Raw genomic sequence first — 57,671 nt, 5'->3', positions numbered from 1 at the left:
AGCCTCACGGGCTGCGATTCTATGGGCGGGCGTTATATGTGTGCGAACAGCAGTCAATGCTGCCATAAGCACTGCAATGTCATCGGTGAAACCAATGCCAACGAGCATATCGGGGATGACATCGAAGGGCAGAACGAAATAGGCAAGTGCTGCCATCAGTGTCATGCGCACACGCGTCGGCGTGTTCTGGTCGAGCGCGCAATAATAGGCGGCCACAACCTCATCCATAAACGGAACCATGCGACCGGCACGACGTGCGGTCTTCCAGAATCCTTTTTTCACCCGTTCGCTGCGATCATTGAAATCGCCTTCATTGCCGGGCTCCAGGATTTCATCAATCTTGACGCTATCCATGTTTGGGCAATCTCCAGTAAGCCGAATGCAAGGCCACAATAGCATTGGAAATGGGAATATTGCATCCAGCTTTCAAGTCGGAATGCATTTCCTGCATGAACCGTCAGCTACAAAAAGCCTCTGAAATCAACAAAATATGGATTCGAGAAAAATCGGGTTTCGGCCTGATTTGCCTGCGTGAACGAGCTTAAATCATGTCGCGGAAAAGTGGGAACCGGTTTTCCGATAAAGACACGCATAAAAATAAAGATATAGAGCGAGCGCGGTAGCTAGGATTAAGCGCAACATGCTCTGGTTGATTGGAGAACCTTGATGCATTTCACCGGCTATGGCGAAAACTTTGTGCGCAGTGACCGGTCAAGCCAGTTCTATCGCGGCCATCAGCTGGCGGCGGCTCAGGACATTAGCGATCATGTCACCATCGATGTGAAGGATGGCATTTGCTACGACATCACCGCCTATATGCGTTTTCTGCTGGGGGCAGGTATTTCCGAGCACACGTTACGCGGCACATCGGGCCAAAACTGGATTCCGCTGCTGAATTTCAAAGCCGGTGAATTGTGGAACGGCTATTCGGCGCTTCCATACGGGCGGGCGATTGGCTTCTACGACGTGAAAGCGGGCCACATTTTTCATTCAGCCGTTGCGGTCGGTGACATCTACATTCGCAGCATCAATGGCGGAACGCTCGGTCAGAACTGGAGTGATCGTATCGATCTAACCAAAGCGCTCCCTTATATGGGGCGAAATCGCGAGGGCAATTTCACACATCAGAAAAAGCCGATAATCGTTTATATTTCAAAAGTTTGATCGTTCTAAACCAGCGAATTCATCTTGCGAGCAAGCTTGATGTCCAACTCGGTAATTCCGTTCTCGCTGTGGGTCGATAGCGTGACATCGACACGATTATAGACATTGAACCATTCGGGGTGATGGTCAAGCTTTTCGGCATAAAGTGCTGCTCGGGCCATGAAGCCGAACGCCGCGTTGAAGTCCTTGAATTTAAAACTTTTGCTGATTGCTTCGCGGTCATCGACCTTCTGCCAGCCAGTAAGCTCGCCAAGTGCCTGTTTCAGTTCGTCATCAGTCAGCCTGTTGCGTGCCATTGTCTTTTGCCTATGTTGTTGGCTATTCAGCTCTAACTTATCATAGCCGCGAGAGTTCCGTGACCCAATCAGCCCCGACCAGTATTCTATTTGTCTGTGCAGGCAATATCTGCCGTTCGCCGCTTGCGGAAGGCGTGATGGCTCAGGTTCTGGCTGAGCGTCGCATTGATCATGTGCTGATCGATTCGGCGGGCACAAATGGCTACCACACCGGCGAAGAGCCGGATGATCGTTCGATCCGTGTTGCAGCGAAACATGGTCTAGATATTTCCGAGCAACGCTGCCGCCAGCTGACGCCGGGCGACTTTACGCGTTTTGATCTCATCCTTGGGATGGATCGCTATAACATGCGCATGATCGCTCAAAGACAGCCCGCAAATGCAAGCGCTCGTATCGGGCTTTTCACCGAAATTGCAGAAGGAAAAGCCGTTGAAATCCCCGATCCTTACTATGGAGATACCGGGGATTTCGAACAGGTTTACCGGATGGTTCTGGCCTCATCAAAGGCACTTGCCGACCAGTTCTGGCGTGATGCAGGCACCAAAGGCCAGGCTTCCTCGACAACATAGGGTCCGCCGCCGACAGAATCGCGTGAGGACATCAGCACGAAGCGGCCCACCTTGAACGGCATTGTTGAGAAATTACCTCTTGATGAGAGATAATGCACGACATCCGCAATGTGCGGATTTCGCAGCCGTGCCAAAGTCACATGGGGTGTGAATTTACGCGGATCGGCGGGAATGCGAAGCCGCTGGCAAATGCGTTCGATTTCGCCTTGCAATGCGTTGAGTTCAGGCGAGGGGGATACGCCCGCATAGATGCTGTGCGGCTTCTTGGAACCGAAAGCATCGACACCTGACAGGTTGAGCATGAATTCGGGGCGCCGCACGCGATCAAGCGCATTGGCAACCTCGTCGGCCACATGGCCTTCCACATCCCCGATAAAACGCAGGGTTATGTGGTAATTTTCGACATCAATCCAGCGTGCGCCGGGGAGGCCGCCTCGTAATAACGAGAGCGAAAGCGCGGCGTCGCGCGGGATTTCGAGGGCAGTAAAGAGACGCGGCATAAAGCATCCTCCTCGAATCGTTCTGCGCCAGAGCGTCGTGTGGTCTAAGCCACGGGAGGACGCTCTGAGTTAGAGTGCCTATGCACCGATCATCAGAAAAACGAATCTTTTTCCCTTACCGATGCAACTCTCAGCGAATCATTCTTCGCTGTTTTGAGCAAGCTGTTTATGCCTCCTGATTGTGTCAGCCGCCCGATGTCCCCGCCTTTTGTTCAGCTTTCAGGGTTTTCTCGATCACCGGCATGAAATTGGTGACCATTGTTTCAACGCCCTTTTCATTCGGATGCATTCCGTCTTCCAGCAGTAGCCCCTTTTGCGTGGCAACGCCGTCGAGGAAGAACGGATAAAGCGGCACGCCGTACTTCTGCGCAAGCTTCGGGTAAATCGGGTTGAATTTCTCGGCGTAATCCTTGCCCATATTGGGTGGTGCCATCATGCCTGCAAGGATAACGGAAATGCCGCGTGTCTTGAGGCGCGACAGCATTTCATCGAGATTTTTCTCGGTAATGTCGGGGGAAATACCGCGCAGCGCATCATTGGCACCCAGTTCCAGGATGACCAGATTGGTGCCATCAGGGATCGACCAGTCAATGCGTGCAAGTCCACCCGTTGTCGTGTCGCCCGATACGCCGGCATTTTCGATACTGACTTCATAACCCTTGGCGTCCAGCGCTTTTTCAAGCTGCTGCGGGAAGGCGGCGTTAGAAGGCAGAAGATAGCCCGCCATCAGACTGTCGCCAAAGCCAACGATCTTGACCTGTGCAAGCTGTTCGGTCGGCAAAGCATCTTCAAGACCGGTCGGATCTTCCTGCGCACGCGCACCGGTAGCAATAAAAGACGCAGCTATGACAAAAATCGATAGCCATACCGGGATCGAGAGTTTGAAACGCATCGTTAGCAACCCATATCTAGCAAAGGTGGGCAAATCGCCCAGAGGACTTCTCTTCAATTTCTGGCGCAAAACAAGTTCAAATTTGTGGCGCGCTCTGGCCTTGAATATTCATATAGGAAGAAAAACGCGTGACGGAACAGGTGACTTCGCTAAATCATGGCCCGATCATCGAGCTTGAGAATGTTCATCTGACTCTGGGACATGCGGCATCATCCGTACATGTGCTTAAAGGCGTCTCGCTTTCAATTGCCCAAGGAATGTCTGTTGGCATCGTCGGTCCGTCGGGATCAGGCAAATCCACACTTTTGATGGTTCTGGCCGGTCTTGAGCATATCGACCAGGGAACGGTCAAGATTGCCGGTGAAACCATCAGCCAAATGACCGAGGATCAGGCTGCCGCTTTTCGTGGCGCCAATATCGGTATCGTTTTCCAGTCCTTCCACCTCATCCCGAATATGACCGCATTGGAAAATGTCGCCGTCCCTCTGGAGCTTGCCGGGCGCAAGGATGCCTTTGAGGTGGCCGAACGTGAATTGCGCGCTGTTGGTCTTGGCGAACGCCTCACGCATTATCCGTCAGAACTGTCGGGTGGTGAACAGCAGCGCGTGGCCATTGCCCGTGCGCTTGCGCCAAGCCCCAAAATCCTGATTGCCGATGAGCCGACAGGCAATCTCGACACGGCTACAGGTCGTCAGATTGCCGATTTGCTGTTTTCCAAGCAGCGTGAAAACGGATTGACGATGGTCCTTGTCACGCATGATCCATCGCTTGCCGCTCGATGCGATCAGGAAATTCCGGTGCGTTCAGGCCGTATTGAGGAGCCCACACGAAAAGAGACTGCGCTTGAAACAGCGGTGGCTGGCGAATGAGCAGGCCGATGAGCAAGTTTGCTTCCTTCTCTCTCGCTCTCCGCTTTGCATTGCGTGAAATGCGTGGCGGGCTCTCCGGATTTTATATCTTTCTGGCCTGTATCGCCTTGGGTGTCGCAGCGATTGGTGGCGTGAATTCAGTTGCACGTTCGGTCAGCACAGGGATTGCAGCCGAAGGCCAGAGTATTCTTGGCGGCGATGTCAGCTTTGCGCTTAATCAGCGCGAGGCAAGTGCCGACGAGCGCGCTTTCATAGACCAGCAGGGCAAGGTTGCCGAAAGTGCCACGATGCGCTCCATGGCACGTCTGCCGGATGGCTCCGATCAGTCGCTGGTTGAAGTGAAGGCGGTGGATGCCGTCTATCCGCTTTATGGTGCATTAAAAGTTACGCCTGAGCTTTCGCTTGATGACATGACGAAACAGCAGAATGGCGCCTATGGCGCCGCTGTCAGTCAGGATTTTCTCAACCGCATGGGCGTTCAGCTTGGAACGAAAGTTCTGCTTGGGTCTGAAACTTTTGAGCTGCGTGCATTGATCGAAAGCGAACCTGACCTTCTGTCGTCGGGTTTTAATTTTGCGCCGCGTTTTCTGGTTTCGATGGATGGCCTTCGTGCGTCTGGGTTGATCCAGCCCGGAAGCCTTGTCGATCATATCTATAAGGTGGCATTGCCGGATGGTGCGCCCGATTCCGCAATTGCTGAGCTTCGCACCCGCGCAGCTGCAGATTTTCCGGATGCAGGCTGGAATATCCGCTCACGCAACAATGCAGCTCCGGCGTTGACCGCAAATATCGAACGCTTCTCGCAGTTTCTCACGCTGGTGGGCCTGACGGCGCTTATTGTTGGCGGCGTTGGTGTCGCAAATGCTGTGCGTGCCTATCTTGATGGCAAGCGTGGCGTGATTGCGACGTTTAAATCATTGGGTGCGCCTGCACGTTTTGCAGTGCTGGTCTATCTTGTGCAGATTATGGTGATTGGCCTTATCGGCATCATACTTGGTCTGGTGCTTGCCGCGATCATCCCATATGCAGCCGCTTTGGCGCTCGCCAATTATCTGCCCGTTGCAGGTGGCGGCGGCTTCTTCCCGCAAGCACTTGCTTTGGCGGCAGTTTTCGGTCTCATCACGACGCTTGCCTTTGCGATTATCCCGCTTGGTCGTGCGCGTGAAATTCCGGCAACCGCGCTATTTCGCGAACAGGGCTTTGAACAACGCGGATTACCGCCACTTCTTTATCTAACGCTTGCTGTTTTGCTGATTGCTGCTTTGGCAGGCTTGGCACTTTACGTCGCTTATGATCGACGGATTGCTGCGATCTTTATCGTATCATCGATTGCTGCGTTTGGTGTTTTGCGGCTGGTCGCGGACGGTATCCGCTGGCTCGCACGTCGCGCACCGCGCACGCGTTCAACAGCAGTTCGGCTTGCAGTTGGCAATATTTATCGACCTGGCGCGCTGACACCATCCGTGGTGCTTTCGCTGGGGCTTGGCCTTACGCTGATGGTGGCGATTGCGCTCATTGATGGCAATCTGCGGCGTCAGGTGACGGAGAATATTCCGGCACAGGCTCCGGACTTTTTCTTTGTCGATATTCAGAACAATGACATCGGTGATTTCACCAAGCTTGTGAGCGGCATTGTCCCGGATGGCAAACTCACCTCCGGTCCGATGCTGCGCGGTCGTATCGTCGCTTTTAACGGCACCAATGTTCGTGACATGACCATTCCGCCAGAAGCGGCCTGGGTTCTGCGTGGCGATCGTGGCATTACCTTTGCTGACAAAGTTCCAGAAAATTCGACGCTGACCGAAGGCGAATGGTGGCCCGAAAATTACTCCGGCGAGCCGCTTGTTTCTTTCGCAGAACGTGAAGGCAAGGAGCTTGGGTTGAAGCTTGGCGATACGGTTATGGTCAATGTGCTTGGCCGTAACATCAATGCCAAGATTGCAAGCTTCCGGCAGTTACAATGGGAAACGCTGGCGATGAATTTCGTCATGGTGTTTTCGCCGAACACTTTTGCCGGTGCGCCTGCCACATGGCTAGCAACGCTTACAATTCCTGATGGTCAGAAGAACCTGGCGCCCGATGTCCTGCGACAGGTTACAAAAACATGGCCAGCGGTTACGACCGTCAGCGTGACTGATGCGCTGGATGTGGCGAATGATCTGATCAGCCAGCTTGCAACGGCAATTCGGGCTGCTGCATCCATCGCTCTTGCGGCTTCTGTTCTGGTATTGGGCGGTGCTCTGGCTGCAGGCAACCGCGCCCGCGTTCACGATGCGGTTGTGCTGAAAACGCTGGGTGCCACGCGCGGCACGCTGATTGCAGCCTATATTGTTGAATATATGCTGCTGGGTCTGGCAACTGCGGTGTTTGCGCTGGTCGCAGGTGGCGTGGCTGGCTGGTATGTGGTGGTGGAAGTCATGAAGCTGAAGGCGCAGTTCTTGCCGGATGTCGCGCTGATGATGGTGGCTGTGGCACTCGTTCTAACCGTTGGATTCGGTCTGGCCGGCACATGGCGCGTGCTGGGTCAGAAGCCTGCAACCGTGCTCCGAACCATATGAAGCATTTGTAACCTTGCAGCTTAAATTCGCTTAAGCCCTTGGATCGCATGGATAATGCGATCCAGTTTTCAAGTCGTTTATCACGATTTTTTACAGCTGGTACTTGTGTGAGAACGCTAAAATCCCCATAATAAAACGCAGGCATGCTGGGGTCCCGCCAGCGGCGCCTGGGAGCGGCTCGAAAAGAGCCTGACCCCGACACCGGACGGGACAACGCAAAAGGATTTAAGTCATGGCTGACTTTCGCAATATTCAGGCACAGCAGAGGCCGGTAGGTGGCGCTCGCGTTGGTGCTGACATCGATCAGGGCCTCCGCAGCTATATGCTCGGCGTCTACAACATGATGGCAATTGGTCTGGTTGTTACAGGCCTTGCTGCTTTGGCTGTCTCATCGCTGGCAACCACAACCGATCCGTCGGCAGCTGTTGCACAGCTTGCAAACGGTAAAATGCTCACCTCACTTGGTGCAGCACTTTATACATCGCCGCTGCGCTGGGTGGTTATGCTCGCTCCGCTCGCAGCTGTTTTCTTCCTGAGCTTCCGCATCGAGCGTTTGTCGGTTTCGACCGCTAACGCCGTGTTCTGGGGCTATGCAGCTCTCGTTGGTCTGTCGCTGTCGTCGGTCTTCCTAGTCTTTACCGGCCAGAGCATCGTTCGCACCTTCTTCGTAACGGCTGCTTCATTCGGCGCATTGTCGCTCTATGGTTACACGACCAAGCGCGACCTGTCCGCAATGGGCTCGTTCCTGATGATGGGTCTGTTCGGCCTGATCATCGCTTCGGTCGTTAACATCTTCCTCGGCTCCACCGCGCTGCAGTTTGCAATCTCGGTGATCGGCGTTCTGATCTTCGCAGGCCTGACCGCTTACGACACGCAGTCGATCAAGGAAATGTACTTTGAAGGTGATTCTGCGGATTCGCAGGGCCGCAAGGTTGTTATGGGCGCGCTGCGTCTGTACCTCGACTTCATCAACATGTTCATGTTCCTGCTTCAGTTCATGGGTAACCGTGACTAAGAGCATGTCTCCCAAAATTGGGAACCAGTTTTGGGTTAAAGACCTGCTGAGAAGATACTAAACGAAGAATACGTGAGGGCAGCGGAAACGCTGCCCTTTTTGCTTTTCAAGCGGGCAGCCCGGAGTCATGCTGGACGGGCAATTTTAACTGAGTCTTGGCCTCCGACATGCCCCATATCCGCGATTTCAAGCCTACTGATATTGAAGCCATCACGATGATCTACACGGAGGCCGTGCTGAACGGTTCCGGTTCTTACGAGATCGAGCCGCCCACCATTGAGGAAATGGCACGGCGCTTCGACATCTTTGTCGAGCAAGGCTTTCCAATTCTTGTTGCAGAAGAAAATGGACTGGTCTTGGGCTATGCCTATATCAGCTATTTCCGCACCCGACCGGCTTATCGCTGGCTTGCGGAAGATTCGATCTATATCGCACCCGATGCCAAGGGGAAGGGCGTCGGCAAGCTTCTGCTTGGCGAGCTCATCCAGCGTGCGACAGCATTAGGCTTCAGGCAGCTGCTGGCGGTTGTTGGTGATGGTGAGCACAATATCGGCTCTGTGAAGCTGCATGAGAGCTTGGGATTTATCCATTGCGGACGAATCCAGGGCTCAGGCTTCAAGCATGGGCGCTGGCTTGATACGGTCCTCATGCAGCTGTCGCTCAATGGAGGCTGCATTGTTGACCCTGGCGAGATGCCGCTGGCTTAATTATCAACCAGCTTCAGGCTCTTATCGAAAACGCGGAGCACACGTTCAAGCTCGTGTCCGCGTTTCATAATGAGACCGCTTGCAGATATCACAGAATAGGCACCCTGCTTCTGGGCAAGCTTTGGATTTTTCTCGACGCGGAAAAGCGGGACCTCGCTCGCACGGCGGAAAATAGAGAACACCGCTCTGTCTGCGAGATGGTCAATCGCATAATCACGCCATGCACCTGTCGCGACCATGCGGCCATAAATATTGAGGATTTTACCAAGCTCGTGTCGGTCGAAGCTGACGGTCGGAGCAGGCGGTTTTATCTGCCCTAGAGGTACAACCTTGGGCGATGCCGAAGGATGGGAAAGCGAATGAGAGGACGCATCCTCGTTCGCAGCGCTTGGTCTATCCATGTCCTTCCTTTCGTCGCCGACATTGATTGTAAAGGAAACGCGGGAACACCGATCAAATCAGCTCATGACAGTAAGGTGATGCTTTTGTAAAATGATTGCAAGACCATGAAGCTTCTATGGCAGCTTCTGCCAAGCTTATCCTATAAAAATAGGTCCCAATTTATTGTATATTAGTTGATCACGAAAAGAGAATGCTTGTTCTCAATGGTGATTGTCAGCCACATTTTGGCCTTGTCAACTTCGCATTCCGGCCTGATTATGACGTCAGCATCTACACGTTGCCTGAGACGGTTCGGTTCGGGTATGTCCGACCCCAAGCCCCCCGCCCAAAGGACTGCCCGAACCGAACCAACCTTTACTGGCCTACAGCGTAATTCCTTAAACTTGAACCAGTTTAAGGTAAAAGATTGCCATAAATATAAAGTGTTAGAGCGACCTTTGTGCGTCCAAAAGGGCGCACTGCGCGTTAGCCACTCAGACAGATGCAACGCTTCCTAAAAATCAAAGATTTTACGTATTCACCAAGCATGGATTGTGTCTGCCTGGGAAGTCTAGAGACCTAGCCGATCTTCCTGTTTGAAAATAGCTGCACCGTGAATCTGGCCAAGAGCATTGTCGCTTTTGCTTTCCTGCAGTACGACCGCACAGCCGGTCACGTCTTTGCGCGTGAGTTCTGAGGCTGGCAGCTCAATCTTCAGAGCTTTGCCATCCCACATGCCGATTGTATTGATGTCAGTCACGGTGTTGCGATAGGTGACTGACTGCCCGGCGTTCTCACCCTTATCAATCGGGATTGTCACTGAATCGCGCAGGTAAAACATTACCACATGAACGGGCTTTGCAGGCTTTTTGCCTGCCGCTATCTCGATAGACAGACGACCGTCATCAAGCTTCTCGATACTAACGGGAACATTGAGCTTGCTCGCCGCAATATGCTGCTTAACAACCTCAGCGTCGCCGCCATTCATTTCCGATGCGCCATTTACGATCGCTTGAGGCGTGTAGACCATCTTCGCATTGAACGAATTGCGATAGGCATTCTGGCGATCTGTATTGTCCTGAGAAGCTAGCGTATCGCGCCAGCCCATATAATCCCAGTAATTGACGTGGAATGACAGCGCGAGCACGTTTGCATCATCGGCGTATTTCGCCAAATTCTTGTCAGCCTGTGGGCAGGATTTACAGCCCTGACTGGTATAAAGCTCAAGAACCGAAGTTCGCGTGCTGCTATCCTGAGCCTTTGCCACCCCATGCATGGATAGACACCCGGTGAAGGCCAAACCCAGCGCGGCACAAACACCGCGCAAGCCGGGAACGTATTCACCGGAAAGCCATGTATTTGTCCCTTGGAAGGGCGAATGGAAGGTCACTTTGGGTTCATCCTGCAATAATTGACGCTGACATCTATTATGTAGGAATTACGACGATCAATAGGAATTCACGTTGCAGTGAGATTTGCAGGCAATGTGTTTCTTTTATCTCACTGTCACAATCTATGGAAAAGCCGCCGGATTGCTCCGGCGGCTTTTTATTTCGACGATTTCGCTGATTAAGCAGCGAGATCGCGCAGAACGGTCTGCAGAATGCCACCATTCTTCATGTAGTCGAGCTCGTCCAGCGTATCGATACGGCAGATAAGCGGAACCTTCTTCACCGTGCCATCGGCATAGGTGATGGAAGCTTCAACCTTCTGGCGTGGGCGCACATCGGCAAGGCCTTCGATGGAGACGATTTCGTCACCCTTCAGACCGAGCGTCTGCCAGCTTGTGCCTTCCTCGAAGACGAAAGGCACAATGCCCATGCCAACGAGGTTGGAGCGGTGAATACGCTCAAACGACTGCGCAATCACTGCCTTGACGCCAAGCAGATTGGTGCCCTTTGCAGCCCAGTCACGCGACGAGCCATTGCCATATTCGACGCCTGCGAAGACGACGAGCGGAACACCCTCGGCCTTGTACTGCATGGCAGCATCATAGATCGAGGTTTCTTCCTTCGACGGGTAGTGGATGGTGTAGCCACCTTCACGACCGTTTTCGCCAAGCATGTGGTTGCGAATACGGATATTTGCAAAGGTGCCGCGCATCATCACTTCATGGTTGCCACGACGTGTGCCGTACTGGTTGAAGTCGGCAATGCCGACGCCATGGTCGATAAGGTACTTGCCAGCAGGCGACTGTGCCTTGATGGAACCAGCAGGCGAAATGTGGTCGGTCGTGATCTTGTCGCCGAAGAGGCCCAAAACGCGCGCGCCCTTGACGTCTGCAATCGTACCAGCCGACTTGCCCATGCCAACGAAGTAAGGCGGGTTCTGTACATAGGTTGAATTGTCGTCCCATGCATAGGTCTGGCCAGCAGGAACCTGCACGGCCTGCCAGTTTTCGTCGCCCTTGAACACATCCGCATATTTCTCCGAGAAGACTTTGCGGGTGACATTCTTGGCGATGAATTCCTGGATTTCAGCCGATGAAGGCCAGATATCGCGCAGGAATACAGGGTTGCCGTTCTGATCTTCGCCAAGTGGCTCTTTGGTCAGGTCCTTGGTGACCGTGCCAGCAAGCGCATGAGCAACAACCAAAGGCGGCGAAGCCAGATAGTTTGCCTGAACGTCCGGCGAAACACGGCCTTCAAAGTTACGGTTGCCGGAAAGGACGGCAGCCGCAATCAGGCCCTTTTCGTTGATCGTCTTGGAGATCGGAGCAGGCAATGGACCGGAGTTACCGATACAGGTCGTGCAACCGAAACCAACGAGGTTGAAGCCGAGCGCATCAAGATCCTTCTGGAGGCCAGCGGATTCAAGATAAGCGGCAACAACCTGAGAGCCGGGAGCAAGCGAGGTCTTGACCCAAGGCTTGGTCTTGAGGCCCTTGGCGACCGCATTGCGTGCCAGAAGACCGGCAGCAATCAGAACGCTTGGGTTCGAGGTATTGGTGCAGGAGGTGATTGCAGCAATTGCCACATCGCCATGACCAAGATCATAATCTTCACCTTCAACGGCATAACGCGTGGTCTGGCCAGTGGTCTTTTTGTATTCGGTTTCAAGCGAAGTTGCGAAACCCGATCCGATGTTTTCCAGCGCAATGCGGCCTTCAGGACGCTTTGGACCAGCCATCGATGGCACAACGTCACCCATGTCGAGTTCAAGAATATCGGTGAAGACGGGGTCTTCGGAACCCTTTTCACGCCACATGCCCTGCGCACGGGAATAGGCTTCAACCAGCGCGAGACGGTCTTCTGCGCGACCGGTCGTGTTCATATAGTTGAGCGTTTCCTTGTCGATCGGGAAGAAGCCGCAGGTTGCGCCATATTCCGGACCCATGTTCGCAATAGTCGCGCGATCAGCCAGCGTCATGTTTTCGAGGCCTTCGCCGAAGAACTCGACGAACTTGCCGACGACGCCCTTCTTGCGCAGCATCTGCGTGACGGTGAGTACGAGATCTGTTGCGGTCACGCCTTCTTTGACCTTGCCGGTCAGGCGGAAGCCGATGACTTCCGGCAGCAGCATGGAAACCGGCTGGCCGAGCATCGCAGCTTCCGCTTCGATGCCGCCAACACCCCAGCCAAGAACGCCAAGGCCATTAACCATGGTGGTGTGGGAATCGGTGCCGACGCAGGTGTCAGGATAAGCAACGGTCACGCCGTCCTCTTCCTTGGTCCAAACGGCCTGTGCCAGATATTCGAGGTTCACCTGATGGCAGATGCCGGTGCCCGGAGGAACGACGCGGAAGTTCTTGAATGCCTGCTGGCCCCATTTCAGGAAGCGGTAGCGTTCGCCATTGCGCTGATATTCAAGATCCACATTGGCCTTGAATGCGCTTGGATTGCCGAACTCATCGACGATGACTGAGTGGTCGATGACAAGATCGACAGGAACCAGCGGATTGATCTTTTCCGGATCACCGCCGAGCGCCTTGAGGCCATCGCGCATAGCTGCAAGGTCAACAACGGCTGGAACGCCGGTGAAGTCCTGCATCAGCACGCGGGCAGGGCGGTAAGCAATTTCTGCACCTGCCGATCCGCGATCTGTGAGCCATGCGGCAACAGCTTCGATATCCGACTTCTTGACGGAGCGGTCATCTTCAAAGCGAAGCAGGTTCTCAAGCAGAACCTTCATGGAAAATGGAAGCTTGGAAATGCCCGCCAAGCCGTTCTTTTCGGCTTCGGTCAGGCTGTAATAGACATAGTCCTTACCGTTGACGGTAAGCGTTTTGCGGCTTTTGAAACTATCAATGTTAGACACTTTAGTTCGTCCTCATGCTGCTGGCCGGAAAACCAGGACGAACGCCTAGGCTAGCGTTTCAAGGACGCGCCAAGGTGCGGGTGCAGTCATTTCCGCTGTCCGCCCCGACACCTGTGCTCCTACAAACAACAGGCAATTCAGATCGGCCAAAATTTGTTTCCACACCGACCGCTGGCATGGTAGCTCTGATATAGTGAGTTTATTAAAACGATTCCAGACAGATTATCGTGAACCTGATCCCTTGCGGCAAAATGTTGCGATATCCCGTTTGGCTTTTGCCAAATGTGGTAAGGAGAGAATATGCGGCTTGGGGCCGAAAATCTGGCGGGCGAGCGCGGCGGCGAGACGATCTTTGCAGGTCTTTCATTTGAAGTATTGTCCGGCGAAGCGCTGATTGTCACTGGCCCGAATGGCTCCGGAAAATCCACTTTGCTGCGCATTCTCTGCGGTCTGCTTGCCCCTGAAGCTGGTAAGATCGAGCTGTTGGAAGACAGAGCCGCGTTGCCCGTTCGAGCAGCCTGCCATTATCTCGGCCACCAGAATGCAATGAAGCCCGCTTTAAGCGTACGTGAGAACCTTTTGTTCTGGCAGAAATTCAACGGTTCAGCACGATTTGACATTGATGAAGCGTTGGAAGCCGTTGATCTGCCGGGCGTTGAACATCTGCCTTTTGGCTATCTCTCGACAGGGCAAAAGCGCCGCGTTTCCATTGCCAAGCTGCTGACCAGCTATCGCCCGCTATGGATTGTCGATGAACCGACCGCTGGTCTCGACAAGGCATCCGAAGCGCGTTTTGCTGAATTGATGCGAGACCATATGGGAGAGGGCGGCATGGTGATTGCCGCAACGCATATTCCGCTCGGCCTCGAAGGTGTGCGGACGCTCGACATGGCGCAATATTCGCACGAGGTCGTGTGATGTTGGCATTGTTTCTGCGAGATTTGCGTTTGAGTTTCCGTGCCGGCGGCGGCGCGCTGATCGGTATTCTGTTCTTTCTGGCAGTCATTTCAGTGATGCCGTTTGGCGTCGGTCCCGATCTCAATCTCCTGGCACGCATTGGTCCCGCCATGCTGTGGATCGGTGCTTTGCTGGCAACACTTCTCGGCCTCGACCGGCTGTTTCAGGCGGATCGCGAAGATGGCTCGCTTGATCTGCTGCTGATCGGTGCAGACCGCCATATGCTGGCTTTTACAGTGTTTGTGAAATGCGTCGCTCATTGGGTCGCGAGTGTTCTGCCGCTGGTCATTGCCTCGCCGATGCTTGGGCTTTTCATGAATATGGATACGACGGCAACTGCTGCAACAGCGCTCACACTTCTGGTCGGAACCCCTGCAATTGCCTTTATCGGCGCTGTCGGCGCTGCACTTGCTGTGGCTTTGCCGCGCGGCGGTCTGCTGGTTTCGGTGATCGTGCTGCCGCTGACCATTCCAGTGCTGATTTTCGGCGTATCTGCTTCTTATGGCGCGACCGATGCGGTGGCACCTTTTTTCGCGCCATTCCTTATTCTCTGTGCGCTTGCTTTATTTTTCGCCGTTTTGGGTCCATTGGCAGCTGCGGCTGTTCTTAAAACGTCGGCGGATTGACGCAGTTGATTACGGTCAATTGAACGCCCTATCGGGTCGGGTTAAATAAAGGTCATGACGAAAGACATCGTGAAAACCACAAGCTGGCTCGATCTGGCAAATCCCACGCGCTTCCTCGCTTTCGTGGGCAAGGTATTGCCGTGGCTTGGCGGCCTGTCTGCGCTCATTCTGGCAACTGGCCTTTATATGGTTTTCCTGTCGCCGGATGATTACCAGCAGGGACTGACTGTCCGTATCATGTATATCCATGTGCCTTTCGCATGGCTTTCCATGATGTGTTATTCGATCATGGCAATTTCGGCGCTGGGCACGCTGGTCTGGCGTCATCCGCTGGCCGATGTTTCGATCCGCGCTGCGGCTCCCTTGGGCGCGGTGTTCACAGCACTTGCACTTGCAACCGGTTCGCTCTGGGGCAAGCCGATGTGGGGTACATGGTGGGTGTGGGACGCGCGTCTTACCTCCGTCTTCGTGCTCTTCCTGATGTATCTTGGCATTATCGCGCTGTCGCGTGCAATGGATGATCCGGCCAAAAGCGCCAAGCCTGTGGCGGTGCTCACACTGGTCGGCTTCATCAATATTCCGATCATCAAATTCTCGGTCGACTGGTGGAACACATTGCATCAGCCAGCATCCGTCTTCCGTATGGATGGCCCGACCATTGACGGCTCCATGCTTCGTCCGCTTTTCGTGATGGCCATCGGCTTCACACTGCTGTTTCTGGCGCTTCACATGATGGCGATGCGCAATGAAATCTGGCGTCGCCGGGTGGCTTCGATGAAAAAGCTCGCAGCCCGCAATGTGGATCGCAATCGCGCCAAACAGGCCGGGGAGCGTGCATAATGGGCAATCATCTAGGCTTTGTTCTGGCATCTTATGGCATTACGGTTGTCGCACTTGCTGTCACCATCGGCTGGATATTGATTGATCAGCGTATCCAGAAAAGTGAGGTGAAACGGCTTGAGGCGCAGGGTGTGCGTCGCCGTTCTGCCAAAGCATCCGGTTCTGCGAAATGACTGAGACAACGCAAAAGCAACCCGCATCCAAGAAACGTTCAACCTGGGTGGCATTGCTGCCGCTGCTGATCTTCGTCGCACTGGCTGCGGTTTTTGCTGTGCAGCTTTTGTCGGGCAAGGATAGCTCGACCATCCCGTCGGCACTTATTGGCAAGGATGCACCGCAAACCAGTCTGCCAGCCGTTGAAGGTTTGACACGCGACGGCGCGCCTGTTCCGGGGCTCAACAGCGAAGATTTCAAGGGCAAGCTTACACTGGTCAATGTGTGGGGATCGTGGTGCGTTCCTTGTCGCCAGGAGCATCCGCTGCTGATGGAAATCGCCAAGGACGAGCGCATTCGCGTGGTTGGCTTGAATTACAAAGATCAGCCCGAAAACGCCCGCCGTTTCTTGGGCGATCTCGGTAATCCCTTTGCCGCGGTCGGCGCCGACCGCGTTGGCCGCTCAGCCATTGAATGGGGCGTCTACGGCGTGCCGGAAACCTTCCTTGTCGATCAGAATGGCAAGATCGTCTACAAGCATGTCGGGCCATTTACGCCGGAATCTGTGAAGAACGATCTGATGCCAGCGGTGGCCAAAGCACTGCAATAATAAAAGTCTATAAAATGGAAAAAGCCCCGCATGTGCGGGGCTTTTGCTTTTTTAGTTCAATCAATCAGGCAATTTCCGGACTGCGCCCTTGGCAGCACTTGTTGCCATCGAAGCATAAGCCTTCAGTGCGGTTGAAACCTTGCGCTTGCGCTCTTCAAGCGGCTTCCAGCCTGTTTCATTCTGCTCGGCGCGGCGTTCTGCCAGCGTTGCATCATCAACAGCCAGATGAATCTTGCGGTTTGGAATGTCGATGTCGATGATATCGCCTTCGCGCACCAGACCGATTGTGCCGCCTTCGGCTGCTTCCGGCGAAACGTGACCGATCGAAAGGCCCGAAGAGCCGCCCGAGAAACGTCCGTCAGTGATCAGCGCGCAAGCCTTACCCAGACCCTTCGACTTGAGGTAACTGGTCGGATATAGCATTTCCTGCATACCCGGACCGCCGCGCGGACCTTCATAGCGGATCAGCACAATGTCGCCAGCCTTGATCTTGCCGTTCAGGATGCCGAGCACGGCGGAATCCTGGCTTTCGAAGATGCGTGCAGGGCCGGAGAATTTCAGAATGGAATCATCTACGCCTGCGGTCTTCACGATGCAGCCATCTTCTGCGAGATTGCCGTAAAGTACCGCTAGACCACCATCCTGACTGAATGCATGTTCCTTGGAACGGATGACGCCCTTTTCACGGTCGGCATCGACGCTGTCAAAGCGGCGTTCCTGAGAAAAGGCAACCTGTGTTGGCACGCCGCCCGGCGCCGCTGAATAGAACTTGTGCACCATTTCGCTATTGGTACGGGTGACGTCCCAATGATCAAGCGCCTTGCCCATGGTTTCGCTGTGTACGGTCGGCAGATCGGTATTGATGAGGCCTGCCTTGTCGAGCTGACCCAGAATACCCATGATGCCGCCTGCGCGATGCACATCTTCCATGTGAACCGTGTTGTTGGCGGGTGCGACCTTGCAGAGAACCGGCACGCGACGCGACAGGCGGTCGATATCGGCCATGGTAAAGTCGATTTCTGCTTCCTGTGCGGCTGCAAGCAGATGCAGAACCGTATTGGTCGAGCCGCCCATGGCAATGTCGAGCGTCATGGCGTTTTCAAAGGCCGGGAAGCTCGCTATCGAGCGCGGCAATACGCTTTCATCGTTCTGCTCATAATAACGGCGAGCAAGATCGACAACCAGATGACCGGCTTCAACGAAGAGGCGTTTGCGGTCGGCATGGGTTGCAAGCGTCGAACCATTGCCCGGCAGCGACAGGCCAAGCGCTTCGGTGAGGCAGTTCATCGAGTTTGCGGTGAACATGCCCGAGCACGAACCACAGGTCGGGCAGGCAGAGCGTTCAATCGCCTTGACCTGATCGTCGGTGTAGCTGTCGTCGGCAGCTGCGACCATTGCGTCAACGAGGTCGAGCTTCTTGACCTGATCATCCCAGATAACCTTGCCGGCTTCCATAGGACCACCGGAAACGAACACGACCGGGATATTGAGGCGCAGAGCAGCCATCAGCATACCGGGAGTGATCTTGTCGCAGTTGGAAATGCAGACCATCGCATCCGCGCAATGGGCATTGACCATGTATTCCACCGAGTCGGAGATCAGTTCACGCGATGGCAGCGAATAGAGCATCCCGTCATGGCCCATCGCGATGCCGTCATCGACCGCAATGGTGTTGAATTCCTTGGCAACGCCGCCCGCACTTTCGATTTCGCGCGCGACGAGCTGGCCGAGGTCTTTCAGATGCACATGGCCGGGAACGAACTGCGTGAACGAGTTCACCACAGCAATAATCGGCTTGCCAAAATCCTCATCTTTCATGCCGGTGGCGCGCCATAGGCCGCGCGCGCCAGCCATATTGCGGCCGTGGGTGGTAGTACGCGAACGATAAGGAGGCATTTTCAAACCTTTTAGGAACTGTTCTAACTTTGATGCCGGTATGACAGAATCATTTCCGCAGAGCAAAGCGCAAATTGCCCCAGAGACTGCACTGGCGCACTATTTTAAAAGGCACGTTGCATTCCACGGAAGGTTCAGGCGTGCAACAGCAATTGCAGGCACCGACGCCGATAATCTAACATATCGTTGATATAATGCAAAAGATTTAAAGCTTTAAACGTAAGGAAATTTCTCAAAGCTCATTTGTCGCAGAAGCCATGGCGCTATCGAGAAGCGCATTGGCTGTCTTCATACGCTGTTCTGCGGCCAGACGAAACTCTTCCGGCAGACGATCGGGATGATTGCTGGCTGCAAAGCTGCGACGCAGTCGCTGTAGCTCGGCGCGTTTCATCCCCGGTTTAAGATCGAGTTCACTGCGAATTGATGCGGGAGATTGGTTCTTCATGCGCTCGGCCAAATCGCGTTTCACATTCTCCGCTTCATCATCGACTTCATTTGTGTCGAAAGAAGGAAAGGTTGTTTGAGTAGCGGGTCCGGAACTTGCAATCGGGCTGAAGCCTGCTGAGAAAACCGCCGAAGCAAGGCCGATATGCGGGCGTTGTGTTTGCTCGTCGCTGTCGCCACCCGCTTCAGCTTCTTTCAGCACTGTTGCAAAATCGGGAAAGTTTTGGCGCATCAAACCTGCTGCACAATTTCAGACGATAGTGCCGTTGCTAGAGCTCGTGTCAGCACATAGGGCGGAACAGGTTTTTGAAATACCGGAACTTCCGGGTATCGAGCCGCCAGATGTGCAGGTAGACCGCCGCCAGTATGAATAACAACGAAGATATTCTGACTTTTCAAGCGGTCTAAAATGGGTTCCAGATCTCCGTCAGCAAGGTTCACGTCGAGGATCGCAGCATCGACTGGCTGCTTGCTGATGAGGTCTATGGCTTGTCTTACTGTGCCGACGGGGCCGACAACGGTTCCGTTGGCATCTTCTACAGTCGCGGCCACGTCGAGGGCGACGAAAATTTCGTCCTCCACGACCAGTACCTTTCTCTGCTCAAGATTATCCATCGTCTTTCCAGTGTCGCTTTCGATTTAATCTTACATGAGGCCCATTTGCGCGGGCTATCACAGAGTCAATGCGCAAGGACACAGGGAGGTTCCCTGAGAGAATAGGATACTAGACTAATGGTGAATCAAATCTTTACTTCGCTGAAGTCTCAAGGCGAAGTTTCAAAGGGTTGATCCTGCCTCGCCTCGTCAATTTTTAGAAAGCGGTGAAGGTGAGGGTGGTCAGAGAGCGCACGATGTTTGGAATGTTCAAAACGTTCTCATTGATGAATTTTCCGATATCGTCGCCTTCTTTGACGTAGATTTTGGCCAGAAGATCGAACTCACCGCTCGTCGAATAGAGTTCCGATACGATCTCACGCTGATAGAGCGTATCCGCAACTTCATAGGTCTTGCCAGGGGCACATTGCAGTTGCAGGAAAACGGGCTTCATATTTCTTCCTTTCGCCACCAGTTGCCCGGCGGACAAGTAACTGGATTGCCGGTCGCGTTTGCTGGTTTCAAGCACGGCCACTGGAGTGAAATCAAGTGCATTTCACACAAGTCCCTGCCGTTTCACAATCAGCACTAATTTACTGAATTGTGTTTTTAATAGAGGAAGGCGATAAGACTCCCTAAAAGTTGAAGTAAGATAATCATTAGATGCTCTATGTACTGCCCGCCGTTCTGCTCCTGTTTTCACTGGCCTTCGTAATCGTTTGGGCCATCGATCAACTGCGCAGTTATCTTTTATGGTGTGCTCTCTGCTTCTTCTGCATCGGCATTGCCATGCTTGCCCAGCTTGTCGATATACCTGCAGATGATGGGCAGAATACAATGCTCACCGCCACAATATATGTGCTGGGGGCTTTTGCTGGTGGACAGGGCATACTCCGCAGATCAGGCCTTCAATTGCCTGTCTGGTTTGGCCTTGTCAGCCTTGCTCTTATCTTTGGCGGGATTGTTTTCTTCCTTTATCCCTATCCGAGCTTGCTTGGTCGGGTTTACGTCCTGAACTTCGGCTTGGCCTGTATGATCCTGGCCTATGTCTGGTATCTGCGCGGGCTTGTGCGCGGTTCGCAGGCCGACAAACTGATCCTCGGTATGTTGTTTCTGGTGGCGATACATATTTTCGTGCGAACGTCACTCACTGCACATTCCATCGTCGGAAATGACACGGAAGTCGATTTTGCCTACACGCCGTTCTGGCAGTGGACGGTATTTTCTACCGCTGTTGCCTCCGTGATTGCAGGACTTGTGCTCTTTGCTGCAGCCGGTGCCGATCGATTCAGCGAGCTTGTTCATGAGCGGGACAGCGATCCGTTAACCGGTCTGCTGAACCGGCGCGGCCTCGAAACCCGTATGAGCGCTTTAGGGCGTCACGATCTTTCGGGTTGGATCGTCGCTTGCGATATCGACTATTTCAAAACGATCAATGACGTTTATGGCCATGCAACGGGTGACGTTGTTCTGAAAGAGTTCGCAGAAATCCTTCAAGCACATTCCAGAGCGCGCAATCTGACGGCGCGCATAGGCGGGGAGGAGTTCATCATCTTCATCGATGATATGCCGGCGGATGAAGCCTTTGCTCTTGTTGAACATATTCGGGAAGGCGTGAAGACACGCGAATTTTCGCGGCTGGCCAAAGGTGCGAATATTAGCTGTAGTTTTGGGGTGGTACGGCTCAACAGCAAGGATGATTTCTGGCAGGCCGTGGAGCGTGCAGACAAGGTCCTTTACACTGCCAAGGAAGCGGGACGCGATCGTACCTTGTTTGAAGAGACAGGGGCGTGATCTGTTCAACTCGTTCTTATGGGGACGAAGGTCGATAAAATTGCCGTGATGGTCGACAAGATGGCCCAAAGAGTGTGTTAGTAAGCCTTCCTATTGAAACTATTGCGAAGCGAGTTATCCAGAATCCAATGAAATTTCAGCTCAATCCTGTCGTCGCCCGCCTTTTGTCACTGGTCACCATGTCGGTTGCTGTTTCATTGAGTGCTCCCTCAATGGCCATGACAGCACTTGAAAAGGCCCAGCTTGAAAAGCTCGATCCTGCAACGCGTCTTGAACAGCGCTGCGATGTCGAGGCGATGGAACAGATCAGCCGGGACGAGCGTAAGCTTTCCGTTGATAAGGTTTTGGCCTACGCTTTTTCTGATCCAGAAGTTTCAAATAATACGATCAAAGCAGGCGGAGCTGCTTTTCGCAGTCGCGAGCACTGGTATAAGCTTGCCTTCGTTTGTAAAACCGATGATGAGCACATCAATGTCGTTTCATTCGACTATGATATTGGTGACGAGGTTCCGCAGGATCAGTGGGACAAGCATTATCTCGTCCCCTGATTAATATCGCCCATTTAGCGGAACATTTATTCCTTACTATCGTCGGCGCGGCAGGCTGAAAGCAGCGTCACTTCTTTGGCGGTATGATCTGCCTCAAGGTGACTAAGTACAGCCTGACCATCTTTTTCAGCCCAGCGATAGCTGTCCTGCTCGTCCAGAGCGACATATTTCTTGAGACTTTCGTGCCATTGCAGGGCGACCATTTTTCCCTCGGCATCCAGCACAGCAAAAGCCGGAAGGTCACCTGTTTTGATATAGGTTACAGGCACGACGACGCCGCGTTCACATATATAATCGATACGTTCCACGGTTTCAGCATGGGCAGGGAGGATTTGGGCGAGGGCTGCAACGCTCAGTGATGTCAGCAAAACAGACGTTTTATATTTCATTGTCATCGACCTCTTTCAGTTTTTTGGAACCGCTTATGCGGATCAACCGCGGCGAAGATTTGTTGGTTTTAATTCACTAATAAAATCCGACTTAAAAACCGAATATTTTTGAAAAGCGATGCAACGAAATTCAACTTCGCCCGTTCTTGCTCTGCTGGTCGTTAGATCGGCCGGGGCCCGGAGTAAATTTGCCCCCGCAATCCCAATCCGGGTCCCACCCTATTGAGGGTGAATGTTGATATGAGAACTGGGATCTCTTCAATCACCACATTGATAATTATTACCTCTGCTCCAGCTTATGGAGATGAGCGCTAGAATTTTATTCCTCGTAGTTCGTTAGGATTGCTTAGAATTTCCGAACTGCTTTCAAATAAGAGAAACGTTGTGGCATCCTGTGAGCAAAAACCTCTGATACTGTTTCATCAATAGAACGCGGAGAGGTGGCCCTGAACATGTCGAAGAACCTATCGAAATTTTCATTTGCACTTGCGGCGTTTGTGGCGACGGCAACGCTCGCAGGTGGCATCCAGACAAGCCATGCTGATCAGACACTGTTGAACGTGTCCTATGATCCAACGCGTGAGCTTTATAAAGATTATAATGCAGCTTTCGCAAAGCACTGGAAAGAGGAAACGGGTGAGACCGTCACCATCCGCGCTTCGCATGGTGGGTCGGGCAAGCAGGCGCGCTCAGTGATCGATGGCGTGAAGGCTGACGTTGTCACGCTTGCGCTTGAAAGCGATATCGATGCAATCGTCGAGCATACGGGCAAGATCGACAAGGAATGGCGCAAGCGCCTGCCTGATAATTCCTCGCCTTACACGTCAACAATCGTCTTCCTCGTTCGCAAGGGTAATCCGAAGGCGATCAAGGACTGGGGCGATCTCGTCAAGGATGGCGTCGAGGTCATCACTCCGAACCCCAAGACATCAGGCGGTGCGCGCTGGAATTATCTCGCGGCCTGGGCCTGGGCTCACAAGCAATATGGCGGTGATGAAGCCAAGATAAAGGAATATATCGGCGAACTTTTCCGCCATGTTCCGGTGCTTGATACGGGCGCGCGCGGCTCAACCACGACATTCGTACAGCGTCAGCTCGGTGATGTTCTGCTGGCCTGGGAAAACGAAGCCTATCTTTCGATTGCTGAATTTGGTGACGATGCTTTCGATATCGTCGTTCCACCACAGTCCATTCTTGCCGAACCACCTGTCGCTCTCGTTGACAAGAACGCAGACGACAATGGAACCCGCAAGGTTGCCGAAGCCTATCTGGAATATCTCTATTCGCCAGAGGGGCAGGCCATTGCGGCCAAGCATTTTTATCGTCCGTCCAAGCCTGATGTCATTCCCGCTGACCAGAAGCGCGAATTCCCTCAGTTGCAGCTTGTGACGATTGATGATCCAATCTTTGGTGGTTGGGCCAAGGCACAGCCTTATCATTTCGGTGACGGAGGCACTTTCGACCAGATCTACAAGCCTGCAAAATAATCCAGTTAGGACGCAGTCATCCGACAAATCAATAAAAGGGAACAAATATTGATGTCTTCGCGCCCTGCACCGGTCAGAGCAGGGTGGCATTTTAGAAAACCGAGTGTCATTCCGGGCTTCGGACTGACACTCGGTTTTAGTGTCGCCTATTTGACCCTTCTCATTCTTATCCCGCTGGCAGCTCTGGTTCTGCGCTCGACAGATGTCGGCTTTGCAGGTTTCTGGCGTATCATTACCGATGAACGCACGATCAGAGCTCTTGAAACGAGCTTTGGCACTGCTTTCATTGCCGCTCTCATCAATGTTGTATTTGGTGTGATCCTGGCATGGGTTCTGGTGCGTTATCGCTTCCCGGGGCGGCGGTTTATCGACGCGATTGTCGATATTCCTTTCGCTCTGCCCACAGCTGTCGCCGGCATCGCGCTTGCCTCGATCTACGCGCCAAATGGATGGATCGGCAGTCTGCTTGCACCTTTCAATATTCGGATCGCGTTTTCGCGCGCCGGCATCGTGGTGGCGCTGATTTTTATAGGCCTCCCGTTTGTGGTGCGCACTGTTCAGCCGATCATGGAGGAAATCAGCCGTGAGGTTGAGGAGGCCGCTGCAACATTGGGTGCATCACGCTTTCAAACAATCTGGCGTGTGCTTCTGCCCAGCTTGCAACCTGCCGTTCTGACCGGCTTTGCGCTCGCTTTTGCGCGTGGAGTTGGCGAATACGGTTCGGTGATCTTCATTGCGGGCAACACACCCTATGTGTCTGAAATAGCGCCCTTGCTGATCGTTATCCGGCTTGAAGAATATGATTATGCCGGTGCCACCGCGCTTGCGACTGTGATGTTGGCGCTGTCATTTGCCATGTTGCTGTTCATCAATCTGATCCAATCCTGGACAAGAAGGAAGTACGGCCATGTCGAATAATGTGTCAGCTTCCACGCAAAGCGCCGTAACGGAAAGCCTGCCGACACGGATCTTGTTGATCGCGATCGCACTTGTATTTCTGGCGCTGTTTCTCATCTTGCCGGTGATAGCGGTTTTCGTCGAAGCTTTCCGCAAAGGCGCGGGCGAATATTTTGCAGCTTTGGTTGAACCAGATGCTTGGGCAGCTATCAAACTGACGCTGCTGGTCACTGTCATTGCGGTGCCGCTTAACCTCGTGTTCGGTGTTGCAGCAGCATGGGCCATCGCCAAGTTTGAGTTTAAAGGCAAGGCACTTCTCACCACGCTTATAGATCTGCCATTCTCAGTATCACCGGTTATTTCCGGTCTGGTTTTTGTGCTGTTGTTTGCAAGTCACAGCGTTTTGGGGCCTTGGCTCTCAAGTCATGGCATCGATATCCTGTTTGCAGTTCCCGGGATTGTTCTGGCAACGTTATTTGTGACGTTCCCATTCGTGGCCCGTGAGCTTATTCCGCTGATGCAGGAGCAGGGAAGCGGTGATGAGGAGGCCGCAATCTCTCTGGGTGCCAATGGATGGCAGACGTTCCGCTATGTTACCTTGCCCAATATCAAATGGGGCCTTCTCTACGGCGTTCTGCTTTGCAATGCCCGCGCGATGGGTGAGTTTGGCGCCGTGTCTGTGGTGTCTGGCCACATTCGTGGGCTCACAAACACAATGCCACTGCATGTCGAAATCCTTTATAACGAGTATAATTTCGTCGCGGCCTTTGCAGTTGCGTCTCTTTTGGCGTTGCTCGCCCTTGTCACCTTGGCGATCAAAGCTTTCCTTGAACTGCGTTACGGCGATGAACTTGCTGGCGGTAACGGGCACTAATAACCTATAGATGAGAATAAGCCGCCCAAGCTTTAGCTTAGCGTTGGCGGTAGGGGAAAGGATTGGGAATGGAAGTTCGTGTCGCCGGTGTGCGTAAAGAGTTTGCTCGCTTTCCGGCATTGCATAATGTGTCGCTGGACATCCGTTCGAGCGAGTTGATTGCTTTGCTTGGACCATCTGGCTCAGGCAAGACGACCTTGCTGCGCTTGATAGCCGGGCTGGAAAAGCCAACGGAAGGTGCAATTTATTTTGGTGAGGAAGACGCCTCGCACAAAAGTGTCCAGGAGCGCAACGTCGGCTTCGTGTTCCAGCACTATGCATTGTTTCGTCATATGACGGTCGCAGAGAATATTGGCTTTGGTCTGAAGGTTCGCCCAGGCAGCACGCGTCCGGCCAGCGCTGAAATCAGACGCCGCGCGCTCGAACTGCTTGATCTGGTGCAACTGAAGGGGCTTGAAAATCGCTATCCTTCGCAGCTTTCAGGCGGTCAGCGCCAGCGTGTTGCACTTGCACGCGCCATGGCAATCGAGCCAAAGGTTCTTCTTCTCGATGAACCATTCGGCGCTCTTGATGCACAGGTACGCAAAGAGCTGCGTCGTTGGTTGCGCGAAATTCATGACAAGACCGGTCACACGACCGTTTTTGTGACGCACGATCAGGATGAAGCGCTGGAATTGGCGGATCGTGTCGTGGTCATGAGTCAGGGACGAATCGAGCAGATCGGTACACCGGACGAGGTTTATGACACCCCTAATTCGCCCTTCGTCTATGGCTTTATCGGTGAATCCAGCACTCTTCCTGTCCGTGTCGAGAATGGTGAAGTTTGGCTCGCGGATCGCAATATCGGACTGACGGCGAATGGCGCTGCGGATGGTGAAGCGCAGCTTTTCTTCCGTCCCCATGATGTCGAACTGCTTGAGGGATGTGGTGGCTGTATTGCCGGAACGGTCATTGCAAGCCGCAGATCCGGCGGCAAACGGCGGGTAGAACTTGAGATCGGCGGCTCTCGCGAGCGTGTCGAGATTGAGATTCCTGCTGAACATCCGGCGGCAGAGAAAAGCCGCATCGCTTTCCGCCCTCGCTATTGGCAGGTTTTTGGAAACGAGGATGTTAAAAACGCCGCTGATCAAGCACCGGCTTTGGCAGAGTAAAATCTGTCGTCAGGACCGGTTCAGTCCTGCACTATTATGAAGACATCCGCCTCTTTTCCGAGATGTGGATGTCTTTTTTCATTCAAGGGGCAGAAAAGTCCCGCAATGCATTTTCGCAAACTATTACGCAGAGTAGTATTATTCTTATTTTCAGTATGTTAGGGTTGTAAAAGCCGGATATTTCATAACGCAACATTAATGTTCGGAAAGAATTGTGCGTTGCGATTTAAACGGTTTGAATATCAGCACAGCCCGTCGTCGCATTTTGGCCAAATGATATCGACATTCAGGGAACGAATTACGGATACTGTCGTTTTTCTGAATTGAAACTCTATTTAGTATTCACCCGCCGCATTCAACTCATTCCCTTCGGAAAGGCTGTTAAGGCACATGCCGGAATTGTCTTCTTCGCCGTCTAATTCGTCCATTGCCGATCGCAAGACTTCGGATCAGATTCCGCCCGAACAACCTTCTCCGATACGTGCTCTTTACAAAACAGAGGACGAGCTGCGCGAGCTTGCGGCATCCGTTGCGCGCGGAGATGAGCTGGCTTTGCCAGGCTATCTGCCTTTCGAATATGACGAGCGATTGTCTGAAAACGGTAAGCTGATCCTTCACGCCTACCGCTCTTCTGACGCTGCGTCTCGCGCGGGCGAGACCATCACGCCTGCTGCACAGTGGCTTCTCGACAACCACTATCAGATCGACAAAACCGTTCAGCAGACCCGCCGGGATTTGCCACGCAAGTTTATCCGCCAACTGCCGACTTACGCAGCCATGAAGGACATGCCGCGTATTTTCGCGCTCGCCTGGCTTTACGTGGCGCATACGGACAGCAACTTTTCTCTTAAGTCTCTGACTGCGCTTGTGCAGGGTTTCCAGACCGTCGAGCCGCTGAAGATTGGTGAATTGTGGGCGCTGCCATCAGCTGTGCGCTATTTTCTGATTGAAAATGCGCGCCGTCTGGCGCTGCGCGTTGATCGCGCACGCAACATGCGCAATCTCGCTAACACTGCTGCCGACCGCATTGTGATTGCTGCAAATGAGGCAGAACTGGAAACGGTTCTTGCGCAGTACAATCAAGCCGCACGCGACAGTACCTTTGCCACGCATCTGCTTTATCGCCTGCGCAGCGCCTCAACCGATACGTCGGCAGCTTCAAGCTGGCTTGAACGTATTCTCGATCAGGAAGGCAGCAACGCAGAAGACGCCATCGTAGAAGAACATGCCCGCCAGTCCACTGGCGGCGTGACGATGGGCAATGTCATCACCAGCCTCAAGAGAATTGACGATATCGACTGGGAGACCTGGTTTGAAACCGTCAACGAGGTCGATGCGATCCTGCGCGATCATAGCGATTTCGAGCTGCTCGATTTCCGCTCGCGCAATGCGTATCGCGTGACGATTGAAAAGCTCGCTCGCTTCTCGAATATGAGTGAAATCGATATCACATGGGCCGCACTCAAGCTTGCAGAAGACAGCAAGGTTGGTGAAGCTCAGGCGGAAGGCAAAGGCTCGATTGCCTATTATCTTTCCGGCGACGGTCGAAAAGAGCTCGAACAGCTTTGCGGATATAAAGCGCCCTTTGGTGTGAAAGCCCTGCGTTGCTATCGTGGTCTTGGCTTGCTCGGTCTTTTCATTCCGACCGCCATCTTCACGATCCTGATCCTGACCATCGTCAATTACTGCATGATGAAGGCGGGTCTTTCTGCCGATCTGCGCACGCTGTTCACGCTGCTTGCGCTTTTCCCGGCAATGGACGCTTCCTATTCACTGTTCAACGCGCTTGTGCCGTGGTTCGTGCAGCCAACACGTCTGATCGGATTTGAATATAAGGAAGGCTTGCCAGCCGAAGCACGGACACTGGTTGCCGTACCGACCCTGATCACGTCGCGAGATTCCATTGATGAGCAGATCCGCAATCTGGAAGTCCATTATCTGACCAATCCGCGCGGCGAGATCTATTTCTCGCTTGTCAGCGACTGGACGGATGCCAAGCAGGAAATCACACCTGCGGACATGGAAATCTATGAATATGCGCGTGAAGAAATCGCCAAGCTCAATGAGCACTATACCGGCAATGACCAGCCGCGTTTCTTCCTGCTTCACCGCCGCCGCCTTTATAATGAAAAGCAGGGCTGCTGGATGGGCTGGGAGCGCAAGCGCGGTAAGCTGCATGAGCTGAATCTGCTGCTGCGCGGCGATCAGGATACGAGCTATTTCCCTGCCGACGCACGTCTTCCAAAAGACATCAAATATGTGATGACGCTCGACGCTGATACGCGCCTGACGCCTGAATCCGTCACCCATCTGGTGGGCAAACTCAGCCATCCGCTGAACCGACCTGTTTTCGATGACAAGACTGGGCGCGTTGTTCGTGGTTACGGCATTTTGCAGCCACGCGTCACGCCATCACTGACCACTGGTGACGAAGCTTCGTTCCTGCAGCGCGTCTTCTCGGTAAATCGCGGTATAGATCCTTACGTCTTTGCCGTTTCTGACACCTATCAGGACTTGCTGGGCGAAGGCACATTCACCGGCAAGGGCCTTTACGATATCGATGCCTTTGAAGCAGCGCTGAAAGATCGCGTGGCTGAAAACACGCTGCTCAGCCACGACCTTCTTGAAGGCGGCTATGCGCGTGCAGCGCTCGTCAGCGATGTTGAAGTCGTTGAAGATTACCCGACCGGATACAATGTCGACGTATCGCGCCATCATCGTTGGGCGCGCGGCGACTGGCAGTTGCTGCCGTGGCTGTTCTCGGCAAGCCGCGGCGTCAGCACCATTACGCGCTGGAAGATGATCGACAATCTGCGTCGCTCGCTCAATCCGATCATGTGGCTGCTCGCTTCGGTGATTGGCTGGAGCATTCTGCCGCTTGGTGTGGCTGCCGTCTGGCAGGCCTTCCTGATCGTGAGCATGTTCGTGGCGCCGACTTTCGGTATCGTCACCAATCTCATTCCGTCGAATATGGACTATTCGTTGAAGGGCCATGCGCAATCGGTTCTGACTGATATCGCACTTGGCACAGCTGATGTCGCGCTGCGCACAACCTTCATCGCCCATTCGGCATTCCTTATGGCCGATGCAATCGTACGCACGATCTATCGTCTGTTCGTATCGCATCGCGATTTGCTTGAATGGAAAACAGCAGCCCAGGCAAAATCGTCGCCTGATACGCTCCTCTATTATTTCCAGCTTATGTGGCCTGCTATGGTCATCGCCGGTCTTGCGGTCTTTATCCCGCTCGGTGCCGACAGCCATGCAGCGCTGATTGCAGCACCGTTCGCTGTGATCTGGTTTGCCTCGCCACTGATTGCCTGGCTCGTCAGCCGCTCGGCCAAGCCGCAGGATACGCTGGAAGTGCTGTCTTCCGACAAGTCGGACCTGCGCCGCTATGCGCGCCGCACATGGCGCTACTTTGCCGAATTTGCGAATGATGAGAACAACCATCTGCCACCGGACAACTTCCAGGAAGACCCGGCGCCGATCGTGGCACAGCGCACCTCGCCAACTAATATCGGTGTCTATGTTCTGTCTGTTGTTGCTGCGCGCGATTTCGGCTGGATTGGCTTTGACGAAACGCTGAACCGCATTGAATCCACCGTCACCACGCTTGAAAAGATGGAGAAGTATCAGGGCCATCTCTACAACTGGTATGAAACAAACACGCTGACGCCGATGCGTCCGCTCTATGTTTCTGCGGTCGATAGCGGCAATCTTGCCGGTCATCTCGTGACACTATCTTCGGCATTGGAAGAATGGGCGGAAGCCCCGAGCGTGTATGTTCAGGGTGATCTCGATGGCATCCTCGATGTCAACGACATCCTTGAAGAAAGCATCGCGCAGATCCCGGATGATCGCCGAATCCTGCGTCCGCTTCGCCGTCGTCTGGAAGAGCGGATTGCCAATTTCCGCCGTGCCGTCCGCACCATCAAGGAAGAGCCGGAAACAGCATCTTTCCGCACGATCAATCTGTCGCTTTTTGCGACCGACATTGTGCGTCTGATGGAAGAACTCGATAGCGAGATCGAAACACCGGCAAGCGCCGAGGCCAAGGAATGGGCCAATATTCTGGTCGATACCTGTAAAGCGCATACCGACGATTCCGTTGGCGAACACAATACGGATGAATTGCGTGAACGTCTGCGCAATCTGGCAGGACGTTCGCGTCAGCTGGCGTTCGATATGCAGTTCGGCTTCCTTGAACGCAAAGAGCGTCGCCTTCTCTCTATCGGCTTCCGCGTGCAGGAAAACGAACTGGACGAAAGCTGCTACGATCTTCTGGCTTCTGAAGCGCGTCTTGCAAGCCTCTTTGCGATTGCCAAGGGCGATGTGCCGGTCGAACATTGGTTCAAGCTCGGTCGCCTTCTGGTGCCAGTGGGCTGGAAGGGCGCTCTGCTCTCCTGGTCCGGCTCGATGTTTGAATATCTGATGCCGCCGCTGGTCATGTCCGAGCCGCTTGGCTCGCTGCTTGACCAGACCAACAAGCTCGTGGTGCAGCGCCAGATCGATTATGCCACCTCGCGCGGTCTGCCATGGGGTATCTCGGAAGCTGCCTTCAATGCGCGCGACGCGCATATGAATTACCAGTATTCCAACTTTGGCGTGCCAAATCTGGGCCTTCAGCGCGGCCTGTCGCGTAATGCTGTTATCGCGCCTTATGCAAGCCTGCTTGCTGCGCAATATCAGCCAGCAGCAGCAGTCGCGAATTTGAAGCGTCTGGCAAAGCTCGGTGCGCTTGGCCGCTATGGCTTCCACGATTCGGTAGACTTCACACCATCGCGCGTTCGCGAAGGCGAAACCTGCGCGGTCGTGAAAAACTACTATGCCCACCACCATGGCATGGCGATCATCGCGGTCAATAACGTGATTTTCGAAGGCCGTATGCGTGAGCGTTTCCATTCCGATCCGGTGATCGAAGCGGCAGAGCTTCTGCTGCAGGAAAAGGCACCACGCGAAATCCCGATGATCTACGCCAAGACGGAAAATCCGATGCGTGTGGATTCGGGCGGCTTCGACGATGCACCAATGCGCATCATCGATGTGCCTTTCAAGGCACCGCGCACAACGCATATGATGTCCAATGGTCAATATGCGCTGATGGTCACGGCCAACGGTTCCGGTTACAGCCGCTGGCATAATTGGGACATCACGCGTTTCCACGCCGATGCGTCGGAAGACCTTCAGGGCAGCTTCCTGTTCCTGCGCGATATGGAAAGCGGTTACTGGTGGTCGGCGACCGGCGAGCCGGTGCGCAATCCCGAAGAAGAAACCAAGACCGTCTTCACTGAAGACAAGGCCGAGTTCTACAAGACTGCCGGCGACTTCAAGACAGTCGTGGAAGTGATCGTGTCATCGGAATCCGATGGTGAAGGCCGCAGGCTCGATATCATCAACACCTCTGCGCGTGATCGCGTCATTGAAGTGACGTCCTATTCCGAACTGGTGCTGACTGACAGCGACAGCGATGCCGCACATCCAGCCTTCGCCAAGATGTTCGTCGAAACGGAAATCGCGGATAATGGCTCAACCATCTATGCGAAGCGTCGCAAGCGCGCACCGTCCGATCCGGATATTCATGTCGCACATTTCGTAACCGATCTGTCCGGTTCGATCCGCGAAACGGAAGTCGAAACCGATCGTCGCGCATTCATCGGTCGCGGCCGTTCGCTGCGCGATGCGGCGGCCTTTGATGAAGGTGCAACTTTCACCGGCAGCCAGGGCTGTGTGCTTGATCCGATTGCATCGGTGCGCACGCGTGTCCGCGTTCCGGCTCATAAAAAGGTAAGCCTTGTTTTCTGGACCTTCGCAGGCGGTAGCCGCGATGCGGTGGAGCATGCTGTTGCAACCCATCGTCATCCGGAAACCTTCGTCCGCGAATACTCGCTGTCATGGACGAGCTCGCAGGTGCAGCTCTACCATATCGGCATCAAGCCAGCGGAAGCAGCCGACTATCAGAAGGTTGCCGCCTATCTGCTCTATCCGGAGCGGACCATGCGTCAGCCGCCGGAAACTATTGCGGCAGGTCTTGGCAAACAATCCGACCTCTGGCCGATGTCGATCTCGGGTGATTATCCGATCTTTGCCTTGCGCATCGACAATGAAGCCGATCTCGACGTGCTTCGTGGCGTCTTGCGCGCGCAGGAATACTGGCGCAGCAAGGGGCTCACCGTGGATGTGGTGGCGGTAAACGAACGCGCCTTCTCCTATGCGCAGGATACCCAGCGCGCGATTGACTGGATCATCGAGGGCTTCCGTGCCCGCGGTGGCGGTCAGCCGCATATCTTTGCGGTTCGTCGCGATCAGATGAGCGAGGAAAGCTACAACACCCTGCTTGCTTCCGCTCGTATCGTCATGCACGCCCAGAACGGCTCGCTTGCCGAACAGCTTCGTCGCAGTGAAGAACTCACCGTCGATTTGGCTGCACGTAGCGACGCTAAGACACCGGCCACCGCACAGCAGGGGCTGGGTGCTGCCGGTCTCGCGCCTGTAACAATCGAACGAGGTACGGAAGAACGTCGTCTGGTGACGAAGCCAAAACCAGTCGCACGTCCGCTCCCAACCGGCGACGATCTCCAGTTCTGGAATGGTTATGGTGGTTTTGCTCAGGATGGCAGCTATGTGGTGCGGATCAACAACCGCACAACCACGCCGCATCCTTGGATCAACGTCATCGCCAATCCGAATTTCGGCTTCCATGTTTCGGCAGAAGGTTCGGCCTTCACATGGGCTGGCAACAGTCGCGATTATCAGCTCACCCCTTGGGCGAATGATCCGGTCACAAACCGTCCGGGTGAAGCGATCTATATTCTCGACCGCGAGACGGGACGCAGCTTTGCCCCAACGGCAAGCGTACTCCGTGACGAGGCCGTGACATATGAAGCACGTCACAGCCACGGCTACAGCACTTTTGCGGCTCAACATGGCGAACTGGCACTCGAACTCACCCATATCGTCGATGCTGAAAAGCCTGTTCGTCTTTCACGCCTGACGATCACCAACAAGGGACGTTCGAAGCGCAAGCTGCGTGCCTATGGTTATGTCGAATGGGTGCTGGGCAATGCCCGCTCTAAGAATGTGCCGTTCATCGTGCCATCGCAGGATGAAGAACTGGGCGCGCTCTTTGCAGGCAATCCATATCATCCGGACAAGTCCGGTCAGGTGGCCTTCTTTGCGGCAACAGAAAAGCCGCAATCGGTAACGGCTGACCGTGGCGAGTTTATCGGCTCGACGGGCTCGGTCGACCGTCCTGAAATCGTGCTGGCTGGCAAGGCGCTTTCCAACACGGTTGAAGCTGGGCGTGACCCGTGTGCCGCTCTCGCTATCGATGTCGAAGTGGGGCCGGGTGAAAGCCGCGAAGTGGTATTCCTGCTTGGCAATGCTGCCGATCAGCAGCAGGCAAAAGCCCTTGTCGCGGAAAGCCGCAAGGCTTCGTTTGAAGAAAAGCTCGATGCTGCACGCAAACATTGGGAAGGTCTCTTCAACCGCGTACAGGTCAAGACACCTGATCCGGCATTCGATCTCTTGATCAATGGCTGGTTGCCATATCAGGCGATTGCCTGCCGCATCTGGGCCCGTGCTGCCTTCTATCAGGCCAGCGGTGCCTTCGGCTTCCGCGACCAGTTGCAGGATACGCTGTCGCTTCTGCTGATTGATCCTTCGCTGGCTCGTGCACAGATCCTTAATGCCGCTTCGCGTCAGTTCCCGGAAGGTGATGTTCAGCATTGGTGGTTGCCAGCAACGGGTGCAGGTGTCCGCACGCTGATCTCCGACGATGTGGTCTGGCTCGGCTATGGCACCTCGCTTTATGTTCAAACGACTGGCGATCATGCAATTCTCGACGAAAAGCTGGCTTTCCTGAAGGGACGCACGCTTGAAGAGGGTGAACATGATGCATTCTTTGAGCCGGAGATTTCCGACCAAACTGTGAGCCTCTACGAGCATTGCGCGCTGGCGCTTGATCTTGCGATTGAGCGTACCGGCAAGCATGGCCTGCCACTGATCCTCGGTGGTGACTGGAACGACGGCATGAATCTTGTCGGCGTGAAGGGTGAGGGCGAAAGCGTATGGCTCGGCTGGTTCCTGGCCTACACATTGCGTCAGTTCATCCCGATTGCTGAATCCCGCAAGGATGCAAAGCGTGCAAAAGCATGGGCCACGCATCTTGAAAGCCTGACCAAAGCGCTTGATCGCGATGGTTGGGACGGCGAATGGTATCGCCGTGGCTTCTTCGATAACGGCGCGCCGCTTGGCTCAAAAGACAGCGACGAATGCCAGATCGATGCGATTGCGCAGTCGTGGAGCGTGTTGTCTGGCGTTGCCGATCCAAAGCGTTCGGAACAGGCCATGGCTTCGCTCGAGAAATATCTGCTCGATGATCAGGGCGAATTGCTGCGTCTCTTCACGCCGCCTTTCGACAAGACGGTTCAGGAGCCGGGTTACATCAAGGGCTACCCGCCGGGCGTTCGTGAGAATGGCGGTCAATATACCCATGGTGCAACATGGGCCATTCTGGCGCTCGCCCGCATGGGTAAGGCCAAGGAAGCATGGCGCTTGTTCTCGCTGATCAGCCCGGTCAGTCATGGCCGCAATCCGGATGTCTATCGCGTTGAACCTTATGTGATCGCAGCCGACATCTACTCCGTCGAGCCGCGTCGCGGACAGGGTGGCTGGACATGGTACACGGGGTCTGCCGGCTGGTTCTATCGTGTTGCAACGGAAGGCATTCTCGGCGTCACCAAACGCGGCGACCGTCTTCATCTTGATCCGGCCCTGCCGCCGGAATGGGATGGCTATGAAGCGGAACTTCGTTTCGGCGAAGCACTCTATCGAGTGAAGGTTGTAGCGGGTGCCAAAGACAAGGTAATCAAGCTCAATGGCCGCAAGGTGGGCAAGCCGGATGAAGGCGTGCCGATCAAGCCCGATGGTGAACACGACATCATAGTAGAGCTTCCCAAATCTGAATGAAGCATTTAAAAAGGCGGGTGAAAACCCGCCTTTCTTTTTGCTGCAGTCGCTTTGGGGTGATTGCAGAACATGCTCATGCAATGGAGGCCGTGATGGCCAAAACCGATATCGCGCGGCGCGTCTTTAACCACGCATGGAAGCTCGATCCGATTGTCCGCAGTTTGCTGGATACGGATTTCTACAAACTTCTGATGTTGCAGATGATCTGGGGGCTCTATCCCAAGGTGGATGCAACCTTCGCGCTCATCAACCGCACGACGTCCGTGCGCCTTGCCGATGAGATTGATGAAGGCGAATTGCGCGCGCAACTCGATCATGCACGCACGCTGCGCTTTACCAAGAAAGAGATGATCTGGCTGGCGGGTAACAGCTTTTACGGTCGCAAGCAGATTTTCCAGCCGGAGTTTCTCAACTGGCTGCATGATTTCCAGCTGCCGGAATATGATTTGCGCCGCAAGGACGGCCAGTATGAACTGCATTTCCATGGTCCGTGGTCGCACACGACCATGTGGGAAATTCCAGCACTGGCCATCATCAATGAGCTTCGCTCGCGCGCAGCGATGAAAAACCTCGGGCCTTTCTCGCTCGATGTTCTTTATGCCCGCGCCAAAGCCAAGATGTGGAGCAAGGTCGAGCGACTGCGCGAACTGCCTGACCTCAAGATTTCAGATTTCGGCACACGTCGCCGCCATTCATTCCTGTGGCAGCGCTGGTGCGTGGAAGCACTGAAGGAAGGTATCGGCGATGCCTTTACCGGAACCAGCAATGTGCTTTTGGCCATGGACAATGACCTCGAAGCGCTTGGCACCAATGCGCATGAATTGCCGATGGTGCTGGCAGCGCTTGCCAACACCGATGATGAACTGCGCACCGCACCTTATCGCGTGTTGCAGGACTGGAACCGCTATTATGGCGGCAATCTTCTCATAGTTCTGCCGGATGCCTTTGGCACGGCTGCTTTTCTGCGCAACGCACCGGATTGGGTTGCCGACTGGACCGGCTTCCGCCCAGACAGCGCCCCACCCATTGAAGGTGGCGAACGCATCATTGAATGGTGGAAGTCGCGCGGCAAAGATCCGCGTGAAAAGCTGCTGATTTTCTCGGATGCGCTCGACGTCGATACGATTGAGGAAACCTATCGCCATTTTGAAGGCCGCGTCCGCATGAGCTTTGGCTGGGGAACGAACCTCACCAATGACTTTGCCGGTTGCGCGCCGACAACGATCCATGGGCTCAAGGCAATATCGCTCGTTTGTAAGGTGATCGACGCCAATGGACGCCCGGCGGTCAAACTTTCGGACAATCCGCAAAAGGCAACCGGCGATCCAAAAGAAGTCGAGCGTTATCTGAAATTCTTCGGAAACGAAGAGCGGGTGGAGCAGCTCGTTCGCGTGTAACGAGCTGCGGTTTCACTATTCCATCAGGCGTGCTGTACCCGAAAGGCGGATTGATCCGCCGCGTTCATTTCCGATATCTGCGCGCAGATGCGATGGCGAACCCATATCCTCACCCTGAATGACTTCAATAGAGCCACCATGCGGCCAGCCGAGATCGCGTAAATAAGCCGCGAAAGCGGCAGTTGAAGCACCCGTTGCCGGGTCTTCATAAACCCCGCCCGAGGCAAAAGGATTGCGGCTGTGGAAGCGCGTCGGCGTTTCGGAATTGATCAGCAGGATTGTCGTCCAGCCCTGACGGTTCATGAGCACGCGACCGCGCGAAAGATCGTAATGCATCGAGGCGAGCTTTTCGCGTGAGCGCAAAGGCAGCACGATGTGGTCGGCTCCGGCATGGATCAGCGCCGGCGGAATGCCCGGCGCAAGATCATCCTTCTCATAGTTGAAAAGGGCCAGTGCCTGCTCGATTTCGACTTCCGTGGCGGCCCGGTTGCGCGTACCCGGCGATTGCAGGCTGGCGGCAAACAGCTCGCCTTCCTTGCGGCCTTCGACGCTGATTTCGGCGTGGTTAAGCTTTAAGGAAAAGCGTCCGTCACCCTCGCGCATGGCGAGCGCTGCACCCAGTGCAATCGTGGCATGGCCGCAGAAGGGTATTTCTGTTTCAGGCGCAAAATAGCGCACGCGCCAGTTACCGGCTTCGGGCATGGCAAAGGCCGTTTCCGAAAAGCCAACATCCTTGGCAATTTTTTGCATTTCCTCGGCTGAGGGAAGTTTTTCAGAAATCAGGACACCGGCAGGATTGCCGCCCTGATTGCCTTGCGAGAAGGCTGCTATGCGCAAGACGTCCAATGAATTGTCCTTCGCCTATATTCGATTCGCTCCCGCCCCTGTCCAATAGAAGACGCTAAATGCGTCCGGTCAAGGGCAGGGGAGCCTTGAGTTGTTTCCTTGCCCGGCTATTTATTTGCCGAGACGATGAGTAGCATCGGTCTTTCCAGCTCGTCTACTAATGCGGGCCAGGCTGCGATCTGCTCTTCGCTCGGGCGCCATTCTTCAAGGTTGGCGATTGCAAAGCCAGCCTTTATCAAGGCATTGACGGTCGTGCTAAGGCGACGGTGATATTTAATGACGCCATCAGCAAGCCAATCCGTGCGTCGTTCACCTTCAACGGCATAGTGATCGATGGGCCAGTGTTTCTGCCCATTTTCGCCTTCCATCCAACCGGGTTTAGCGGGTGCCATGAAAATCGGATGCTCTATTGTGAAAATGAATTGGCCGTTTGCACGCAAGGCGCGGCTGATCGTGGTCAGGAGACGCGGAAAATCCCGGATATAGTGAAAGGCCAGCGAGCTATAAACAAGATCGAAACGGCCTTCCGGCAGTTCCAAAGCTTCCATATCCGCCTGCACGTAGCGGATAGCCTCGTCTCGCGTTTCCTTGCGCGCACGTTCAAGCATATTCTCTGAAAGATCATATCCGGTGACAGACGCGGCACCCTGTTCACGGGCAAAACGTGAAAACCAGCCAAAGCCACAGCCGAGATCGGCAATGTCCAGGCCATTAAGATCTGGCAGGATTGATCGCACATAGGGCCATTCGGGCGCGCCATCCAGACCATGCACAGAGCGCGGCAGCTCGCTATAGGCGGTGAAAAAGTCCGCACGATCATAAATGTTCTGAGCCATGTTGTGCCTTCCTGTTATGGAAATGCAGAATCGGCCCCTAACATCGGGAAATCAATCCCGCATTTCCGCCGCCCACGGTGGATTGGCACCTGCGCGAGAAACCGTAATCGCGGCAGCTCGCACACCAAGCGCAACGGCTGCATGAATCTGATCTTCGTCGAGTTTTGCGATTGCTTGCTTGCTCAACAAGCCCTGATCGTTGAGGCTTGCGAGGATACCCGCATTGACAGTGTCACCAGCGCCAACCGTATCCACCACATCCACTTTAACGCCGGGCACGCGAACAGTCGCGTTTGCCGTGTAGGCATCCGCACCATGGGCACCTTTGGTGATGACGATCAGTTTGGGCCCAAGCTCAAGCCAACGCGACGCAATCTCGTCATGGCTGCCTTTTTCGCCAAACCAGTCGAGATCTTCATCCGAGAGCTTCACGATATCGGAAAGGGCAATCATTCGTTTCATGCGAGCAAGATGCTTTTCACGGTCCGTGATAAAGCCGGAGCGAATATTCGGATCGAGGAACATCACTCGGTTCTTGGCTTCCCGCGTCATCAGCGCTTCATAGACACTCCCGCATGGCTCTGAAATCAGACTGATACAGCCGAACAGCATGGCGTTGATATTGTCGTCGATCTGCGGGATGTCGCCCTCGGAAAGCATCCGCAGCGCCGTGTTCTCATCATAAAAGGCGTAGCGGGCCTGTCCGTCCACCAGTCGCACGAAAGCGAGTGTCGTCGGACGGTCTGAAATGGCGGAATAGGAATAATCAACGTTGGAGCGCGCAAGCGTGTCGCGCAGTACTTCACCGAAAAAATCAGACGAAAGCCCGGAAAAGAAGCCCGTCGGGACATTCAATCGACCGAGCGCGATGGCTGAGTTGAAAACAGAACCACCCGCGAGTGGCAAAAAGGCTGTCTCTCCCGCCGCAGTTTCGCGTGGCAGCATGTCAATCAGGGCTTCACCGCAGCATAGGATCATGGGTCAACTCAGCTGTTAAATCGATTGAAGAGAAAATAAGCACAAAAGCGCGGTGTTATTCAACGCCGCGCTTTTGAAAAATCATCAGACGTGCTGGCCGCCATTGATGTGTATTTCCGATCCTGTCACATAAGACGAGGCTTCGGAGCAAAGATAGTAGATTGTCTCGGCCACTTCTGACGTCTTGCCAAGACGACGCATCGGCAATTGTTCGACAAGTTTATCCGTACCGGGCGATAGAATGGCGGTATCGATCTCACCCGGAGCAATCGCATTGACACGAATGCCATGCGGACCGAAATCCGACGCCATTTCACGCGTGAGCGCTGCAAGGGCTGCCTTCGAGGTCGCATAAGCCGTGCCAGCAAAAGGATGAACGCGACTTCCGGCAATCGACGTCACGTTGACGACCGAGCCTTGCGCAGCTTCAAGTTCCTTGAACAAGCCACGCGCCAGCATGATGGGCGCCATGAAGTTCACCTGAAACACGTCGCGCCACACAGCCATCGGCGTTTCAATCGAGTTCAGGCGCTTTCCACCCTCTGCCTTTGGCGAAATACCTGCATTGTTGACGAGCGCGTGCAGCTTGCTGCCATTGGCCTCAAGGCGGCGGCGGATTTCAGCAATGGCTTTGCCCACGTCTTCCTGGTCCGCAAGGTCAACCTTGATGTGATCTTCCGGTCCCGCTGGCCACGGACAATTCTCAGCGAAATCCTGACGCGAGCAGGTGATGACGCGCCAGCCAGCGCGCGAAAAACGCTTAACCGTCGCATGACCAATGCCACGGCTTGCCCCTGTCAGAACAAGGGTTTTACGTTCCGTATCTGCCTTGGGAGTATCAGACCGGGACGTATCGGTTGGGGAAACTGTAGACATGACAACCTCACTCTCAATCTTTGAATAGACTAAGCCGCTCAGGATTTCGAGCGGATTTAAACAATCAGACTGTCGGCTGCTTCACTTGATCGCGATAAGGGCCGGTTAAAGTTATGCCGACCCTACAGCATAATTCCTTAAACTTGAATCAGTTTAAGGTAAAATTATGCTGTAAATATAAAGTTTTAGAGCCACCTTTGTGCGCCCGGTAGGGCGCACGGCTCTCTAAGAAAATACTACTGCGAATTGCCCATGATGATATCGAGAAGCGTGGTTGAGTCACGGTTCTGTTGCGGCTGCTGTCCGCCGACATCGCCCGGAGGCAATGGTGCGCCATTGTCATTGACCGGATAATTGGCCGGTGTACCGGGCTGCTGACCTTGCTGAACCGTGTTTCGGGCAGGGGAGTCGGGTGCTGGTGGCCAATAGCCATCATCGCCATTGCCAGCCATTGGCTGGTCGCCATAGCCGCCCTGCGGAATCATACCCGGTTCATATGGGTTGTTCGGATCGATGCCGTCGCTGCCACCCGGTACGATGTTCTGAATGTCGTAATGGCCGGGCAGTTCTGCAACAGGCACGCCCTTATGGGCTTCCTTCATAAAGGTTTTCCATGCGGCGACAGGCAATGTCGAGCCGAAGACGCGCTTCATGCCCTTGCCGTCGTCATTGCCGAACCAGACACCTGTGGTGAGATTGGCGGTATAGCCGACAAACCATGCATCGCGGAAATTCTGGCTTGTCCCGGTTTTGCCTGCAGCTGGCCAGCCGAAAGCGGCGCGTTTTGCGGTGCCATCTTCCACTGTCTTGCGCAGCATTGCATTCATCATGCCGACATTGCGCTCATCAATCACACGCGGGCCGACGCCATCCTGTCTTTGATAGAGAACCTTACCTTCCGAATCCGTGATCTTGGTGATGAAATAGACCGGCGCACGATAGCCACCATTGGCGAACGGCACATAGGCATCGGCCAGCTCAAGCAAAGAGACTTCCGAAGTACCGAGTGCGAGCGAGGCATTGGGTTCGAGCTTCGACAGCACGCCGAGGCGATGGGCAGTGTCGATCACGGTCTGTGGGCCGACTTCCATCACGAGCTGTGCTGAAACGGAATTAAGCGAGTGGGACAATGCGGTCGCCAGTGTCACTTCGCCCATATATTTGCCGTTGTCGTTGCTCGGCGTCCATTTACCAATACGCACTGGCGCATCATTGCGCACGGAATCCGGTGTGCGGCCCTGCTCCAGAGCGGTTAGATAGACGAAAGGCTTGAAGGAAGAGGCGGGCTGACGACGCGCATCGGTAACGCGGTCGAACTGGCTGGCGGCATAATCATAGCCACCAACCAATGCGCGCACTGCACCCGTACCATCGATGGAAACGAGCGCTCCCTGGCTCACATTCATCTTCTTGCCGTTTGCAGTAATTTGATCCTTGATTGCTTCTTCACCGGCGCGTTGCAGATTGAGATCAACGGTGGTTTCAACGGTGATGTCGGTTTTAGTCTCGCCGATGAGCGCTGGAATTTCGGCTACAACGCGGTCGGCAAAATAGTTTTCAGAACCCTGCCAGTAAGAGGCGGCGCGCGCCGGTGGCTCGCTTTCCGCAATTGCCACCTGACGGTCATCGATCATGCCTTCTTCACGCATGGCACCAAGCACAAGCTTGGCACGAGCGCTTGCTGCTTCCGGGTCGCGTGCGGGCGAGAGACGTGAAGGCGCCTTGAGAAGACCGGCAAGGGTTGCCGCTTCCATTAGATTTACGTCCTTGGCGGACTTTCCGAAATAGCGGCGCGACGCAGCATCGACGCCATAGGCACCAGAACCGAGATAAACACGGTTCAGATACATCTCCAAGATCTGCTCTTTGGTATATTTATGTTCAAGCCAGAGAGCGAGCATCACTTCCTGCACTTTACGTTCCAGCGTGCGGTCCGGCGAAAGGAACAGGTTCTTGGCAAGCTGCTGGGTCAGCGTCGAGCCACCCTGAACTGCGCGGCCAGAGGTCACGTTGGTTACAATTGCACGCGCCAGACCGATTGGATCGATACCGAAATGCGACATGAAACGGCGATCTTCGATCGCCATGACGGCTTGCGGAATAAATGGCGACATTTCATGCAGGCCGACAGCTTCACCGCCGGTGGTGCCACGATTGGCAATCAGATTGCCTCCGACATCAACGATACGCACATTCGGCGGACGATCCGGAATAGTCCAGTCGGTTGTCGGTGGCATCTTGGCCGCAAAATAGACGAGCATACCGGCGAATGCGATGCCACCCCATAGGCCGAGCACCAGACACCAGTAGAAAGCGCGGCGAACAAAGCCGAAAAAGCCGCCACGCTTTTTTGGCTTGCGGCTTGACCCGCGTGGTTCGCGATCTTTCGATGGCTTGCTTTTCCGTTGCGGGCGGGCCATGCGCTCCTCCTCGTCGACGCGAAACACGTCCTCTTCCTTTTCCTCCGGCTTGCCGAAGGAAGGTTCGATGCGTCCGTTTCTGCCGTCTCGCGATGCCATATCGTTCTTGATCCGCCCACCTGTTCGTCGGGTACTGGTTTGTAACCCGCTTAAATCATCAACCCGTATATTTCGAGGACGTTTATCGCCTGAAGGGTAAATGCGGCAGTTTAAAGGGGGGTAAATTTGTCATTAACAAAAAAGCACTGAATTGAGCGCAAAAAGAAAAGGCCCCGCATTGCGGAGCCTTTCCAGAGAAGTCGATCTGAATAAATCAGATTAGAACTTGTATGCAACGCCGAGACGAACCTCGTTGGTCTTGAACTTGTCGCGAACGCCAGCATCAGGAACGCCGAAGTCGAAATCCTTGTGGCCGTAATCGGTATAACGATATTCGAGACGAACGATGACATTGTCAGTCGCTGCATAGTCAATACCTGCGCCAGCGGTCCAGCCGGTGAGGGTCTTGCTCTGCGAAACGCTATCAATGCCATTGTCGAGGCTGTTCTTGACACTACCGAATGCAACACCACCTGCGATATAAGGCAGGAAGCGATCAACTGCGTAACCAGCGCGAGCACGAACGGCACCCGACCAGCGAAGCTTGCTTTCAAGGCTAACACCAGTATCTACGCCAGCTGCATCAAAGATTGATGCGCTATCCTTGAGGTTGTTGTAGGTCACGTCACCGTCGATACCGAGAACAACACTGTTGCCCAGATCGAAGTTGTAGCCAGCATACAGGCCGCCGAGGAAACCATCTGGCTTGACGTTGCCGAGGTCGAAGCCATCAGTGTCGAAGCGCGACTTGCCCCAGCCGTAACCAATCTGGCCACCAATATATGCACCGTTCCAGGTAAAGGTCGGAGCGACGATAACCGGAGCTGGTTCTTCGGCGATAATAGCGTCAGCTGCCTTTGCGCCAGTTGCAGCAAGCAGAGCAACAGTTGATGCGAGAAGAAGAGACTTGAGCTTCATAATAAACCTCCAATGGAGAACGGGGAGTTCTAAAATCTGTTGAATTTAATATAAGCCATTGCTCACAAGAGTCTGTAGCAAGAAGGCCACAGTCGCTTAATTGTCGCAAAAGTTGCGCACATAAACGTGATTGCTATGAAAAGCTGCGTATTAAGGTTATCAAAATCTTACGGCTTCGCAACTGTGTTTAAAGTCGTGATATCTGATTATCGGCTGCAGCATTCCAGGGTGCAGAGAATAGAATGGGTGGGGCTATGGGTGCAGGGCAGCGGATCGATTGGGTCGATATAGCCAAGGGCATATGCATCATCTTCGTTGTCATGATGCATTCAACGCTGGGCGTTGAAAAGGCTGCAGCGGAGCAGGGCTGGATGCATTACGTCGTTGCATTCGCTAAGCCGTTCAGAATGCCCGACTTTTTCATGATATCCGGTTTGTTTCTGAGCCTCGTCATCGACAGACCATGGATGCGCTATCTTGACCGCAAGGTCGTACATTTCCTTTATTTCTATGTTCTTTGGCTCTCGATCCAGTTTGCATTCAAGGCACCAGCTATTGCGAGTGAGGCGGGGGCTTCCGGCGTCATCGAAGCCTATCTGATGGCTTTCATCGAGCCGTTCGGAACGCTTTGGTTCATTTATATTCTGCCCGTGTTCTTCATCGCAACGCGTCTGTTAAAGCGGGTCCCTATCGGCGTGACATTTGCAATTCTGGCGGCCTTGGAGATTTTACCAATTCACACTGGCTGGGTGATGATTGACGAGTTTTGCTCTCGATTTGTCTATTTTTTTGCGGGCTATGCTTTCGCACCTTGGATTTTTCGCATTGCCGACTGGCTGCGTCAGCGCCCCCTCGTGGGCTTGGTTGGGCTGCTGATCTGGGCGCTCATAGAATATAAGCTGGTCTTCATGCCTGTGCCGGAAAGCCTCGCATCGCTTATCACACCTGCTGGTGATCTTTTGAACGAGCGAGGAGCGGTCAGTGATCTTCCCATTGTTTCGCTCCTGCTTGGTTTGATAGGAGCGCTGGCGATTATTTCGACTTCATCGCTTCTAAGCCTGCTTTCCGGTCAAAACTGGCTGCATCGTGGATTGAGCTGGCTCGGAGCGCATTCAATTGTCGTTTATCTGGCCTTCTTCTTGCCCATGGCGATTGCGCGCACTGTTCTTCTGAAGATCAGCTTTCTTGATGTGGGAACCGTTTCGCTGCTGACAACGGCAAGCGGTGTGATTGGCCCGGTTATTCTTTATGGGCTCATTCAATGGACTGGCTACGGTCAGTTCCTGTTCCGGCGTCCAGCATGGGCTTATATTGATCGCGCCCCACAGAAGAAAACGGCGGCTCAAGCGCATCCCGAAAAGTGTGAAACGGCTTTCGGGCAGGATGCGCGTTAAAGAAAATGGCATGAGAGAGCTATCTCTCATGCCACTGTCTGATGCATTATGAGTGAGCGAAGATATCCTGCTCTGGCCAGCCCATCAGATCGAGTTCGGCCCGCGTTGGCAGGAATTTGAAACAGGCTTCAGCCTGCTTTGCACGCCCATCGCGTTCCAGACGCTTTTCAAAGACGGCTTTTAATCGATGCAGATAAAGCACGTCAGAGGCTGCATAATCCAGTTGAGCCTGCGAAAGCACTTCCGCTGCCCAGTCGGATGATTGTTGCTGCTTGGAAATCGAAACATCGAGAAGTTCGTTGCAGATTTCTTTCAGACCATGGCGATCCGTATAGGTGCGTGTCAGTTTCGACGCGATCTTTGTGCAGAAAACCGGCTGCGGCATGGTGCCGAACGTATGTGCCAATACCGCCAGATCGAAGCGTCCATAGTGAAAGATCTTGGTGATCGAGCGATCTTTCAGAAGCTTGACCAGATTAGGTGCCTTCTTCTGGCCAGCTTCAATCTGGATCACGTCTGCTGTTCCGTCACCGGGTGAAATCTGAACCACGCAAAGTCTGTCGCGATGCGGATTAAGACCGAGCGTTTCAGTGTCGATAGCAACAGCATCAACCTGATAATTATCTAGATTGGGCAGGTCGTGCTTGTGAAAACGGATGGTCATTTGGTCTTCCTTATTTGGCGGCTTTCGCCGCCATAAGCATCTGTCTTACTTGGCAGCGATAGCGGCCATAATTCTTGCCCACGAGCGCTGGCCCTTATGGAACGAGTTCAGCTCATATTTTTCGTTCGGCGAATGAATACGGTCATCTTCAAGACCAAAGCCAACGAGCAAAGATTCCATGCCGAGGAACTTATCGAAGTCACCGACAATCGGGATCGATCCGCCCATGGCGATCAGTACGGCTGGCTTCGGCCATTCATCGGAAAGCGCATCCTTGGCTTTGGAAACCAGTGGCGAGTCATAAGGCAGCTGAATGGCTGGCGAGCCACCATGCGGGTGGAACTCGACCGAGCAATCGGCTGGCAGACGTTCCTGCACGAAAGCTCGGAACGCTTCGCGGATTTTCACCGGATCCTGCTTGTGGACGAGACGGAACGAAACCTTGGCCGAAGCCTCTGCCGCGATTACCGTCTTGAAACCTTCGCCGGTATAGCCGCCGGTGATGCCGTTGACTTCCGCAGTTGGGCGCGCCCAGGTCAGTTCGAGAACGCTGCGGCCTTTTTCGCCCGAAGGGACCGAAAGACCAATTGGGCCAAGGAAGTTTTCAGCCGTGCGGCCAAGGCTTTCCCATGACTGCAAAATCTGCGACGGCGTTTCTTCAACGCCTTCATAGAAACCAGGCACCGTGACACGGCCGTTTTCATCATGCAGATCAGCAAGGATTTTTGCGAGAATATGGATCGGGTTGGCAGCAGCGCCGCCAAAGAAGCCCGAATGCAGATCGCGGTCAGCAGCCTTGATGACGATTTCCTCGCCAACCAGACCGCGAAGGCCGACGCTGATTGCGGGTGTTTCTTCGTTCCACATGGCGGTGTCGCAGACCAGTGCCACGTCGGCTTTTAACTCTTCTTTGTGAGCGTCGAGGAACGGCTTGAGCGAAGGCGAACCGGATTCTTCTTCGCCTTCAAACAGCAAGGTCACTTTGACAGGCAGATTGCCGTTGACGGCCTTATAGGCGCGGCAGGCTTCAACAAAGGTCATCAACTGGCCCTTGTCGTCGGATGTGCCACGACCGGTCAGGATTTTGCGACCATTACCGACATTTTTGATGGCTGGCTCAAACGGATCGTTTTCCCAAAGATTGAGCGGATCAACCGGCTGCACATCATAATGACCGTAGAACAGCACATGTGGCGCATCAGCAGTAGCACCGTCATGATGAGCAACGACCATCGGGTGGCCCGGCGTGTCGCGTACACTCGCATCAAAACCAATGGACTTGAGGTCCTCGACCAGCCATTCGGCAGCCTTACGGCAATCGGCCTTGTAAGCCGGATCGGTCGAAATCGACTTGATACGCAGAAGATCGAACAGATGATCGATGCTTTTATCGAGATTTGTGTCGAGATAATTGAGGACTTTATCGAGTGATTGCGCGGACATGGATACTTCCTGACGAGTCGTAAAACTGATCGCACACTACAACCAGCAACCCGAAGAAGAAACCCAATTTGAACGCAAAACTGAGAGCTGAAAATGAATTGGCCGTTGTGGTGAGGGGGTTACCACAACGGCCATATCACTACACTCAAAAGCTACAGCCCGGAGAGGGGAATGAGGCTGTAGCCAACAACCGGTATCCAACGGGGGACGGGTCAGAAAACCGGCGACCGACGTACTGTCGATGAGTGAGATTTGGCCCTTCAACTGTGGCTATTCAAGGGCATTAAAGATTACAAATTCGTAACATAAACGTTACCTTGTCGTGTGTAATCCGTTATCCGTATTAATCGGAAATTGCGTGAGGATGGAGGCACTTATGACCAAGATTACAATGCTCAGCAAGAAGGACTGGGAGAAGACGCCGGGCAAGTGGCACGGTGAGTTTGAAGGCAATGTGTTCGGTGCAGGCGCTTCGGTCATGTTCTATGCGACAGAAGAGGCAGGACGAGGACCAAGACTGCATCGCCATCCCTATGATGAGATTTTTATCGTCCGCAAAGGCCGGGCTCTATTTACGGTTGGCGAAGAGCAATTCGAGGCCGATGAAGGCAGTGTCGTGTTTGGCGGAGCCAATATTCCGCACAAATATGTGAATGTCGGTCCCGGTCTGCTGGAGATGATAGACATTCATGTGTCTGGCACGTTCATTCAGGAAGATTTGGAATAGCTTCGCGCAAGAAAACCGGCTTGTCAGCAATCCAACGGTGGACACTTGTTTCTCCTGACATAAGGCCGGTTTTCATTACGCTTGGTTTCCTTTAATTCTAAGCCATGAAAAAAGGCGATCATCTCTTCCTCGTTGACGGCTCGGGCTATATTTTCCGCGCCTATCATGCCCTGCCACCGCTGACCCGTAAGACGGACGGCTTGCCGGTCGGGGCCGTGTCTGGTTTCTGCAACATGCTGTGGAAGCTGTTGAAGGATGCGCGCAGCACTGATGTCGGTGTGGTGCCAACGCATTTTGCGGTCATTTTCGATTATTCGTCGCAGACCTTCCGCAAGGAAATCTACCCCGAATATAAGGCCAACCGCACCGCGCCGCCGGAAGACCTGATCCCGCAATTCGGCCTGATCCGTCAGGCAACGCGTGCCTTCAATCTGCCTTGCATCGAAAAGGAAGGTTTTGAGGCCGACGATCTGATCGCGACCTATGCCCGTATTGCTGAGAAAGCAGGCGGCGATGTTACAATCATTTCGTCCGACAAGGACCTCATGCAGCTCGTCACACCGAGCGTGTCCATGTATGACAGCATGAAGGACAAGCAGATTTCGATCCCGGAAGTGATCGAAAAATGGGGTGTCCCGCCTGAAAAAATGATCGACCTGCAATCGCTGACCGGCGACAGCACCGATAATGTTCCGGGCATTCCGGGCATCGGCCCGAAGACCGCTGCGCAATTGCTGGAAGAGTTTGGCGATCTTGATACGCTGCTCGCGCGCGCTTCCGAGATTAAGCAGAACAAACGCCGCGAAAACATCATCGCCTTTGCCGATCAGACCAAGATTGCGCGTGAACTCGTCACGCTCAAGACCGATGTGCCGCTCGAAGTTGATCTCGATGGTTTGGTGCTGGAACCGCAGAACGGGCCGAAGCTCATTGGCTTCCTGAAAGCGCTGGATTTCACAACGCTCACCCGTCGCGTGGCAGAAGCAACGGATACGGATGCCTCGGCTGTTGAGCCTTGCCACATTGAAACCGAGTGGGGTGCAGATGCGCACGGTCCCGATGTCGATGTACCTGCAAAGTCAGAAGCTGCTTCATCGGATATTTCTGTTGCTGCCGAAGCATCTGATGCAAGTGGCTACACGCCGAAAGCACTGGCTGAAAGCCGAGCAGCAACGGCACTTGCACAGAAGATCGACACCACAGCCTATACCTGCATTCGCGATCTTCCGACGCTGAATAAGTGGCTCGCAGAGGCTGTCGAGACTGGCCTTGTCGCTTTCGATACCGAAACCAATTCGCTTGATCCGATGCAGGCCGAACTGATCGGTTTCTCGCTGGCGCTTGCGCCCGGTAAAGCCGCCTATATCCCGCTCCAGCACAAATCCGGCGCAGGCGATCTGCTTGGTGGCGGCATGGTTGAAGGTCAGATACCGCTCGATAAGGCGCTGGCAGCTTTGAAGACCGTTCTTGAGGACAAATCCGTCCTCAAGATCGCACAGAACATGAAATATGACTGGCTGGTGATGCGCCGTCACGGCATCAACACCGTGTCTTTTGATGATACGATGCTGATTTCCTATGTGTTGGATGCGGGTACCGGCGGTCATGGCATGGACCCGTTGTCCGAGCGTTGGTTGGGCCATACGCCTATTGCTTATAAGGATGTGGCGGGCAGCGGCAAAAGCGCTGTTACCTTTGATATGGTCGATATTGATCGTGCGACAGCCTATGCTGCAGAAGACGCCGATGTCACGCTGCGTCTATGGCAGGTGCTGAAGCCGCGTCTGGCCGGAGAAGGATTGACCTCGGTTTATGAGCGCCTAGAACGTCCGTTGGTCGATGTGCTTGCCCGCATGGAAGAGCGCGGCATCTCGGTTGACCGTCAGGTTCTCTCGCGCCTGTCGGGTGATCTCGCACAGTCCGCCGCACGTTTTGAAGATGAAATCTACGAGCTGGCCGGTGAGAAATTCAACATCGGATCGCCCAAGCAGCTTGGCGATATTCTTTTTGGCAAGATGGGTTTGCCGGGTGCATCCAAGACGAAAACCGGTCAATGGTCGACCTCTGCGCAAGTGCTGGAAGATCTGGCTGCTGAAGGTCTGCCTTTGCCGCGCAAGATTGTTGACTGGCGCCAGCTGACGAAGCTTAAATCCACCTACACGGATGCGCTGCCGGGATATATTCACCCGCAGACAAAGCGCGTGCATACGTCTTATGCAATGGCGTCCACCTCGACCGGACGCTTGTCTTCATCTGAGCCGAACCTGCAGAATATTCCGGTTCGTACAGCCGAAGGCCGCAAGATCAGAACGGCTTTTATTGCAGAACCGGGCAACAAGCTTATCTCTGCCGATTACAGCCAGATCGAATTGCGTGTGCTGGCACATGTCGCCGATATTCCGCAGCTGAAACAAGCTTTTGCCGATGGCATTGATATTCATGCCATGACCGCTTCTGAAATGTTCGGTGTGCCGGTTGAAGGTATGCCGTCCGAAGTGCGCCGCCGTGCCAAGGCGATCAATTTCGGTATCATCTACGGCATTTCGGCTTTTGGTCTTGCCAACCAGCTTTCCATTCCGCGTGAAGAAGCAGGGCAATATATCCGCACCTATTTCGAACGCTTCCCCGGCATCAAAGACTATATGGAAGCGACCAAGGCTTTCGCGCGCGAACATGGCTATGTCGAAACGATTTTCGGCCGTCGGGCGCACTATCCTGATATTCGGGCTTCCAATCCGCAGGTGCGCGCCTTCAATGAACGTGCGGCAATCAATGCACCTATTCAGGGTTCGGCTGCCGATGTCATTCGCCGCGCCATGATCCGTATGGAAAATGCACTGGCGGATGAGAAGCTTGCAGCCCGTATGCTGTTACAAGTCCACGATGAATTGATCTTTGAAGTACCTGAAGGCGAGGTCGAAAAGACAATTCCTGTCGTGCGCCATGTTATGGAAAATGCGGCCATGCCTGCAGTGGCGCTTTCTGTACCATTACAGGTGGATGCAAGGGCTGCACATAACTGGGATGAGGCGCATTAAAAGCGCATTCCAAAAATTGTGAAACGTTTTTTGGGTCAAATGCGCGTCAAAAAAGACTAGAGCGCCGTTCCGGTTTGATCGGATCGAATTGCGCTCTAGAGCGCTCACCCTGTTGACCTGAGAGGCGCAAGCCTATAGGTAGGCGCTAATTATGGTGCTTCGTTAGTCGTCAGGAGAGTTGTGGACAGATAGGTTCACGACCGTTGGGTATGCGGCTTGAGAAGCTTTTTTCGTGAAAGTTATTCATGTCCCTGCCTGATACAATCGCTCCGGCTCTTTCCGGAGCATTAGCCGCTCGTGGTTACACTACACTCACTGCTGTTCAGGAAGCCGTTCTGACTCCAGAAACGCTGGATGCAGATCTTCTCGTTTCCGCACAGACCGGATCGGGCAAGACGGTAGCGTTTGGCCTTGCTATGGCCAATACGCTTCTCGAAGGTGAACTGCGCTTTAGCCGTCCAGAAGCACCTCTTGCCATGATTATTGCACCTACGCGTGAACTGGCATTGCAGGTTCGTCGCGAACTGGAATGGCTTTATGCAGACACCGGCGCAACCATCGCATCCTGCGTTGGTGGCATGGATATCCGTTCCGAACGCCGTGTGCTTGAACGCGGATCGCACATCGTTGTCGGCACCCCAGGTCGCCTTCGCGACCATATCACTCGCAATGCGCTTGATATGTCGCAACTGCGCGTCGTCGTGCTCGATGAAGCTGACGAAATGCTCGACATGGGTTTCCGTGAAGACCTTGAATTTATTCTCGGTGAAGCACCGGAAGATCGTCGTACATTGATGTTCTCGGCAACGGTGCCTAAGCCAATTGCCCAGCTTGCCAAGCGCTTCCAGAATGACGCTCTGCGTCTGACTGTTCAGAGCGAAACCAGCCAGCACGCTGACATCGACTATGTCGCTATGCCGGTGCCGCCACATGAGCGCGACCACGCGATCATCAACGCGCTACTCTATTACGATTCACAGAATTCGATCATCTTCTGCTCGACCCGCGAAGCGGTAAAGCACATGGCAAGCCGCCTTTCCAATCGCGGTTTTGCGGTTGTGGCGCTGTCGGGTGAACTGAGCCAGGCAGAACGCAACAATGCATTGCAGGCAATGCGTGATGGCCGTGCCCGTGTTTGCGTTGCTACCGACGTTGCTGCACGCGGTATTGATCTGCCGAACCTTGATCTGGTTATCCATGCCGATCTTCCGAATAACCCGGAAACCATGCTGCACCGTTCGGGCCGTACCGGTCGTGCAGGCCGTAAGGGCACCTGTGTTCTGGTTGTTCCGTTCTCGCGTCGCCGCACTGCAGAACGTCTTCTGCATATGGCCAAGCTTGATGCGCAGACCATTTCTGCACCAAGCATCGCTGCGGTTCAGGCGAAGACCAATGAACGCATTTTGAATGCAGACGTTTTCAGCCAGCCGGTTGAAGAAGAATATCAGGATCTGCTGAAAGCGCTCACCGAGCGTTACACGCCGGAACAGATCGCAGCTGCGTTCTTGAACCGCGAAGTCGCTTCCTATCCGGCAGCAGAAGAAGTTTCCGATGCACCTGTGCATCCGGTTGGCGGCAAGAAGCCACGCGAACGTTCTGATCGTGGTGATCGTGGCGACCGCTTTGAACGCAGTGATCGCCGTGAACGTGGCGAACCAGGTGAACGCTTTGACCGTAATTCGTCGTTTGATGGCGTGTGGTTCTCCGTTTCCGCCGGTCGCAAGCATCGCGCCGATCCAAAATGGCTTCTGCCGCTCATCTGCAAGGCAGGTGACGTATCGAAGCGTGATGTCGGTTCGATCAAGATTTTCGACAACGAAACCCGTTTCGAAATCACAGCAGCCAAGGCTGATGAGTTCCGCCGCTCGGTCGAAGAACGCGGCACTGGCGAAAAGGGTCTTGTGATCCGTAACGCTGTTGCAGGCGCTGGTGGCGATGCTTCTCCACGCGAAGGCAAGGGCAACTTCAAGCCACGCGGCGACAAGTTCAAGAGCGATTTCCGTGATGGCCCGCGCGATGGCAACCGTGATAATGCCCGTGACGGCGCAAAGGGCAGCTGGTCGAAGCCGAAGGGCGACTTCAAGAAAGATGGTTTCAAGAAGGACGGCAAGAAGTTTGGTGACGGCGGCTTCAGCAAGAAACGTCGCGGCGAATAAACACGCCAACTAGTCAGAAATTCTTTGGAAGGGCCGGGTTGCAAGCAACTACGGCCCTTTCTCTTATATGATCGGTGGTATGTGATAAACGACCGAGCGATACTTTGGATTTTCCCGCCGCTCAGCGATATGTCCACCAAGCGCCTCGGCAATCCGCCTGCTGGGAAGGTTCTCTTCCGCAACCGGATATTCGAAATACTCGACCGGGACGTTTTGGCTTGCCCATGCGGCTACCGCTCCAACAAATTCCCGGCCAAATCCGTTTCCATGAACTTCGCTTCGGAGCCATATTCCAAGCTCCGGCTTGCCTGATTTCATCGCGTGCAGGCCGACGATTCCAAGAAACCTGCCATTAGCTCGGTCTCGCGCCACCAGATGAAGCTCTGAGCGCTCCTCAATAGCGGGCAGCCAAGCCCGCCATATTTCTGCAAAGTCGGCTGCAGTTGATGGCGGCTCCCACGACATAAACCGCGTAATCTCGAGAGAGATACAGGAAAACACTTCGCTCGCATCACGTGGCTGAAACGGCACGATGATCGCACGAGCGGACAAAATACGAATGTCTGGCACTGGGTGGTCCTGCAGTGATGGTTTGTCAGAGTTGAACGTCATAACCAGACTGGGTGGATGGCGGTCAGCCACTTTTATATACTTCTAAAAAAGCCCCGGATTTCCGGGGCTTTTTTATTAGAGCGCATCCCGAAAAGTGCGATGTGGTTTTCGGAACAAGATGCGCGTAAAAACAAATGGATAGAGCATTTCGATTGACTCAATCAAAACGGGAAATTCTCTAAACGTCCAGATTGGCGACGCTCAGTGCGTTTTCCTGAATGAACTCGCGGCGCGGTTCCACTTCATCACCCATCAGACGTGAGAACAGCGAATCTGCGTCGGTCGCGTCATTGACCTTAACTTGCAGCAGCGAACGCACATTCGGATCGAGCGTGGTTTCCCAAAGCTGTTCGGCGTTCATTTCGCCCAAGCCTTTGTAACGCTGCAGCGTCAGACCCTTGCGGCCTGTTGCGAAAATCGCATCAAGCAGCGCCATCGGTCCGGAAAGCGTTTCGACCTTGTCCTTGCGGCGCAGAACCGGTGGTTCGGCGAAAACTTCCGTCAGGCGCGAAGCCACACGGTCGATCTGGCGCGCATCGGCAGAGCCGAGCAGGGCCATGTCGAGAATGGCAACGTCCTTCACGCCACGCACCATGCGCTCGAAGCGATAGCCGCCGTCTTCCGTCACATGGGAGGTCCAGCCACGCTCGGTTTCTTCCGAGATCATGTCGAGACGCTTGGCAACGATATCGGCGGAAGCCTGCGATGCAGCGTCGTTGGCGGTCGCATTCGGGTTGAGCAGGCCTGCAATCGCAGCCTGTTCTACAACGCGACGATCATAGCGCGTATGAAGGCCCGAAAGAAGCTGACGCAGCGTGCGTGCATCATCGACGACCGACCGAAGGTCAGGCCCGGCGCGCACTTCACCGCTGCCCATTTCAAGGGCGGCTTCTTCAAGACCGGTTTCGATAAGGAAGTCTTCGAAAGCAGCTTCGTTCTTGATGTATTGCGAGGACTTGCCGCGCGATACCTTATAGAGCGGCGGCTGCGCGATATAGATATGGCCGCGTTCGATCAGTTCCGGCATCTGACGGAAGAAGAAGGTCAACAGCAGCGTACGAATATGCGCGCCGTCGACGTCAGCATCCGTCATGATGATGATCTTATGGTAGCGCAGTTTGTCAGGATTGAAGCCGTGTGACTCATCCTTGCCGATCGACGTTCCAAGAGCAGTGATCAGCGTTCCGACCTGATCAGACGAGATCATGCGGTCAAAGCGGACGCGTTCCACGTTGAGGATCTTACCGCGCAGCGGCAGAATAGCCTGGTTCTGGCGCGAACGACCGCTTTTGGCCGAGCCACCTGCAGAGTCACCCTCGACGATGAAGATTTCTGACTTCGCCGGATCGCGTTCCTGACAGTCAGCCAGCTTGCCGGGAAGCGACGTCACGCTCAGATTGCTCTTGCGGGTGATATCGCGTGCCTTGCGGGCTGCTTCGCGGGCTGCTGCTGCCTGAATGACCTTTTCAACAATCGTCTTGCCGCCAGCAGGATGTTCTTCCAGCCAGGTCGAAAGCGCTTCATTGACGAGGCTTTCAACAACAGGGCGGACTTCCGAGGAAACCAGCTTGTCCTTGGTCTGCGACGAGAACTTTGGATCAGGAACCTTGACCGAGAGAACAGCAGTCAGACCTTCGCGGCAATCATCGCCGGTCAGGCTGACCTTTTCCTTCTTGGTCATGCCGGATGCATCGGCATAGCCCGTCACCTGACGCGTTAGCGCGCCACGGAAACCGGCCAGATGCGTGCCACCATCGCGCTGTGGGATGTTGTTGGTGAAGCAAAGCACTTTTTCGTGGTAGGAATCGTTCCACCACATCGCGACTTCAACGGTCATACCGTCTTTTTCGCTCTTGATATAAATCGGTGTTTCCAGAAGCGACTTCTTGCTCTGGTCGATATATTTTACGAACTCAACGACACCACCATCATAGTGGAGTTCCTGTTCGCGAATATCGGCATGGCGACGGTCTGTAAGCTTGATGCGGACGCCTGAATTCAGGAACGCCAGTTCGCGCAGGCGACGTTCCAGCGTGTCGTAATCAAATTCGACCATAGAGAAAGTTTCAGGCGAAGGCAGGAAGCTGACTTCTGTGCCTGTATCGCTGCCTGCATCGCCGGTTATAACCAGCGGAGCGTCGGCCACGCCGTGCGTGAAGGCCATTTCATGGATTTTGCCAGCGCGACGGATCTTCAGCTTCAGCCAGATCGACAACGCGTTCACAACCGACACGCCCACGCCGTGCAGACCGCCGGAAACCTTATAGGAGTTCTGGTCGAACTTACCGCCGGCATGGAGCTGTGTCATGATGACCTCAGCCGCCGAGACGCCTTCTTCCTTGTGGATGTCGGTCGGGATGCCACGACCATTATCGGTCACGGTGCAGGAGCCGTCGGCGTTAAGCGTAACAGTGACAAGCGTTGCATGTCCGGCCAGCGCTTCGTCGATGGCATTGTCCACGACTTCGTAGACCATATGATGCAGGCCCGAGCCGTCATCCGTGTCACCGATATACATGCCCGGACGCTTGCGAACTGCGTCGAGGCCTTTCAGAACACGAATGGAATCCGCGCCATATTCGGCGGCGGCTGCGGAATTCATCTCTGGTGTCTCGCTCATGAAAATCTTTCGAAAATGCGCCGCGAAGGCAACCTTAAAGTCTGCCGCAATTGCAGCAATAAAAACCCTGTCGAATCACACGACAAACATGGCTTTAATATAGGCGTTAACGGCGATTTTTCCAAATTTTGGGGCCAAATTTACCGGGGATTCAGCTCTTTTGGCACCAGTTGAAGAATTGGGGTGGCGTGCAATCTCTGGAACCGCCACAATTGAAGCTTATATCTTGTTTGACGGGGGTGTTCTCGATCAAAAGGAGCACTTGATGGAAACCACAATTGCCATGAAAGATACAGCTCAACCCTTTGTGCCGCCTGCGCCGCGCCCTCGCGAAAAGCCGGTTGGACGCTTCGAGATGATGCGGGTGGTTTACAAGAACCCGCTCGAATTGTGGGGCGAGCCTTCCTATAACGAGCGCTGGGTTTCTGTAAGCTGGCTTGGCATCAAAACCATCATTGCCAATGATCCGGGCCTTATCCGTCATGTGCTGGTCGATAATGCCGCCAACTATCCCATGTCCGCCATCCGTCAGCGCGTGCTGCGCCCCATTCTGCGTGATGGATTGTTGACCGCTGAGGGCCAAGTCTGGAAGCGTTCACGCAAGGCGATGGCGCCGGTCTTCACTCCACGCCATATCGGTGGCTTTGCGAATGCCATGCGAAACCGGTCGCTGCAGTTTGTCGAGCGATACAAGACCAATGGCATCATCACCGATGTCGCCCATGACATGACGCTGCTCACCTATGACATTCTGGCTGAAACGCTGTTCTCTGGCGAAATTGCCGGTGATCCCAATGATTTTGCGCATCAGATCGACAAGCTTTTTGAAACCATGGGTCGCGTCGATCCATTTGATCTTCTTGGCTTGCCCGAATGGCTTCCGCGCTTCACGCGCCTTCGCGGCAACCAGTCTCTCGGCTTCTTTCGCGAGCTGGTGTCGAACACGATTGCTCTGCGCAAGGAACGGATGGAGAAGGGCGAAGACGTCCCCAACGATTTCCTGACCCTGCTTTTGCGCGCCGAAGGACCGGATGGTTTGAGCCGTGCCGAGATTGAAGATAACATCATCACCTTCATCGGTGCGGGGCATGAAACAACGGCTCGTGCGCTCGGCTGGACGCTCTATCTGCTTGCCAAGGCACCGCAGGAACGCGAGCGTGTTGAAGCTGAGATCGATGCGTTCTTTGCTGATGGCGGCAATGACCTGCC

Annotated in this window: 46 protein-coding genes (2 of these 46 cut by a window edge); 24 read left to right on the top strand and 22 right to left on the bottom strand. The window is 54.2% G+C overall.

Going from position 1 to position 57,671, the window contains the following annotated elements; all coding sequences use genetic code 11:
* Positions 1 to 354 carry the 5' portion of a YkvA family protein gene (locus tag RT142_RS04125; RefSeq protein WP_064320027.1) on the bottom strand. 27 nt of this gene lie to the left of the window's left edge, so 354 of the gene's 381 nt are visible here — the first part of the coding sequence; its start codon is at positions 352 to 354; its stop codon lies off the left edge, out of view.
* Between the two features lie 312 nt (positions 355 to 666).
* Between RT142_RS04125 and RT142_RS04120 the strand changes: the two genes are divergently transcribed.
* On the top strand, positions 667 to 1,164 hold the full coding sequence (locus tag RT142_RS04120) for a hypothetical protein (RefSeq protein WP_064320028.1): 498 nt from the start codon (positions 667 to 669) through the stop codon (positions 1,162 to 1,164).
* A 5-nt stretch (positions 1,165 to 1,169) separates the two neighbouring features.
* On the opposite strand, the gene RT142_RS04115 is transcribed toward RT142_RS04120, so the two are convergent.
* Positions 1,170 to 1,460 carry a 4a-hydroxytetrahydrobiopterin dehydratase gene (locus tag RT142_RS04115; protein ID WP_112804589.1) on the bottom strand — a complete coding sequence of 97 codons (291 nt, stop codon included), beginning with the start codon at positions 1,458 to 1,460 and terminating at the stop codon, positions 1,170 to 1,172.
* Between the two features lie 59 nt (positions 1,461 to 1,519).
* Between RT142_RS04115 and RT142_RS04110 the strand changes: the two genes are divergently transcribed.
* On the top strand, positions 1,520 to 2,029 hold the full coding sequence (locus tag RT142_RS04110) for a low molecular weight protein-tyrosine-phosphatase (RefSeq protein ID WP_112804733.1): 510 nt from the start codon (positions 1,520 to 1,522) through the stop codon (positions 2,027 to 2,029).
* On the opposite strand, the gene thpR is transcribed toward RT142_RS04110, so the two are convergent.
* Both thpR and RT142_RS04100 read right to left on the bottom strand, forming a co-directional pair.
* Positions 1,939 to 2,529: an RNA 2',3'-cyclic phosphodiesterase gene (gene thpR / locus RT142_RS04105; RefSeq protein WP_105518044.1), complete on the bottom strand. Its 591-nt coding sequence runs from the start codon at positions 2,527 to 2,529 to the stop codon at positions 1,939 to 1,941. The two genes, RT142_RS04110 and thpR, sit on opposite strands and share 91 nt — an antisense overlap.
* Before the next feature lie 184 nt (positions 2,530 to 2,713).
* The gene (locus tag RT142_RS04100) at positions 2,714 to 3,421 is read right to left on the bottom strand and encodes an arylesterase (protein ID WP_079211376.1); all 708 of its coding nucleotides are present in this window, start codon (positions 3,419 to 3,421) and stop codon (positions 2,714 to 2,716) included.
* A 140-nt stretch (positions 3,422 to 3,561) separates the two neighbouring features.
* On the opposite strand from RT142_RS04100, the gene RT142_RS04095 reads away from it, so the two are divergent.
* From RT142_RS04095 to RT142_RS04080, 4 genes are all read left to right on the top strand, one after another.
* The gene (locus RT142_RS04095; RefSeq protein ID WP_409558563.1) at positions 3,562 to 4,290 is read left to right on the top strand and encodes an ABC transporter ATP-binding protein; all 729 of its coding nucleotides are present in this window, start codon (positions 3,562 to 3,564) and stop codon (positions 4,288 to 4,290) included.
* Between the two features lie 8 nt (positions 4,291 to 4,298).
* Positions 4,299 to 6,848 carry an ABC transporter permease gene (locus tag RT142_RS04090; RefSeq protein ID WP_313027538.1) on the top strand — a complete coding sequence of 850 codons (2,550 nt, stop codon included), beginning with the start codon at positions 4,299 to 4,301 and terminating at the stop codon, positions 6,846 to 6,848.
* A 232-nt stretch (positions 6,849 to 7,080) separates the two neighbouring features.
* Positions 7,081 to 7,863 carry a Bax inhibitor-1/YccA family protein gene (locus RT142_RS04085; RefSeq protein WP_007873084.1) on the top strand — a complete coding sequence of 261 codons (783 nt, stop codon included), beginning with the start codon at positions 7,081 to 7,083 and terminating at the stop codon, positions 7,861 to 7,863.
* A 167-nt stretch (positions 7,864 to 8,030) separates the two neighbouring features.
* Positions 8,031 to 8,570, top strand: a complete 540-nt coding sequence (locus tag RT142_RS04080; RefSeq protein WP_113158824.1) for a GNAT family N-acetyltransferase — start codon at positions 8,031 to 8,033, stop codon at positions 8,568 to 8,570.
* Here RT142_RS04080 and RT142_RS04075 read toward each other — a convergent pair.
* The 3 genes from RT142_RS04075 to acnA all read right to left on the bottom strand — a co-directional run bounded on the left by RT142_RS04075 (position 8,567) and on the right by acnA (position 13,208).
* Complete coding sequence (locus RT142_RS04075; RefSeq protein WP_064320035.1) at positions 8,567 to 8,971, bottom strand: DUF2794 domain-containing protein; 405 nt, start codon at positions 8,969 to 8,971, stop codon at positions 8,567 to 8,569. The genes RT142_RS04080 and RT142_RS04075 overlap by 4 nt on opposite strands.
* Positions 8,972 to 9,522: 551 nt before the next feature.
* Complete coding sequence (locus RT142_RS04070) at positions 9,523 to 10,257, bottom strand: thioredoxin family protein (RefSeq protein WP_313027669.1); 735 nt, start codon at positions 10,255 to 10,257, stop codon at positions 9,523 to 9,525.
* A 263-nt stretch (positions 10,258 to 10,520) separates the two neighbouring features.
* Positions 10,521 to 13,208, bottom strand: coding sequence for an aconitate hydratase AcnA (acnA, locus tag RT142_RS04065; protein WP_105518049.1), 2,688 nt, complete (start codon positions 13,206 to 13,208; stop codon positions 10,521 to 10,523).
* Between the two features lie 300 nt (positions 13,209 to 13,508).
* Between acnA and ccmA the strand changes: the two genes are divergently transcribed.
* Genes ccmA through RT142_RS04040 form a run of 5 tightly spaced genes read left to right on the top strand, consistent with a single transcriptional unit; the run spans position 13,509 to position 16,394 of the window.
* Positions 13,509 to 14,126, top strand: a complete 618-nt coding sequence (gene ccmA, locus RT142_RS04060; protein ID WP_313027531.1) for a heme ABC exporter ATP-binding protein CcmA — start codon at positions 13,509 to 13,511, stop codon at positions 14,124 to 14,126.
* Positions 14,126 to 14,791 carry a heme exporter protein CcmB gene (ccmB, locus tag RT142_RS04055; RefSeq protein ID WP_313027528.1) on the top strand — a complete coding sequence of 222 codons (666 nt, stop codon included), beginning with the start codon at positions 14,126 to 14,128 and terminating at the stop codon, positions 14,789 to 14,791. The genes ccmA and ccmB overlap by 1 nt, the downstream gene beginning before the upstream one ends.
* A 54-nt stretch (positions 14,792 to 14,845) precedes the next feature.
* Positions 14,846 to 15,631 carry a heme ABC transporter permease gene (locus tag RT142_RS04050; protein ID WP_113496070.1) on the top strand — a complete coding sequence of 262 codons (786 nt, stop codon included), beginning with the start codon at positions 14,846 to 14,848 and terminating at the stop codon, positions 15,629 to 15,631.
* A complete protein-coding gene (gene ccmD, locus RT142_RS04045) occupies positions 15,631 to 15,804 on the top strand; it encodes a heme exporter protein CcmD (protein ID WP_313027524.1) in 174 nt (57 codons plus the stop codon). The genes RT142_RS04050 and ccmD overlap by 1 nt, the downstream gene beginning before the upstream one ends.
* Positions 15,801 to 16,394, top strand: coding sequence for a DsbE family thiol:disulfide interchange protein (locus RT142_RS04040; protein ID WP_313027521.1), 594 nt, complete (start codon positions 15,801 to 15,803; stop codon positions 16,392 to 16,394). Before ccmD ends, RT142_RS04040 begins: the two co-directional genes overlap by 4 nt.
* A gap of 60 nt (positions 16,395 to 16,454) precedes the next feature.
* Here RT142_RS04040 and ilvD read toward each other — a convergent pair whose 3' ends face one another.
* The 4 genes from ilvD to RT142_RS04020 all read right to left on the bottom strand — a co-directional run bounded on the left by ilvD (position 16,455) and on the right by RT142_RS04020 (position 19,782).
* Complete coding sequence (ilvD, locus tag RT142_RS04035; protein ID WP_064320042.1) at positions 16,455 to 18,290, bottom strand: dihydroxy-acid dehydratase; 1,836 nt, start codon at positions 18,288 to 18,290, stop codon at positions 16,455 to 16,457.
* A gap of 232 nt (positions 18,291 to 18,522) precedes the next feature.
* Positions 18,523 to 18,966 carry a hypothetical protein gene (locus tag RT142_RS04030; RefSeq protein ID WP_007873117.1) on the bottom strand — a complete coding sequence of 148 codons (444 nt, stop codon included), beginning with the start codon at positions 18,964 to 18,966 and terminating at the stop codon, positions 18,523 to 18,525.
* Positions 18,966 to 19,349 (bottom strand): response regulator, encoded by a 384-nt coding sequence (locus RT142_RS04025; protein ID WP_007873120.1) that lies wholly within the window; start codon positions 19,347 to 19,349, stop codon positions 18,966 to 18,968. The genes RT142_RS04030 and RT142_RS04025 overlap by 1 nt, the downstream gene beginning before the upstream one ends.
* A 196-nt stretch (positions 19,350 to 19,545) precedes the next feature.
* Complete coding sequence (locus RT142_RS04020) at positions 19,546 to 19,782, bottom strand: Lrp/AsnC ligand binding domain-containing protein (RefSeq protein ID WP_007873124.1); 237 nt, start codon at positions 19,780 to 19,782, stop codon at positions 19,546 to 19,548.
* 209 nt (positions 19,783 to 19,991) lie between these two features.
* On the opposite strand from RT142_RS04020, the gene RT142_RS04015 reads away from it, so the two are divergent.
* Together RT142_RS04015 and RT142_RS04010 are read left to right on the top strand one after the other, a co-directional pair.
* Entirely contained in the window at positions 19,992 to 21,122 is a 1,131-nt protein-coding gene (locus RT142_RS04015; protein WP_105518055.1) for a sensor domain-containing diguanylate cyclase, read from the top strand.
* A 128-nt stretch (positions 21,123 to 21,250) separates the two neighbouring features.
* Complete coding sequence (locus RT142_RS04010) at positions 21,251 to 21,670, top strand: DUF930 domain-containing protein (protein WP_007873130.1); 420 nt, start codon at positions 21,251 to 21,253, stop codon at positions 21,668 to 21,670.
* A 26-nt stretch (positions 21,671 to 21,696) separates the two neighbouring features.
* Here the strand turns inward: RT142_RS04010 and RT142_RS04005 are convergent, their stop codons facing one another.
* Complete coding sequence (locus tag RT142_RS04005) at positions 21,697 to 22,059, bottom strand: lysozyme inhibitor (RefSeq protein WP_313027515.1); 363 nt, start codon at positions 22,057 to 22,059, stop codon at positions 21,697 to 21,699.
* 452 nt (positions 22,060 to 22,511) lie between these two features.
* Between RT142_RS04005 and RT142_RS04000 the strand changes: the two genes are divergently transcribed.
* From RT142_RS04000 to pncB, 6 genes are all read left to right on the top strand, one after another.
* Entirely contained in the window at positions 22,512 to 23,546 is a 1,035-nt protein-coding gene (locus RT142_RS04000; protein WP_007873135.1) for a sulfate ABC transporter substrate-binding protein, read from the top strand.
* A gap of 51 nt (positions 23,547 to 23,597) precedes the next feature.
* Entirely contained in the window at positions 23,598 to 24,464 is an 867-nt protein-coding gene (gene cysT, locus RT142_RS03995) for a sulfate ABC transporter permease subunit CysT (protein WP_007873138.1), read from the top strand.
* Positions 24,454 to 25,317 carry a sulfate ABC transporter permease subunit CysW gene (cysW, locus tag RT142_RS03990; RefSeq protein ID WP_007873141.1) on the top strand — a complete coding sequence of 288 codons (864 nt, stop codon included), beginning with the start codon at positions 24,454 to 24,456 and terminating at the stop codon, positions 25,315 to 25,317. Before cysT ends, cysW begins: the two co-directional genes overlap by 11 nt.
* 68 nt (positions 25,318 to 25,385) lie before the next feature.
* Positions 25,386 to 26,468, top strand: coding sequence for a sulfate/molybdate ABC transporter ATP-binding protein (locus RT142_RS03985; RefSeq protein WP_105518057.1), 1,083 nt, complete (start codon positions 25,386 to 25,388; stop codon positions 26,466 to 26,468).
* A 390-nt stretch (positions 26,469 to 26,858) separates the two neighbouring features.
* A complete protein-coding gene (locus RT142_RS03980; RefSeq protein WP_313027511.1) occupies positions 26,859 to 35,438 on the top strand; it encodes a GH36-type glycosyl hydrolase domain-containing protein in 8,580 nt (2,859 codons plus the stop codon).
* A 92-nt stretch (positions 35,439 to 35,530) separates the two neighbouring features.
* Positions 35,531 to 36,835 carry a nicotinate phosphoribosyltransferase gene (gene pncB / locus RT142_RS03975; RefSeq protein WP_007873146.1) on the top strand — a complete coding sequence of 435 codons (1,305 nt, stop codon included), beginning with the start codon at positions 35,531 to 35,533 and terminating at the stop codon, positions 36,833 to 36,835.
* 15 nt (positions 36,836 to 36,850) lie between these two features.
* On the opposite strand, the gene RT142_RS03970 is transcribed toward pncB, so the two are convergent.
* From RT142_RS03970 to RT142_RS03945, 6 genes are all read right to left on the bottom strand, one after another.
* Entirely contained in the window at positions 36,851 to 37,681 is an 831-nt protein-coding gene (locus RT142_RS03970; protein ID WP_007873147.1) for a PhzF family phenazine biosynthesis protein, read from the bottom strand.
* A gap of 107 nt (positions 37,682 to 37,788) precedes the next feature.
* The gene (locus RT142_RS03965; protein ID WP_313027507.1) at positions 37,789 to 38,517 is read right to left on the bottom strand and encodes a class I SAM-dependent methyltransferase; all 729 of its coding nucleotides are present in this window, start codon (positions 38,515 to 38,517) and stop codon (positions 37,789 to 37,791) included.
* Positions 38,518 to 38,568: 51 nt separating this feature from the next.
* On the bottom strand, positions 38,569 to 39,495 hold the full coding sequence (locus tag RT142_RS03960) for a carbohydrate kinase (protein WP_313027505.1): 927 nt from the start codon (positions 39,493 to 39,495) through the stop codon (positions 38,569 to 38,571).
* Between the two features lie 84 nt (positions 39,496 to 39,579).
* Positions 39,580 to 40,371, bottom strand: a complete 792-nt coding sequence (locus RT142_RS03955) for an SDR family NAD(P)-dependent oxidoreductase (RefSeq protein ID WP_007873153.1) — start codon at positions 40,369 to 40,371, stop codon at positions 39,580 to 39,582.
* A 236-nt stretch (positions 40,372 to 40,607) separates the two neighbouring features.
* Positions 40,608 to 42,890 (bottom strand): transglycosylase domain-containing protein, encoded by a 2,283-nt coding sequence (locus RT142_RS03950; protein ID WP_112804605.1) that lies wholly within the window; start codon positions 42,888 to 42,890, stop codon positions 40,608 to 40,610.
* 219 nt (positions 42,891 to 43,109) lie between these two features.
* Positions 43,110 to 43,808: an outer membrane protein gene (locus RT142_RS03945; RefSeq protein ID WP_064320050.1), complete on the bottom strand. Its 699-nt coding sequence runs from the start codon at positions 43,806 to 43,808 to the stop codon at positions 43,110 to 43,112.
* Between the two features lie 242 nt (positions 43,809 to 44,050).
* Between RT142_RS03945 and RT142_RS03940 the strand changes: the two genes are divergently transcribed.
* A complete protein-coding gene (locus RT142_RS03940) occupies positions 44,051 to 45,202 on the top strand; it encodes an acyltransferase family protein (protein ID WP_313027500.1) in 1,152 nt (383 codons plus the stop codon).
* Between the two features lie 46 nt (positions 45,203 to 45,248).
* On the opposite strand, the gene RT142_RS03935 is transcribed toward RT142_RS03940, so the two are convergent.
* Both RT142_RS03935 and RT142_RS03930 read right to left on the bottom strand, forming a co-directional pair.
* Positions 45,249 to 45,866: a ribonuclease D gene (locus RT142_RS03935; protein ID WP_007873166.1), complete on the bottom strand. Its 618-nt coding sequence runs from the start codon at positions 45,864 to 45,866 to the stop codon at positions 45,249 to 45,251.
* Between the two features lie 45 nt (positions 45,867 to 45,911).
* The gene (locus tag RT142_RS03930) at positions 45,912 to 47,309 is read right to left on the bottom strand and encodes a dipeptidase (protein WP_112804607.1); all 1,398 of its coding nucleotides are present in this window, start codon (positions 47,307 to 47,309) and stop codon (positions 45,912 to 45,914) included.
* Positions 47,310 to 47,685: 376 nt separating this feature from the next.
* Here RT142_RS03930 and RT142_RS03925 point away from each other — a divergent pair, with 376 nt between their 5' ends.
* The 3 genes from RT142_RS03925 to RT142_RS03915 all read left to right on the top strand — a co-directional run bounded on the left by RT142_RS03925 (position 47,686) and on the right by RT142_RS03915 (position 53,230).
* Positions 47,686 to 48,036: a cupin domain-containing protein gene (locus RT142_RS03925; protein WP_039859479.1), complete on the top strand. Its 351-nt coding sequence runs from the start codon at positions 47,686 to 47,688 to the stop codon at positions 48,034 to 48,036.
* Between the two features lie 104 nt (positions 48,037 to 48,140).
* Positions 48,141 to 51,074: a DNA polymerase I gene (gene polA / locus RT142_RS03920; protein ID WP_112804608.1), complete on the top strand. Its 2,934-nt coding sequence runs from the start codon at positions 48,141 to 48,143 to the stop codon at positions 51,072 to 51,074.
* A 245-nt stretch (positions 51,075 to 51,319) separates the two neighbouring features.
* Positions 51,320 to 53,230: a DEAD/DEAH box helicase gene (locus tag RT142_RS03915; RefSeq protein WP_313027495.1), complete on the top strand. Its 1,911-nt coding sequence runs from the start codon at positions 51,320 to 51,322 to the stop codon at positions 53,228 to 53,230.
* 63 nt (positions 53,231 to 53,293) lie between these two features.
* Here RT142_RS03915 and RT142_RS03910 read toward each other — a convergent pair whose 3' ends face one another.
* Both RT142_RS03910 and gyrB read right to left on the bottom strand, forming a co-directional pair.
* Positions 53,294 to 53,872 (bottom strand): GNAT family N-acetyltransferase, encoded by a 579-nt coding sequence (locus tag RT142_RS03910; protein WP_313027493.1) that lies wholly within the window; start codon positions 53,870 to 53,872, stop codon positions 53,294 to 53,296.
* Positions 53,873 to 54,020: 148 nt separating this feature from the next.
* Positions 54,021 to 56,462: a DNA topoisomerase (ATP-hydrolyzing) subunit B gene (gyrB, locus tag RT142_RS03905; RefSeq protein ID WP_105518067.1), complete on the bottom strand. Its 2,442-nt coding sequence runs from the start codon at positions 56,460 to 56,462 to the stop codon at positions 54,021 to 54,023.
* Positions 56,463 to 56,745: 283 nt separating this feature from the next.
* Here gyrB and RT142_RS03900 point away from each other — a divergent pair, with 283 nt between their 5' ends.
* Positions 56,746 to 57,671 carry the 5' portion of a cytochrome P450 gene (locus RT142_RS03900; RefSeq protein WP_409558562.1) on the top strand. It continues 451 nt past the right edge of the window, so only the first 926 of its 1,377 coding nucleotides appear in the window; the start codon lies at positions 56,746 to 56,748; the stop codon falls past the right edge of the window.

This window comes from Brucella sp., assembly GCF_032066345.1.
Classification (GTDB): Bacteria; Pseudomonadota; Alphaproteobacteria; order Rhizobiales; family Rhizobiaceae; genus Brucella; species Brucella pseudogrignonensis.
The sequence above is the reverse complement of the archived record's forward strand: the minus strand, read 5'-3'. Positions and strand labels throughout refer to the sequence as shown.

Coding starts and splice junctions, on each gene's coding strand:
- RT142_RS04120 (WP_064320028.1), top strand. CDS start 667: ATGCATTTCACCGGCTATGGCGAAAACTTTGTGCGCAGTGACCGGTCA.
- RT142_RS04115 (WP_112804589.1), bottom strand. CDS start 1,460: ATGGCACGCAACAGGCTGACTGATGACGAACTGAAACAGGCACTTGGC.
- thpR (WP_105518044.1), bottom strand. CDS start 2,529: ATGCCGCGTCTCTTTACTGCCCTCGAAATCCCGCGCGACGCCGCGCTT.
- RT142_RS04100 (WP_079211376.1), bottom strand. CDS start 3,421: ATGCGTTTCAAACTCTCGATCCCGGTATGGCTATCGATTTTTGTCATA.
- RT142_RS04090 (WP_313027538.1), top strand. CDS start 4,299: ATGAGCAAGTTTGCTTCCTTCTCTCTCGCTCTCCGCTTTGCATTGCGT.
- RT142_RS04085 (WP_007873084.1), top strand. CDS start 7,081: ATGGCTGACTTTCGCAATATTCAGGCACAGCAGAGGCCGGTAGGTGGC.
- RT142_RS04080 (WP_113158824.1), top strand. CDS start 8,031: ATGCCCCATATCCGCGATTTCAAGCCTACTGATATTGAAGCCATCACG.
- RT142_RS04075 (WP_064320035.1), bottom strand. CDS start 8,971: ATGGATAGACCAAGCGCTGCGAACGAGGATGCGTCCTCTCATTCGCTT.
- ccmA (WP_313027531.1), top strand. CDS start 13,509: ATGCGGCTTGGGGCCGAAAATCTGGCGGGCGAGCGCGGCGGCGAGACG.
- ccmB (WP_313027528.1), top strand. CDS start 14,126: ATGTTGGCATTGTTTCTGCGAGATTTGCGTTTGAGTTTCCGTGCCGGC.
- RT142_RS04050 (WP_113496070.1), top strand. CDS start 14,846: ATGACGAAAGACATCGTGAAAACCACAAGCTGGCTCGATCTGGCAAAT.
- ccmD (WP_313027524.1), top strand. CDS start 15,631: ATGGGCAATCATCTAGGCTTTGTTCTGGCATCTTATGGCATTACGGTT.
- RT142_RS04040 (WP_313027521.1), top strand. CDS start 15,801: ATGACTGAGACAACGCAAAAGCAACCCGCATCCAAGAAACGTTCAACC.
- ilvD (WP_064320042.1), bottom strand. CDS start 18,290: ATGCCTCCTTATCGTTCGCGTACTACCACCCACGGCCGCAATATGGCT.
- RT142_RS04030 (WP_007873117.1), bottom strand. CDS start 18,966: ATGCGCCAAAACTTTCCCGATTTTGCAACAGTGCTGAAAGAAGCTGAA.
- RT142_RS04025 (WP_007873120.1), bottom strand. CDS start 19,349: ATGGATAATCTTGAGCAGAGAAAGGTACTGGTCGTGGAGGACGAAATT.
- RT142_RS04020 (WP_007873124.1), bottom strand. CDS start 19,782: ATGAAGCCCGTTTTCCTGCAACTGCAATGTGCCCCTGGCAAGACCTAT.
- RT142_RS04015 (WP_105518055.1), top strand. CDS start 19,992: ATGCTCTATGTACTGCCCGCCGTTCTGCTCCTGTTTTCACTGGCCTTC.
- RT142_RS04010 (WP_007873130.1), top strand. CDS start 21,251: ATGAAATTTCAGCTCAATCCTGTCGTCGCCCGCCTTTTGTCACTGGTC.
- RT142_RS04005 (WP_313027515.1), bottom strand. CDS start 22,059: ATGAAATATAAAACGTCTGTTTTGCTGACATCACTGAGCGTTGCAGCC.
- RT142_RS04000 (WP_007873135.1), top strand. CDS start 22,512: ATGTCGAAGAACCTATCGAAATTTTCATTTGCACTTGCGGCGTTTGTG.
- cysT (WP_007873138.1), top strand. CDS start 23,598: ATGTCTTCGCGCCCTGCACCGGTCAGAGCAGGGTGGCATTTTAGAAAA.
- cysW (WP_007873141.1), top strand. CDS start 24,454: ATGTCGAATAATGTGTCAGCTTCCACGCAAAGCGCCGTAACGGAAAGC.
- RT142_RS03985 (WP_105518057.1), top strand. CDS start 25,386: ATGGAAGTTCGTGTCGCCGGTGTGCGTAAAGAGTTTGCTCGCTTTCCG.
- RT142_RS03980 (WP_313027511.1), top strand. CDS start 26,859: ATGCCGGAATTGTCTTCTTCGCCGTCTAATTCGTCCATTGCCGATCGC.
- pncB (WP_007873146.1), top strand. CDS start 35,531: ATGGCCAAAACCGATATCGCGCGGCGCGTCTTTAACCACGCATGGAAG.
- RT142_RS03965 (WP_313027507.1), bottom strand. CDS start 38,517: ATGGCTCAGAACATTTATGATCGTGCGGACTTTTTCACCGCCTATAGC.
- RT142_RS03960 (WP_313027505.1), bottom strand. CDS start 39,495: ATGATCCTATGCTGCGGTGAAGCCCTGATTGACATGCTGCCACGCGAA.
- RT142_RS03955 (WP_007873153.1), bottom strand. CDS start 40,371: ATGTCTACAGTTTCCCCAACCGATACGTCCCGGTCTGATACTCCCAAG.
- RT142_RS03950 (WP_112804605.1), bottom strand. CDS start 42,890: ATGGCATCGCGAGACGGCAGAAACGGACGCATCGAACCTTCCTTCGGC.
- RT142_RS03945 (WP_064320050.1), bottom strand. CDS start 43,808: ATGAAGCTCAAGTCTCTTCTTCTCGCATCAACTGTTGCTCTGCTTGCT.
- RT142_RS03940 (WP_313027500.1), top strand. CDS start 44,051: ATGGGTGGGGCTATGGGTGCAGGGCAGCGGATCGATTGGGTCGATATA.
- RT142_RS03935 (WP_007873166.1), bottom strand. CDS start 45,866: ATGACCATCCGTTTTCACAAGCACGACCTGCCCAATCTAGATAATTAT.
- RT142_RS03930 (WP_112804607.1), bottom strand. CDS start 47,309: ATGTCCGCGCAATCACTCGATAAAGTCCTCAATTATCTCGACACAAAT.
- RT142_RS03925 (WP_039859479.1), top strand. CDS start 47,686: ATGACCAAGATTACAATGCTCAGCAAGAAGGACTGGGAGAAGACGCCG.
- polA (WP_112804608.1), top strand. CDS start 48,141: ATGAAAAAAGGCGATCATCTCTTCCTCGTTGACGGCTCGGGCTATATT.
- RT142_RS03915 (WP_313027495.1), top strand. CDS start 51,320: ATGTCCCTGCCTGATACAATCGCTCCGGCTCTTTCCGGAGCATTAGCC.
- gyrB (WP_105518067.1), bottom strand. CDS start 56,462: ATGAGCGAGACACCAGAGATGAATTCCGCAGCCGCCGCCGAATATGGC.